51 protein-coding genes, 1 tRNA gene and 2 pseudogenes (2 of these 54 cut by a window edge) are annotated in these 56579 nt (G+C 67.9%); 33 read left to right on the top strand and 21 right to left on the bottom strand.

Features of this window, described 5'->3' with window-relative positions; translation table 11 throughout:
* Positions 1-247, bottom strand: partial view of a lipase family protein gene (locus tag EPN51_RS15915; protein WP_293044265.1) — the 5' end (the start) only. 1094 nt of this gene lie to the left of the window's left edge; the window shows 247 of its 1341 coding nt (coding positions 1-247); it begins with the start codon at positions 245-247; the stop codon falls past the left edge of the window.
* A gap of 161 nt (positions 248-408) precedes the next feature.
* Entirely contained in the window at positions 409-1134 is a 726-nt protein-coding gene (locus tag EPN51_RS15910) for an NUDIX domain-containing protein (RefSeq protein ID WP_293044263.1), read from the bottom strand.
* A gap of 46 nt (positions 1135-1180) precedes the next feature.
* On the opposite strand from EPN51_RS15910, the gene nadA reads away from it, so the two are divergent.
* The 3 genes from nadA to nadC are packed head-to-tail and all read left to right on the top strand — an operon-like array spanning position 1181 to position 4667.
* Positions 1181-2233 carry a quinolinate synthase NadA gene (nadA, locus tag EPN51_RS15905; protein ID WP_293044262.1) on the top strand — a complete coding sequence of 351 codons (1053 nt, stop codon included), beginning with the start codon at positions 1181-1183 and terminating at the stop codon, positions 2231-2233.
* Positions 2230-3810 (top strand): L-aspartate oxidase, encoded by a 1581-nt coding sequence (locus EPN51_RS15900; protein WP_293044260.1) that lies wholly within the window; start codon positions 2230-2232, stop codon positions 3808-3810. Before nadA ends, EPN51_RS15900 begins: the two co-directional genes overlap by 4 nt.
* Positions 3811-3812: 2 nt before the next feature.
* Positions 3813-4667: a carboxylating nicotinate-nucleotide diphosphorylase gene (nadC, locus tag EPN51_RS15895; RefSeq protein WP_293044258.1), complete on the top strand. Its 855-nt coding sequence runs from the start codon at positions 3813-3815 to the stop codon at positions 4665-4667.
* A gap of 41 nt (positions 4668-4708) precedes the next feature.
* On the opposite strand, the gene EPN51_RS15890 is transcribed toward nadC, so the two are convergent.
* Positions 4709-5122, bottom strand: coding sequence for a nitroreductase family deazaflavin-dependent oxidoreductase (locus tag EPN51_RS15890; RefSeq protein ID WP_293044256.1), 414 nt, complete (start codon positions 5120-5122; stop codon positions 4709-4711).
* 95 nt (positions 5123-5217) lie between these two features.
* On the opposite strand from EPN51_RS15890, the gene hisD reads away from it, so the two are divergent.
* The 9 genes from hisD (at position 5218) to EPN51_RS15845 (ending at position 12905) form a co-directional block, all read left to right on the top strand.
* A complete protein-coding gene (gene hisD / locus EPN51_RS15885; RefSeq protein ID WP_293044254.1) occupies positions 5218-6564 on the top strand; it encodes a histidinol dehydrogenase in 1347 nt (448 codons plus the stop codon).
* A complete protein-coding gene (locus EPN51_RS15880) occupies positions 6561-7709 on the top strand; it encodes a histidinol-phosphate transaminase (protein WP_293044252.1) in 1149 nt (382 codons plus the stop codon). The genes hisD and EPN51_RS15880 overlap by 4 nt, the downstream gene beginning before the upstream one ends.
* Complete coding sequence (gene hisB, locus EPN51_RS15875; RefSeq protein ID WP_293044250.1) at positions 7706-8338, top strand: imidazoleglycerol-phosphate dehydratase HisB; 633 nt, start codon at positions 7706-7708, stop codon at positions 8336-8338. The genes EPN51_RS15880 and hisB overlap by 4 nt, the downstream gene beginning before the upstream one ends.
* Positions 8335-8955: an imidazole glycerol phosphate synthase subunit HisH gene (gene hisH, locus EPN51_RS15870; RefSeq protein ID WP_293044248.1), complete on the top strand. Its 621-nt coding sequence runs from the start codon at positions 8335-8337 to the stop codon at positions 8953-8955. Before hisB ends, hisH begins: the two co-directional genes overlap by 4 nt.
* A gap of 82 nt (positions 8956-9037) precedes the next feature.
* Complete coding sequence (priA, locus tag EPN51_RS15865) at positions 9038-9781, top strand: bifunctional 1-(5-phosphoribosyl)-5-((5-phosphoribosylamino)methylideneamino)imidazole-4-carboxamide isomerase/phosphoribosylanthranilate isomerase PriA (protein WP_293044246.1); 744 nt, start codon at positions 9038-9040, stop codon at positions 9779-9781.
* A gap of 7 nt (positions 9782-9788) precedes the next feature.
* A complete protein-coding gene (locus tag EPN51_RS15860; RefSeq protein WP_293044244.1) occupies positions 9789-10589 on the top strand; it encodes an inositol monophosphatase in 801 nt (266 codons plus the stop codon).
* Between the two features lies 1 nt (position 10590).
* Complete coding sequence (gene hisF / locus EPN51_RS15855) at positions 10591-11379, top strand: imidazole glycerol phosphate synthase subunit HisF (RefSeq protein WP_293044242.1); 789 nt, start codon at positions 10591-10593, stop codon at positions 11377-11379.
* A complete protein-coding gene (gene hisI / locus EPN51_RS15850; protein ID WP_293044240.1) occupies positions 11376-11723 on the top strand; it encodes a phosphoribosyl-AMP cyclohydrolase in 348 nt (115 codons plus the stop codon). Before hisF ends, hisI begins: the two co-directional genes overlap by 4 nt.
* Positions 11724-11795: 72 nt before the next feature.
* Entirely contained in the window at positions 11796-12905 is a 1110-nt protein-coding gene (locus tag EPN51_RS15845; protein WP_293044238.1) for a calcium:proton antiporter, read from the top strand.
* A 15-nt stretch (positions 12906-12920) separates the two neighbouring features.
* Here EPN51_RS15845 and EPN51_RS15840 read toward each other — a convergent pair whose 3' ends face one another.
* Positions 12921-13379 carry a peroxiredoxin gene (locus EPN51_RS15840; RefSeq protein WP_293044236.1) on the bottom strand — a complete coding sequence of 153 codons (459 nt, stop codon included), beginning with the start codon at positions 13377-13379 and terminating at the stop codon, positions 12921-12923.
* Between the two features lie 132 nt (positions 13380-13511).
* On the opposite strand from EPN51_RS15840, the gene EPN51_RS15835 reads away from it, so the two are divergent.
* The 10 genes from EPN51_RS15835 (at position 13512) to EPN51_RS15790 (ending at position 24613) form a co-directional block, all read left to right on the top strand.
* Positions 13512-15050: an anthranilate synthase component I gene (locus tag EPN51_RS15835; RefSeq protein WP_293044234.1), complete on the top strand. Its 1539-nt coding sequence runs from the start codon at positions 13512-13514 to the stop codon at positions 15048-15050.
* Positions 15043-15723, top strand: a complete 681-nt coding sequence (locus tag EPN51_RS15830) for a TIGR02234 family membrane protein (RefSeq protein ID WP_293044232.1) — start codon at positions 15043-15045, stop codon at positions 15721-15723. Before EPN51_RS15835 ends, EPN51_RS15830 begins: the two co-directional genes overlap by 8 nt.
* A gap of 113 nt (positions 15724-15836) precedes the next feature.
* Positions 15837-16655 carry an indole-3-glycerol phosphate synthase TrpC gene (gene trpC, locus EPN51_RS15825; protein ID WP_293044231.1) on the top strand — a complete coding sequence of 273 codons (819 nt, stop codon included), beginning with the start codon at positions 15837-15839 and terminating at the stop codon, positions 16653-16655.
* A gap of 70 nt (positions 16656-16725) precedes the next feature.
* The gene (gene trpB, locus EPN51_RS15820) at positions 16726-17988 is read left to right on the top strand and encodes a tryptophan synthase subunit beta (protein ID WP_293044229.1); all 1263 of its coding nucleotides are present in this window, start codon (positions 16726-16728) and stop codon (positions 17986-17988) included.
* Entirely contained in the window at positions 17985-18800 is an 816-nt protein-coding gene (gene trpA, locus EPN51_RS15815; RefSeq protein ID WP_293044227.1) for a tryptophan synthase subunit alpha, read from the top strand. The genes trpB and trpA overlap by 4 nt, the downstream gene beginning before the upstream one ends.
* Positions 18797-20098: a prolipoprotein diacylglyceryl transferase gene (locus tag EPN51_RS15810; protein ID WP_293044225.1), complete on the top strand. Its 1302-nt coding sequence runs from the start codon at positions 18797-18799 to the stop codon at positions 20096-20098. Before trpA ends, EPN51_RS15810 begins: the two co-directional genes overlap by 4 nt.
* 89 nt (positions 20099-20187) lie before the next feature.
* Entirely contained in the window at positions 20188-20619 is a 432-nt protein-coding gene (locus tag EPN51_RS15805) for a DUF2752 domain-containing protein (RefSeq protein WP_293044345.1), read from the top strand.
* A gap of 65 nt (positions 20620-20684) precedes the next feature.
* Positions 20685-22103: a pyruvate kinase gene (gene pyk, locus EPN51_RS15800; RefSeq protein ID WP_293044223.1), complete on the top strand. Its 1419-nt coding sequence runs from the start codon at positions 20685-20687 to the stop codon at positions 22101-22103.
* Between the two features lie 76 nt (positions 22104-22179).
* A complete protein-coding gene (locus tag EPN51_RS15795; protein WP_293044221.1) occupies positions 22180-23073 on the top strand; it encodes an acyl-CoA thioesterase II in 894 nt (297 codons plus the stop codon).
* 142 nt (positions 23074-23215) lie between these two features.
* On the top strand, positions 23216-24613 hold the full coding sequence (locus EPN51_RS15790) for a phosphatidylglycerol lysyltransferase domain-containing protein (RefSeq protein ID WP_293044219.1): 1398 nt from the start codon (positions 23216-23218) through the stop codon (positions 24611-24613).
* Here EPN51_RS15790 and cydC read toward each other — a convergent pair.
* From cydC to EPN51_RS15760, 6 genes and pseudogenes are all read right to left on the bottom strand, one after another.
* Positions 24526-26342: pseudogene (gene cydC / locus EPN51_RS15785) on the bottom strand (thiol reductant ABC exporter subunit CydC). The gene EPN51_RS15790 and the pseudogene cydC overlap by 88 nt on opposite strands.
* Complete coding sequence (gene cydD, locus EPN51_RS15780) at positions 26329-27942, bottom strand: thiol reductant ABC exporter subunit CydD (protein ID WP_293044344.1); 1614 nt, start codon at positions 27940-27942, stop codon at positions 26329-26331. The pseudogene cydC and the gene cydD overlap by 14 nt, the downstream one beginning before the upstream one ends.
* Positions 27943-28004: 62 nt before the next feature.
* Positions 28005-29045, bottom strand: a complete 1041-nt coding sequence (gene cydB / locus EPN51_RS15775) for a cytochrome d ubiquinol oxidase subunit II (protein ID WP_293044217.1) — start codon at positions 29043-29045, stop codon at positions 28005-28007.
* Positions 29046-29086: 41 nt separating this feature from the next.
* Positions 29087-30559 carry a cytochrome ubiquinol oxidase subunit I gene (locus EPN51_RS15770; protein ID WP_293044215.1) on the bottom strand — a complete coding sequence of 491 codons (1473 nt, stop codon included), beginning with the start codon at positions 30557-30559 and terminating at the stop codon, positions 29087-29089.
* A 79-nt stretch (positions 30560-30638) separates the two neighbouring features.
* Positions 30639-31226: an HdeD family acid-resistance protein gene (locus tag EPN51_RS15765; RefSeq protein WP_293044213.1), complete on the bottom strand. Its 588-nt coding sequence runs from the start codon at positions 31224-31226 to the stop codon at positions 30639-30641.
* A 45-nt stretch (positions 31227-31271) separates the two neighbouring features.
* Positions 31272-32603: an adenylate/guanylate cyclase domain-containing protein gene (locus EPN51_RS15760; RefSeq protein ID WP_293044211.1), complete on the bottom strand. Its 1332-nt coding sequence runs from the start codon at positions 32601-32603 to the stop codon at positions 31272-31274.
* A 199-nt stretch (positions 32604-32802) separates the two neighbouring features.
* Between EPN51_RS15760 and EPN51_RS15755 the strand changes: the two genes are divergently transcribed.
* Positions 32803-32997, top strand: coding sequence for a hypothetical protein (locus EPN51_RS15755; protein WP_293044209.1), 195 nt, complete (start codon positions 32803-32805; stop codon positions 32995-32997).
* A 199-nt stretch (positions 32998-33196) separates the two neighbouring features.
* Here EPN51_RS15755 and EPN51_RS15750 read toward each other — a convergent pair whose 3' ends face one another.
* Entirely contained in the window at positions 33197-35170 is a 1974-nt protein-coding gene (locus tag EPN51_RS15750) for a heavy metal translocating P-type ATPase (RefSeq protein ID WP_293044207.1), read from the bottom strand.
* Between the two features lie 95 nt (positions 35171-35265).
* On the opposite strand from EPN51_RS15750, the gene EPN51_RS15745 reads away from it, so the two are divergent.
* Positions 35266-35628 carry a metalloregulator ArsR/SmtB family transcription factor gene (locus EPN51_RS15745; RefSeq protein WP_293044205.1) on the top strand — a complete coding sequence of 121 codons (363 nt, stop codon included), beginning with the start codon at positions 35266-35268 and terminating at the stop codon, positions 35626-35628.
* A gap of 242 nt (positions 35629-35870) precedes the next feature.
* On the opposite strand, the gene EPN51_RS15740 is transcribed toward EPN51_RS15745, so the two are convergent.
* Positions 35871-35947, bottom strand: a tRNA-Leu gene (locus EPN51_RS15740).
* A 112-nt stretch (positions 35948-36059) separates the two neighbouring features.
* On the opposite strand from EPN51_RS15740, the gene EPN51_RS15735 reads away from it, so the two are divergent.
* A complete protein-coding gene (locus tag EPN51_RS15735) occupies positions 36060-36674 on the top strand; it encodes an ANTAR domain-containing response regulator (RefSeq protein ID WP_293044203.1) in 615 nt (204 codons plus the stop codon).
* Between the two features lie 75 nt (positions 36675-36749).
* Here EPN51_RS15735 and EPN51_RS15730 read toward each other — a convergent pair whose 3' ends face one another.
* Entirely contained in the window at positions 36750-37958 is a 1209-nt protein-coding gene (locus EPN51_RS15730) for a lipid-transfer protein (protein WP_293044202.1), read from the bottom strand.
* Positions 37955-38467 carry an OB-fold domain-containing protein gene (locus EPN51_RS15725; RefSeq protein WP_293044200.1) on the bottom strand — a complete coding sequence of 171 codons (513 nt, stop codon included), beginning with the start codon at positions 38465-38467 and terminating at the stop codon, positions 37955-37957. The genes EPN51_RS15730 and EPN51_RS15725 overlap by 4 nt, the downstream gene beginning before the upstream one ends.
* Positions 38468-38631: 164 nt before the next feature.
* Here EPN51_RS15725 and polA point away from each other — a divergent pair, with 164 nt between their 5' ends.
* The 3 genes from polA to coaE all read left to right on the top strand — a co-directional run bounded on the left by polA (position 38632) and on the right by coaE (position 44236).
* Positions 38632-41292, top strand: a complete 2661-nt coding sequence (polA, locus tag EPN51_RS15720) for a DNA polymerase I (protein WP_293044342.1) — start codon at positions 38632-38634, stop codon at positions 41290-41292.
* Between the two features lie 268 nt (positions 41293-41560).
* Positions 41561-43003 (top strand): 30S ribosomal protein S1, encoded by a 1443-nt coding sequence (gene rpsA, locus EPN51_RS15715; RefSeq protein ID WP_293044198.1) that lies wholly within the window; start codon positions 41561-41563, stop codon positions 43001-43003.
* 18 nt (positions 43004-43021) lie between these two features.
* Positions 43022-44236 (top strand): dephospho-CoA kinase, encoded by a 1215-nt coding sequence (coaE, locus tag EPN51_RS15710; protein ID WP_293044196.1) that lies wholly within the window; start codon positions 43022-43024, stop codon positions 44234-44236.
* 149 nt (positions 44237-44385) lie between these two features.
* On the opposite strand, the gene EPN51_RS15705 is transcribed toward coaE, so the two are convergent.
* From EPN51_RS15705 to EPN51_RS15685, 5 genes and pseudogenes are all read right to left on the bottom strand, one after another.
* Entirely contained in the window at positions 44386-44799 is a 414-nt protein-coding gene (locus tag EPN51_RS15705) for a hypothetical protein (protein ID WP_293044194.1), read from the bottom strand.
* Between the two features lie 141 nt (positions 44800-44940).
* Positions 44941-45188: pseudogene (locus EPN51_RS29035) on the bottom strand (ATP-dependent DNA ligase); the annotation flags it as partial.
* A gap of 51 nt (positions 45189-45239) precedes the next feature.
* Positions 45240-45824, bottom strand: a complete 585-nt coding sequence (locus EPN51_RS15695) for a fasciclin domain-containing protein (protein WP_293044190.1) — start codon at positions 45822-45824, stop codon at positions 45240-45242.
* A gap of 101 nt (positions 45825-45925) precedes the next feature.
* Positions 45926-47641, bottom strand: a complete 1716-nt coding sequence (locus EPN51_RS15690) for a cytochrome c biogenesis protein DipZ (RefSeq protein WP_293044188.1) — start codon at positions 47639-47641, stop codon at positions 45926-45928.
* 124 nt (positions 47642-47765) lie between these two features.
* Positions 47766-48302 (bottom strand): fasciclin domain-containing protein, encoded by a 537-nt coding sequence (locus EPN51_RS15685; protein WP_293044340.1) that lies wholly within the window; start codon positions 48300-48302, stop codon positions 47766-47768.
* Between EPN51_RS15685 and EPN51_RS15680 the strand changes: the two genes are divergently transcribed.
* The 3 genes from EPN51_RS15680 (at position 48274) to EPN51_RS15670 (ending at position 49939) form a co-directional block, all read left to right on the top strand.
* The gene (locus EPN51_RS15680) at positions 48274-48525 is read left to right on the top strand and encodes a hypothetical protein (protein ID WP_293044351.1); all 252 of its coding nucleotides are present in this window, start codon (positions 48274-48276) and stop codon (positions 48523-48525) included. The genes EPN51_RS15685 and EPN51_RS15680 overlap by 29 nt on opposite strands.
* A gap of 155 nt (positions 48526-48680) precedes the next feature.
* Entirely contained in the window at positions 48681-49244 is a 564-nt protein-coding gene (sigK, locus tag EPN51_RS15675) for an ECF RNA polymerase sigma factor SigK (protein ID WP_293044186.1), read from the top strand.
* Positions 49241-49939: an anti-sigma factor gene (locus EPN51_RS15670; RefSeq protein ID WP_293044184.1), complete on the top strand. Its 699-nt coding sequence runs from the start codon at positions 49241-49243 to the stop codon at positions 49937-49939. The genes sigK and EPN51_RS15670 overlap by 4 nt, the downstream gene beginning before the upstream one ends.
* On the opposite strand, the gene EPN51_RS15665 is transcribed toward EPN51_RS15670, so the two are convergent.
* Entirely contained in the window at positions 49920-50369 is a 450-nt protein-coding gene (locus tag EPN51_RS15665) for a DUF402 domain-containing protein (RefSeq protein ID WP_293044182.1), read from the bottom strand. The two genes, EPN51_RS15670 and EPN51_RS15665, sit on opposite strands and share 20 nt — an antisense overlap.
* Before the next feature lie 96 nt (positions 50370-50465).
* Positions 50466-53099, bottom strand: a complete 2634-nt coding sequence (locus EPN51_RS15660) for an ATP-binding cassette domain-containing protein (RefSeq protein WP_293044180.1) — start codon at positions 53097-53099, stop codon at positions 50466-50468.
* Between the two features lie 153 nt (positions 53100-53252).
* Between EPN51_RS15660 and EPN51_RS15655 the strand changes: the two genes are divergently transcribed.
* Complete coding sequence (locus tag EPN51_RS15655; protein ID WP_293044178.1) at positions 53253-55316, top strand: serine/threonine-protein kinase; 2064 nt, start codon at positions 53253-53255, stop codon at positions 55314-55316.
* 202 nt (positions 55317-55518) lie between these two features.
* Positions 55519-56579, top strand: partial view of an excinuclease ABC subunit UvrB gene (gene uvrB, locus EPN51_RS15650; RefSeq protein WP_293044176.1) — the beginning only. Its footprint extends 1111 nt past the window's final position; the window shows 1061 of its 2172 coding nt (coding positions 1-1061); its start codon is at positions 55519-55521; its stop codon lies off the right edge, out of view.

Here is a 56579-nt window from a genome sequence, read left to right as displayed (position 1 = left end):
TGTCCATGGTCCGGTAGAGCAGCTGGACGGCGTTGATGGACTGCGGGATCAGCCCGAGGAACGCCAGCTCGACGTCGCGCGAGCGCAGCACCGTCCCGGGCTCGGCGTGCTGGAAGCCCAGCGGCGGCTGGTAAAACGGGTCGTCCGAGGGCAGCAGCGGGCGCACTTTGCGCTGCAGTTCCTCGTGGGGCGGCCGGGCGATCCATTCCGCACCGTGCGTGCCTGCCAGGTTGCCGAGCTCAGCCATTGAGGCTCCCTTCGTGGCCACCCCGCATTCTCGCGCACGAACGGCAGGTAACCAAAGCGTAATCGCCGCGCTGTGAGCGACTTCTCGTCATTGCAGGTGGGTCGGGTGCGCCACTGAAATCGATTTACCCCCGCGTCACCCGGGGACTCATTTCCGCCAGCCTAACCGGGGAGCCCGGGCGGCCTGAGCGCGGCGAATTCATCGGTGACCCGCAGCGCCGCGTCGGTGAACCGGTACAGCGCGGCAGGTCGTCCGCCGCTGCGGCCGGATTGCGCGATGGTGCCGGTCGCGGTGATGACCCCGCGCCGCACCAGCACTCGCTGCAGGTTCGTGGCATCGACCTGATAGCCCAACGCGGCGCCGTAGATGTCGCGCAGCGTGGAGAGCGCGAATTCCCTTGGCGCCAAGGCGAAGCCGATGTTCGTGTAGGACAGCTTGGCGATCAGCCGGGTGCGGGCGTTGTCCACCATCGGGGCGTGGTCGAAGGCCATCGGCGGCAGGCGGTTCACCGGATGCCAGCGGGTGTCCGGGGGTAGCTCGGGGCTGGCGGGGGAGGGCACCAGGCCCAGGAAGGTGGACGCGATCATCCGGGCGCCCGGCACCCGGTGCGGGTCGGAGAACACCGCGAGCTGTTCCAGATGTGCCAGCTCTTTGAGGTCGACCTTCTCGGCGAGTTGGCGGCGGACCGAGGTGATCATGTCCTCGTCGTTGCCCACCTGTCCGCCCGGCAGCGACCACGCGCCCCGTTGCGGGTCCTTGGCACGCTGCCATAACAGCACGTTAAGCTGCGGTTTCGCTGTCTGGCGCCCCTTCGCAACCTGCTCGGTTGCGTTACGAACCTGGAACACGACCGCGAGCACTTCGTGGGCGGTGCTACGATGGGCCATGTTTTCGATTATAAGTCGAAAACCTCCTGGCCTGAAAGGAGCCCCCATGACGGTGACCAATCGCATGGACACGCTCGCCAAAGACATGGTTGCCGACATCACGGATTCACCCACCGGATACTCCGGTGTGGTCGCTGATGCGCGGTGGGCCGCGGAGATTCGCCGGCTGGCGAAGTTACGCGGCGCCACCGTGCTCGCCCACAACTACCAGCTGCCCGAGATCCAGGACGTCGCCGACCACGTGGGCGACTCGCTGGCGCTGGCGCGGGTGGCCGCACAGGCACCCGAGGACACCATCGTGTTCTGCGGCGTGCACTTCATGGCCGAGACCGCCAAGATCCTCAGCCCGGACAAAACCGTGCTCATCCCGGACCAGCGCGCCGGCTGCTCGCTGGCCGAGTCGATCACCGCAGACGACTTGCGCGCCTGGAAGGACGAGCACCCCAACGCTGTCGTCGTCTCCTACGTCAACACCACCGCCGCCGTCAAAGCGCTCACCGACTTCTGCTGCACCTCGTCCAACGCCGTCGACGTCGTCGAGTCGATCGATCCCGATCGCGAGGTGCTGTTCTGCCCGGACCAGTTCCTCGGGGCGCATGTCCGCCGCATCACCGGCCGGCAGAACATGCACGTGTGGGCCGGCGAATGCCACGTGCACGCGGGGATCAACGGCGAGGAACTCACCGAGCAGGCCCACACCCACCCCGATGCCGAACTGTTCGTGCACCCCGAGTGCGGTTGCGCCACCTCCGCGCTCTATCTCGCCGGGGAGGGCGCCTTCCCGGAGGACCGCGTGCAGATCCTGTCCACCGGCGGCATGCTGGACGCCGCCCGTGCCACCAACGCCAGGCAGGTGCTGGTCGCCACCGAGGTGGGCATGTTGTATCAGCTTCGCAAGGCGGCCCCCGACGTCGACTTCCGCGCGGTCAACGAGAAGGCGGCGTGCAAGTACATGAAAATGATCACGCCCGCAGCCCTGCTGCGCTGCCTCGTCGAGGGCGCCGACGAAGTTGACGTCGACCCCGACATCGCCGCCGCCGCCCGGCGCAGTGTGCAGCGAATGATCGAGATCGGGCAGCCGGGCGGTGGCGGCGAATGACCGTCCGCCCCTGGTGGACTCACCGCGCCGACGTCGTCGTGATCGGCACCGGCGTCGCGGGATTGGCCGCCGCGCTGGCCGCCCATCGCGCTGGCCGCAGCGTCGTCGTGCTGAGCAAGGCCGATCAGGCGCGCGGGGCGACCGCGACCCACTACGCGCAGGGCGGCATCGCGGTCGTCCTGCCCGACAATGACGACTCGATCGAGGCGCATGTCGCCGACACCGTGGTCGCCGGCGCGGGCCTGTGCGATCCCCAGGCGGTCTACTCGATCGTCGCCGACGGGTACGCGGCGGTCGCGGAATTGGTCGGTGCCGGAGCACGATTCGACGAAGCCGCCCCCGGCCAGTGGGCGCTGACGCGCGAAGGCGGGCACTCACGGCGGCGCATCGTCCATGCCGGCGGCGACGCCACCGGCGCCGAGGTGCAGCGCGCGCTCGACCACGCCGCGCGGGCGCTGGACATCCGCACCGGGCACGTGGCCCTGCGAGTGCTGCACGACGGAGCGGCCGTCACCGGCGTCCTGGCGGGCAACCCGCAGGGATACGGAATCATCAGCGCGCCATCGGTGATCCTGGCCTGCGGAGGCCTCGGGCATCTGTACGGCGCGACCACCAATCCCGAAGGATCCACCGGCGACGGAATCGCCCTGGGCCTGTGGGCCGGCGTCGCGGTCAGCGATCTCGAGTTCATCCAGTTCCACCCCACGATGCTCTTCGCCCCCGGCGCCGCCGGCGGGCGCCGGCCGCTGGTCACCGAGGCCATCCGCGGTGAGGGTGCGAGACTGATTGACCGGCAAGGAGATTCCGTCACGGCCGGTGTTCATCCGATGGGTGACCTGGCGCCCCGCGATGTCGTCGCCGGGGCCATCGACGCTCGGCTGAAGGCCACCGGCGACTCGTGCGTGTTCCTCGATGCGCGCCACATCGGGGACTTCGCAAACCGGTTCCCCACCGTGACGGCCGCCTGCCGGGCCGCCGGAATCGACCCCGTCCGCCAACCCATTCCGGTTGTCCCCGGGGCGCACTACAGCTGCGGGGGCGTCGTCACCGACGTGTGCGGCCAAACCGAGCTGACCGGACTGTTCGCCGCGGGTGAGGTGGCCCGCACCGGATTGCACGGCGCCAACCGGTTGGCGTCCAACAGCCTCTTGGAAGGTTTGGTGGTGGGCGGTCGGGCCGGCAAGGCGGCGGCCGCGCATGCGGCGGCGGTCGGGCCCGTCCTTGCGGTCGCCCCCGAGCCCGTCGTGCACACCGCGCCCGAGCGCGGCGAACTGCAACGCGCGATGGGCCGGTACGCATCGGTGGTGCGCGACGCCGCCGGGATGACCCGGCTGTCCACCATGCTGTCGCAGGCTGAGGTCCGCGCCGTCGCGGGCCGACGCGATTTCGAAGACGTCGCGTTGGCCGTCGCCGCCCGCGCGGTCACCGCCGCGGCCCTGGCCCGAACCGAAAGCCGGGGCTGCCACCACCGCGAGGAACACCCGCAGACCGCAGCCGAGCAGGCGCGCAGCAATGTGCTGCGACTGTCCGACGACCGGACCTCGGTGCTGGTGGCGGCGCTGGCGGCGGTGGTGTGACCATGATGTCCGACTGTGAACTCACCGCCGCGCGGGAAACCATCCGGCAGGGTCTGGTCGAGGACATGCGCTACGGGCCCGACGTCACCACGCTGGCGACGGTGCCCGCCGAGGCGGTGGCCACCGCGTCCATGGTGCCCCGGCAACCCGGCGTGATCGCCGGCATCGACATCGCATCGCTGGTGCTCGACGAGGTGCTCGGCCCGCGCGGCTACCAGGTCCTCGACCGCGTCGAGGACGGCGCCCACGTGCAACCGGGCCAGCCCGTGCTGACCGTGCGGGCAGAAACCCGCGGGCTGCTCACCGCTGAGCGGACCATGCTGAACCTGATCTGCCACCTGTCGGGGATCGCCACCGCGACCGCGCACTGGGTGGCCGCCGTGCACGGCACCAAGGCCAAGGTGCGCGATACCCGCAAAACCTTGCCCGGGCTGCGTGTGTTGCAGAAATACGCGGTCCGCGTCGGCGGGGGCGTCAACCACCGCCTCGGACTCGGTGATGCCGCGCTGATCAAGGACAACCACGTGGTGGCCGCGGGATCGGTGGTCGAGGCGCTGCGCGCGGTGCGCGACGCGGCGCCGGAGCTGCCGTGCGAGGTGGAAGTCGATTCACTCGAGCAGCTGGACGAGGTGCTGCCCGAAAAGCCCGAGCTGATCCTGCTGGACAACTTCCCGGTATGGCAGACGCAGATGGCCGTGCAGCGCAGGGATGCGCGCGCGCCCGCCGTCCTGCTCGAGTCTTCCGGCGGCCTCAGCCTTCAGAACGCCGCCGCCTACGCCGCGACCGGGGTGGACTATCTGGCCGTCGGTGCGCTCACGCATTCGGTGGGTGTGCTCGACATCGGCCTGGACATGTAGTGCGGCCGCTTCGCACACTCAACGCGCGAAGCGGCCGGATTTCAGGCGATGTCGGCGACGAAAACCCCGATCCGGCGCAGCTGCGCGCGCGCCATTGCCGGCAAGCCGTCCCCGTCGGAGCCGGCGGGCAGGATCCGGGGGTTGACGATGTGCACCGCCCGGTTGCGGCTGAGCTGCACGTCCGCCTCCCCGGCGGCCAGCACATTTTTCACCCAGTCGGTCTTGCCGTGGCCCAGCGCGATCGCCAGGGTGTTGCCCTTGCGGTAGGTGGTCACGATGGTCTCGTAGGGCTTGCCGGAGGTGCGGCCACGATGCTTGATCGTCGCGGTTCCGGGCAGGTAACGCACGATCGGCTTGACGGCAGGGTTGAAGTACTTGATCTGAAAGCGCTCGAACCAGGGCGGGAAGACCATCGGGACGCCCGGGGCGTTGTTGGGGTGATCCTTGGCGGACATGGCGGCTCCCTGGGTTGGCTCTTGTTTCAGCGCGGGGTATGGCCTATTTACCGGCACACTACCGGTCGGATATTGATTTGAGTTCCTCTGGGACAATGGACACCGTGAGCACCGCCCGACCGTCACCGATGGCCCGTATCGACCTGCGGGGCGCGGAATTGACGGCTGCCCGATTGCGGGCGTCGCTGCCGCGCGGCGGCGCCGATGTGGAGACGGTGCTGCCCCAGGTGCGGCCGATTGTGGAGGCCGTCGCCCAGCGCGGCGCCGAAGCCGCGCTGGAGTTCGGGGCCTCCTTCGACGGGGTCCGGCCCCCGGTCGTCCGGGTGCCCGAGGAGGCACTCGAGAAGGCCCTCGCGGAACTGGACGCGGCGGTCGCCGAAGCCCTGCGCGTGATGATCGAACGCACCCGCGCGGTGCACGCCGACCAGCGTCGCACCGATGTCACGACGACCCTGGGCCCGGGCGCGACGGTCACCGAGCGGTGGGTACCGGTCGAGCGGGTGGGCCTCTACGTGCCCGGCGGCAACGCGGTTTACCCGTCCAGCGTGGTGATGAATGTCGTGCCGGCGCAGGCCGCCGGTGTCGCCTCGCTGGTGGTGGCCAGCCCGCCGCAGGCCCGGTTTGACGGCCTGCCGCACCCGACCATCCTGGCCGCGGCCCGGCTGCTGGGGGTCGGCGAGGTGTGGGCCGTGGGCGGTGCGCAGGCGGTGGCACTGCTGGCCTACGGCGGCACCGACCTCGACGGTGCGGAGCTGGCGCCGGTCGATTTGATCACCGGGCCCGGCAACATCTACGTCACCGCCGCCAAGCGGCTGTGCCGTTCGCGGGTCGGGATCGACGCCGAGGCCGGGCCGACGGAGATCGCGATCCTGGCCGACCACACCGCCGACCCCGCGCACGTGGCCGCCGACATGATCAGCCAGGCCGAACACGACGAAATGGCCGGCGCCGTGTTGGTGACCCCCAGCGAGGACTTGGCCGCCGCCACCGACAAGGAACTGGCCGCCCAGTTGCAGACGACCGTGCACCGTGAGCGGGTGGCGGCCGCATTGGGTGGGCGCCAATCGGCGATCATCCTGGTCGACGACCTGGAGGCCGGCGTCAAGGTCGTCAACGCCTACGCCGCGGAACACCTGGAGATCCAGACCGTGGACGCGGCGAGTGTCGCCGGGCGGATACGCGCGGCGGGGGCTATTTTCCTCGGCCCGTATTCGCCGGTGAGCCTCGGCGACTATTGCGCCGGTTCCAATCACGTCCTGCCCACCGCGGGTTGCGCGCGGCATTCCAGCGGCCTGTCCGTGCAGACCTTCCTGCGCGGCATCCACGTCGTCGACTACACCGAGGCGGCGCTCAAAGACGTGTCCGGGCATGTGATCACGCTGGCCGAGGCCGAAGACCTGCCGGCGCACGGCGAGGCGGTACGGCGGAGGTTCGAGCGATGACCGGATCCGCCGAACCACCGAAAACCGAGCCCACTCTCGACGATCTGCCCCTGCGCGACGACCTGCGCGGCAAATCTCCTTATGGCGCACCCCAATTGGCGGTCCCGGTGCGGCTGAACACCAACGAGAACCCGCATCCGCCCAGCACGGCGCTGGTGGACGACGTGGTGCGCTCGGTGGCGCAGGCCGCCGCCGACCTGCACCGCTATCCCGACCGCGACGCGATCGCCCTGCGGACCGACCTGGCCGGCTACCTGAGCGTCCAGACCGGTGTCCGGCTCGGGGTCGAGAACCTCTGGGCGGCAAACGGTTCCAATGAGATTCTGCAGCAGCTGCTGCAGGCGTTCGGCGGGCCGGGGCGCACGGCGATCGGCTTCGTCCCGTCCTACTCGATGCACCCGATCATCGCCGACGGCACCCGCACCGAATGGCTGCAGGCCGCCCGGGCCGACGACTTCGGCCTGGACGTCGACGCCGCGGTGGCCGCCATTGCCGACCGCCGTCCCGATGTGGTGTTCGTCGCCAGCCCGAACAACCCGTCCGGGCAGAGCGTTTCGCTGCCGGATCTGCGGCGGCTGCTCGACGTGGTGGCCGGCATCCTGATCGTCGACGAGGCCTACGGCGAGTTCTCGTCGCAGCCCAGCGCGGTCGAGCTGGTGGGGGAGTATCCGACCAAGCTCATCGTCTCGCGCACCATGAGCAAGGCGTTCGCCTTCGCCGGCGGGCGGCTCGGCTATCTGATCGCCACGCCGGCGGTGATCGACGCGATGCTGCTGGTGCGGTTGCCGTACCACCTGTCGTCGATCACTCAAGCCGCGGCGCGGGCCGCGCTGCGGCACGCCGACGACACGTTGGGCAGTGTCGCGACGCTGATCGACGAACGCGAGCGCGTCTCAAAAGAGTTGACCCACTTGGGTTTTCGGGTGATTCCCAGCGACGCCAACTTCGTCCTGTTCGGGGAATTCGCCGACGCACCCGCAACCTGGCAGCGGTATCTGGATGCCGGCGTGCTGATCCGCGACGTCGGAATCCCCGGCTACCTGCGCGTCACCACCGGCCTGGCGGGGGAGAACGACGCCTTCCTGCGGGCCAGCGCCGGGCTCGCCGCCACCGAACTGGCCCCCGTCAACGTAGGAGCGCCATGACCACCGCCCAAACCGGAAAAGCCGCCCGCCGTGCGCGTATCGAGCGTCGCACGAAGGAATCCGACATCGTCATCGAACTCGACCTCGACGGCACCGGCCAGGTCGACGTCGACACCGGTGTGCCGTTCTACGACCACATGCTGACGGCGCTGGGCAGCCATGCCAGCTTCGACCTGACCGTACGCACCAAGGGCGACGTCGAGATCGAGGGCCATCACACCATCGAGGACACCGCCATCGCCCTGGGGCAGGCGCTCGGGCAGGCCCTGGGCGACAAGAGGGGCATCCGCCGGTTCGGGGACGCCTTCATCCCGATGGACGAGACGCTGGCACACGCCGCGGTCGACGTGTCCGGCCGGCCCTACTGTGTGCACACCGGAGAGCCGGATCACCTGCGGCACACCACCATCGCCGGCAACTCGGTGCCCTACCACACCGTCATCAACCGGCACGTGTTCGAATCGCTGGCCGCCAACGCCCGCATCGCGCTGCACGTCCGGGTCCTCTATGGGCGCGACCCGCACCACATCACCGAAGCGGAGTACAAGGCGGTCGCCCGCGCGTTGCGTCAGGCGGTCGAGCCCGATCCTCGGGTGTCGGGTGTGCCGTCCACCAAAGGCGTTCTGTGACAAAGAAATCGGTTGTTGTCCTCGATTACGGCTCGGGCAACCTGCGGTCGGCTCAACGCGCGCTCGAGCGGGTCGGTGCGGCGGTCGAGGTAACCGCCGACGCCGATGCCGCGGCGGCCGCCGACGGATTGGTGGTGCCCGGGGTCGGTGCGTACGAGGCCTGCATGACGGGACTGCGCGCGATCGCCGGGGACCGCATCATCGCCGATCGGGTCGCCGCGCGGCGACCGGTGCTGGGTGTGTGCGTCGGGATGCAGATCCTGTTCACTCGCGGCGTCGAATTCAGCGTGGAAACCGATGGATGCGGGCAGTGGCCGGGTTACGTGACGCGGCTGCAGGCGCCGGTGGTCCCGCACATGGGCTGGAACGTCGTGGATTCCGGGCCCGGCAGCGTCCTGTTCAAGGGGCTCGACGCGGACACCCGGTTCTACTTCGTGCATTCCTACGCCGCGCAGCAGTGGGAGGGTTCGCCGGAGGCGGTGCTGACCTGGGCGACCCACGAGGGGCCGTTTTTGGCCGCGGTCGAGGACGGGCCGCTGTCGGCCACCCAGTTTCACCCGGAGAAAAGCGGTGATGCCGGCGCGGCCGTGTTGAGCAATTGGGTCCAGGGATTGTGACGGGCCTCGCGAAAGCGATTGCTGTCATGCAACAGCCGAGGGTGCGCGTAACCCGTTGCGGTCTCGGCACACAGGAGGGAATGTGTTGATCTTGTTGCCCGCGGTCGACGTGGTCGACGGCCGTGCCGTGCGTCTGGTGCAAGGTAAGGCGGGCAGTGAAACCGAATACGGCTCGGCGCTGGACGCCGCGCTGGGCTGGCAACGCGACGGCGCCGAATGGATCCATCTGGTTGACCTGGACGCGGCGTTCGGGCGCGGCTCCAACCGCGAACTGCTCGCCGAGGTGGTCGGCAAGCTCGACGTTCAGGTGGAGCTGTCCGGCGGGATCCGCGACGACGATTCGCTGGCCGCGGCCCTGGCCACCGGCTGCGCGCGGGTGAACCTGGGAACGGCGGCCCTGGAGAACCCGCAGTGGTGCGCCCGGGCGATCAGCGAGCACGGCGACAAGGTCGCCGTGGGGTTGGACGTCCAGATCGACAAAACCAATCCGGCCGGTGCGCACCGGCTGCGGGGGCGCGGCTGGGAAACCGACGGCGGCGACCTGTGGGAGGTGCTGGAACGCCTTGATGGCGAAGGGTGTTCGCGGTTTGTCGTCACCGATGTCAGCAAGGACGGCACGCTGGGCGGCCCCAACCTGGAGCTGCTGGCCTGCGTCGCCGATCGCACCGGCGTCCCGGTGATCGCGTCGGGCGGTGTATCCAGCCTGGACGACCTGCGCGCGATCGCGACCCTCACCGGCCGCGGGGTCGAGGGCGCCATCGTCGGAAAGGCCCTCTACGCCGGTCGATTCACGCTGCCGCAGGCGCTGGCCGCGGTCGGAGAGTAAAAGCCACATGGACTTGGACGCGTTGGTGGAGAAGGCGTCGGCGATCCTCGACGACGCCACGGAACCGTTCCTTGCCGGTCACCGCGCCGATTCCGCGGTCCGCAAGAAGGGCAACGACTTTGCCACCGACGTGGACCTCGCGATCGAGCGGCAGGTCGTCGCCGCGCTGGTCGAGGCCACCGGAATCGGCGTCCACGGCGAGGAGTTCGGCGGCTCGGCCCTCGACTCGCCCTGGGTGTGGGTGCTGGATCCCATCGACGGCACCTTCAACTACGCGGCCGGATCACCGATGGCCGGGATCCTGCTGGGCCTGCTGCGCCACGGCGACCCGGTGGCCGGACTGACCTGGTTGCCGTTCATGGGCCAGCGCTACACCGCGGTGACCCGCGGCCCGTTGCGCAAAAACGGGGTCCCCCAGCCGCCACTGACGTCGATCGACCTGGCCGACGCCCTGGTCGGCGCGGGATCTTTCAGCGCGGACGGGCGGGGCCGGTTCCCGGGGCGCTACCGGGTCGCGGTGCTGGAGAATCTCAGCCGGGTCTCGTCGCGGTTGCGGATACATGGGTCCACCGGCCTCGACCTCGCCTACGTCGCCGACGGGATACTCGGTGCGGCAATCAGTTTCGGTGGCCACGTGTGGGATCACGCGGCCGGGGTCGCGTTGGTGCGAGCCGCCGGCGGTGTCGTTACCGACTTGGCCGGCGAGCCGTGGAGTCCCGCATCGGATTCCGTGCTGGCGGCGGGTCCCGCGGCGCACGCCGAGATTCTCGACCTTTTGCGCAGCACCGGCCGACCGGAGGACTACTGAGATGCACGCGACCCCCAGCGGCCTTGCGGTGCGGGTGATCCCGTGCCTGGACGTCGATGGCGGGCGGGTGGTCAAGGGGGTCAACTTCGAAAACCTCCGGGACGCGGGCGATCCCGTGGAACTCGCGGCTGCCTATGACGCCGAAGGCGCCGATGAGCTCACCTTTCTCGACGTGACCGCGTCGTCATCGGGAAGGGCCACGATGCTCGATGTGGTGCGCCGGACGGCCGAGCAGGTCTTCATCCCGCTGACCGTCGGCGGCGGCGTGCGTACCGTGGCCGACGTCGACGTGTTGTTGCGGGCGGGCGCCGACAAGGTCTCGATCAACACCGCCGCGATCGCCCGGCCCGAGCTGTTGGCCGAGATGGCACGGCAGTTCGGCTCCCAATGCATCGTGCTGTCCGTCGATGCCCGCACCGTCCCCCCCGGCTCGGTGCCCACTCCGTCGGGCTGGGAGGTCACCACCCATGGAGGGCGCCGCGGCACGGGGCTCGATGCCGTCGAATGGGCTTCTCGCGGAGCCGATTTGGGGGTGGGGGAGATCCTGCTGAACTCGATGGACGCCGACGGCACCAAGGCGGGGTTCGACCTGGAGATGCTACGGGCGGTGCGCTCGGCGGTCACCGTGCCGGTCATCGCCAGCGGCGGCGCCGGGGCGGCCGAACACTTCGCGCCCGCGATCGCGGCCGGAGCCGATGCGGTGTTGGCGGCCAGCGTTTTCCACTTCCGGGAGTTGACCATCGGGCAGGTGAAGGCCGCCATGGCCGCCGAAGGGATCACCGTGCGATGACGCTCGACCCGCAGATCGCCGCGCGCCTCAAGCGCAACGCCGACGGCCTGATCGCCGCCGTCGTGCAGGAGCGCGGCAGCGGCGACGTGCTGATGGTCGCCTGGATGGATGACGCGGCCCTGGCCCGCACCCTGGAAACCCGTGAGGCGACGTACTATTCGCGGTCGCGTCGTGAACAGTGGGTGAAGGGCGCGACATCCGGTCACACCCAATACGTGCACTCGGTGCGGTTGGACTGCGACGGGGACACCGTGCTGTTGACGGTCGACCAGGTCGGCGGCGCCTGCCACACCGGCGATCACAGCTGCTTCGACGCCGACGCGCTCCTGCAACCGGAGCGCTAGCCGGCGAACCGGGCGTGTCCGGGGTCACTTTCCGCGGGCACGGGCGCATGACCTAGACAAGAATGGCGGGCAATGTCGAAATGGTTGTCCCGGGACCTCTTGTCCTGGAACGTGCTCGTGCCGGTGTTTGCCGTCGTCGTGCTGGCATTGATCTGGGGCGAGAAGCTCAGCCCGGTGCTGGTCGGGGTGGCTGCGCTGTTTCTCGTCGGCGCCGTGATCGCCGCGGTGCATCACGCGGAGGTGGTCGCCCACCGGGTCGGCGAGCCGTTCGGGTCGCTGCTGCTCGCGTCCGCGGTCACCATCATCGAGGTCGCCCTCATCGTCACCCTGATGATCTCCGGCGGCAACGAGGCCGCGACCCTGGCCAGGGACACCGCGTTCGCCGCGCTGATGATCACCACCAACGGGATCGCCGGTGTGTCCCTGCTGCTCGGCTCGCGGCGCTACGGCGTGACGCTGTTCAACGCCGAAGGCGCCGGAGCCGCCCTGGCCACGGTCACCACGGTGGCCACGCTGAGCCTGGTATTGCCCGCTTTCACCACCGGGCACCCGGGCAGGGAGTTCACCCCCAGCCAGCTCGCCTTCGCCGCGGTCGCCACGCTCTTGGTGTATCTGCTGTTCGTGTTCACCCAGACCGTGCGGCACCGCGACTTCTTTCTGCCGATCGCGCAGAAAGGCCAAAAGAGCCTGTTTGACGAGGATGAAAGCCACGCCGAGCCGCCCAGCACCCGACAGGCGCTGACCAGCCTGGCGTTGCTGCTCTGCGCGCTGGTGGGGGTGGTGGGGCTGGCCAAGGAGGAATCGCCGGCCGTCGAGCGCGCGGTAATGGCTGTGGGCTTCCCGCAGTCGTTCGTGGGTGTGATCATCGCGGCGCTGGTGCTGCTGCCGGAGACGCTCGCGGCGGCGCGGGCGGCGCGCAGCGGCCGCATCCAGACCAGCCTGAACCTGGCTTACGGTTCGGCGATGGCCAGCATCGGACTCACCATCCCGGTGATCGCGCTCGCGTCGGTGTGGCTGAAAGGGCCGCTGGTGCTCGGCCTCGGCCCCATCCAGCTGGTGTTGCTCGCGCTGACCGTGGTGGTCAGCGTGCTGACCGTCGTGCCCGGGCGGGCCACCCGGCTGCAGGGCGAGCTGCATCTGGTGCTGCTGGCCGCCTACATCTTCCTGGCGATCAGCCCCTGACGGCCCCTGGCCGCGCTAGGACCGGGCGCGCAGTGTCGCCAGCGCCTTGTCCGCGTGGGTGTCCATGTTGAATTCGCTGGAGATGACCTCGAGCACCGTGCGGTCGGTGTCGATGACGAACGTGGTGCGCTTGACCGGCAGCAGCCTGCCCAGCAGGCCGCGCTTGACACCGAACTGCGCGGCGACGCTGCCGTCGGTGTCCGACAGCAGCGGATAGTCGAACTTCTGCAGGTCGGCGAACTTGGCCTGCTTTTGCACCGGATCGGCGCTGATCCCCACCCGGTTGGCCCCGACTGCGGCGAATTCGGAGGCCAGGTCGCGGAAGTGGCACGCTTCCTTGGTGCAGCCGGGCGTCATCGCCGCCGGGTAGAAGAACAGGACGACGGGTCCGCCGGACAGCAGTTCGCTGAGCTTGCGCGGCGCTCCTGTCTGATCGGGCAGTTCGAAGTCGGCGATGGTCTCACCAGGTTTCATGGCGGACACGCTACGCCCGATGCGGGGCCCGCCGCCCGCCCGCGGACGTAACGGCGCTGCGAATCTGCGCGCGGAAAAGCGCAGCCACGTTACGCTCGCGGGCCACCCACCCGCGTCTGGGAGGATGGGTCGGTGCACGCCCACCTCGCCGCGACGACCTCACGAGAGGATTTCCGTCAGCTGGCAGCCGAACACCGTGTGGTCCCGGTGACCCGCAAGGTGTTGGCCGACAGTGAGACGCCGCTGTCGGCGTATCGCAAACTCGCCGCCAATCGGCCGGGCACTTTTCTGCTCGAGTCGGCCGAGCACGGGCGTTCCTGGTCGCGGTGGTCGTTCATCGGCGCGGGAGCCCCCTCGGCGCTGACCGTGCGCGACGGTGAAGCCGTCTGGCTGGGCGTGGTGCCGCGGGACGCGCCGACCGGAGGCGACCCGCTGCAGGCCCTGCGGGCCACCCTGGAACTGCTGGCCACCGGCCCGCTCACGGGGCTGCCGCCGCTGTCGGGCGGCATGGTCGGTTTTTTCGCCTACGACCTGGTGCGGCGCCTGGAACGGCTGCCCGAACTGGCCGTCGACGACCTGGGCCTGCCGGACATGTTGTTGCTGCTGGCCACCGATGTGGCGGCGGTGGACCACCACGAGGGCACCATCACGCTGATCGCCAACGCCGTGAACTGGAACGGGACCGATGAGCGGGTCGACGAGGCCTACGACGACGCGGTCGCCCGGCTGGACGTGATGACCGCGGCCCTGGGCCAGCCGCTGTCGTCGACCGTCGCCACGTTCGACCGGCCGGAGCCGCGCTACCGCGCGCAGCGCAGCGTCGAGGAGTACGGGAAGATCGTCGACTATCTCGTCGACCAGATCGCCGCCGGTGAAGCGTTTCAGGTGGTGCCCTCGCAGCGGTTCGAAATGGACACCGACGTCGATCCGATCGATGTGTACCGGATGCTGCGGGTAACCAACCCGAGCCCCTACATGTATCTGCTGCGCGTGCCGAATAGCACTGGGGGAGCTGACTTTTCGATCGTCGGATCCAGTCCGGAGGCGCTGGTCACCGTCGCCGACGGCGTCGCGACCACCCATCCGATCGCCGGAACCCGCTGGCGTGGAGAGACCGACGAAGAAGACCAGCTGCTGGAGAAGGAGCTGTTGGCCGACGAGAAGGAACGCGCCGAGCACCTGATGCTGGTCGATCTGGGCCGCAACGACCTCGGCCGGGTCTGCGCGCCGGGCACCGTCCGCGTCGAGGACTACAGCCACATCGAACGCTATAGCCATGTGATGCACCTGGTGTCGACGGTGACCGGCCTGCTCGCGGAGGGCCGGACGGCCTTGGATGCGGTGACGGCCTGCTTCCCGGCCGGCACGTTGTCGGGGGCGCCGAAGGTGCGGGCCATGGAGCTGATCGAAGAGGTGGAGAAGACGCGCCGCGGCCTGTACGGCGGCGTGGTCGGCTACCTGGACTTCGCCGGCAACGCCGACTTCGCGATCGCCATCCGCACCGCCCTGATGCGCGCCGGCACCGCCTATGTGCAATCCGGCGGCGGGGTGGTGGCGGACTCCAACGGCCCCTACGAATACACCGAGGCGACCAACAAGGCACGCGCAGTGCTCGGCGCGATCGCCGCCGCCGAGACCCTGACCGAACCGGACGCGGGTCGCGATGACTGAGGCCGGATCGCGGCGGCTGGACAGCCGATGGTTGATCCGGATCGCCCAGGTGACACTGGTGGTCGCCGCGGGGGCGCTGTGGGTGGCCTCGCGCCTGCCCTGGGTCGTGATCCGGTCGTTCGACGGGCTGGGGCCGCCTAAGGAGGTGACCTTGTCCGGCGGGACGTGGTCGACGGCGCTGCTGCCGTTGGCGATGCTGCTGCTGGCCGCGGCCGTCGCCGCAATCGCCGTGCGGGGCTGGCTGCTGCGCGCGCTGGCGGGGCTGCTGGCGGTGACCAGCCTGGCGGTCGGCTACCTGGGAATCAGTCTCTGGGCGCTGCCCGACGTGGCGGTCCGCGGTGCCGAGCTGGCGCACATCTCGATGATGTCGCTGGTCGGAAGCGAGCGGCGGTATTGGGGTGCCGGGGTCACGGTGGCCGCCGCGGCGTGCGCGCTGATCGCCGTCGTCCTGCTGATGCGATCCGCGTCGGATTCGGGGTCGGCGCGCTCGAGCGCGATGAAGTACACGACACCGGCGACGCGCCGCTCGATTGCGCGGCGTAAAGACGCCGACGGGGCGATGCGGGAGACGCGGGAGACGCCGGAAGTGTCGGAGCGGATGATCTGGGACGCGCTTGACGAGGGGCGCGACCCAACCGATCGGCCGAGCGAGTCTGACACCGAGGGTCGGTGACGGGCCACGAGCCGCGGGCCGCTACCCTTCATTGACGTCGTCGCAATCGGCTGGGGACAACCAAGTGGCCGTCCGATGACGGCGGGGCGACAGGGCGAAGGGAAACGACAGGCATGAGTCCGGCAACCGTGCTTGACTCCATCCTCGAAGGAGTCCGGGCCGACGTCGCTGCGCGCGAATCCCTGATCAGCCTGTCCGAGATCAAAGCCGCCGCGGCGGCCGCGCCGGTGCCACGCGACGTGATGGCCGCCTTGCGTGAGCCCGGAATCGGCGTCATCGCCGAAGTCAAGCGCGCCAGCCCGTCGGCGGGTTCCCTGGCGACCATTGCCGATCCGGCCAAACTGGCCAGGGCCTACGAAGACGGTGGCGCGCGCATCATCAGCGTCTTGACCGAGGAGCGCCGCTTTCACGGTTCGCTCGACGATCTCGACGCGGTCCGGGCGGCGGTCTCGATACCGATTTTGCGCAAAGACTTTGTCGTGCAGCCCTATCAAATCCACGAAGCGCGTGCGCACGGTGCCGACATGTTGCTGCTCATCGTCGCCGCGCTGGAGCAGTCGGCATTGGTGTCGATGCTGGACCGCACCGAATCGCTGGGCATGACGGCACTCGTCGAGGTGCACACCGAAGAGGAAGCCGACCGGGCGCTCAAGGCCGGGGCCAACGTAATCGGCGTCAACGCCCGCGATCTGGCCACGCTGGCGGTGGACCGGGATTGCTTCGCGCGCATCGCTCCCGGGCTGCCCAGCAACGTGATCAGGATCGCCGAATCCGGTGTCCGCGGCACCGGAGACCTGCTGGCGTATGCCGGTGCGGGTGCCGACGCCGTGTTGGTCGGCGAAGGTCTGGTCAAAAGCGGTGACCCGCGCGCCGCGGTGGCCGACCTGGTCACCGCGGGCACCCATCCGTCCTGTCCGAAACCGGCTCGCTAGTCGCTACGTCACTGAAGAGCCCCTGCGCTGATACGTTGAACCCCATGAGCCATCCCCGCGTAGAGCCTTGGTGATGGTGGACCTGTCCCGCCCGGACCTTCCGCTTCCGAGCGCAGCCATCGCCGAACCCACCCGTCACGAACCCGATGCGGGCGGGCATTTCGGCGTGTACGGCGGCCGCTACGTTGCCGAAGCCTTGATGGCGGTGATCGAAGAGGTCACCGCCGCCTACGAGAAGGAACGCGTCAACCAGGACTTCCTGGACACCCTGGATCATCTGCAGGCGCATTACGCCGGGCGGCCGTCGCCACTGTATGAGGCGCCACGGCTCTCCGAGCAGGCCGGCGCCCGCCTCTTCCTCAAGCGAGAAGACCTGAACCACACCGGTTCTCACAAGATCAACAACGTGCTCGGTCAGGCGTTGCTGGCCCAGCGCATGGGCAAGAAGCGGGTGATCGCCGAGACCGGGGCCGGTCAGCACGGCGTGGCGACCGCCACCGCGTGCGCCTTGCTCGGCCTGGACTGCGTGATCTACATGGGCGCCGTGGACACCGAGCGTCAGGCGCTCAACGTGGCACGGATGCGGTTGCTGGGAGCCACAGTCGTCTCCGTCCAGAGCGGTTCGAAGACGCTCAAGGATGCCATCAACGAAGCGTTCCGGGATTGGGTTACCAATGCCGACAACACCTTCTACTGCTTCGGCACCGCGGCCGGGCCGCATCCGTTTCCCGCCATGGTGCGCGATTTTCAGCGCATCATCGGCCTCGAAGCGCGCGCCCAGATCCAGTCCCAGGCGGGCCGGCTGCCCGACGCGGTGGTGGCCTGCATCGGTGGCGGATCCAACGCGATCGGAATCTTCCACCCGTTCCTCGACGATCCCGGCGTGCGGCTGATCGGATTCGAGGCGGCCGGCGACGGCGTCGAAACCGGAAGGCACGCCGCGACCTTCAGCGGCGGTTCGCCCGGGGCATTTCAGGGATCGTTCTCCTACCTGCTGCAGGACGAGGACGGTCAGACCATCGAATCCCATTCCATCTCAGCGGGTCTCGATTATCCGGGGGTGGGCCCAGAACATGCGTGGCTGCGCGAGACCGGACGCGCCGAGTACCACCCCATCACCGACTCCGAGGCGATGGATGCGTTCGGCATCCTGTGCCGCACCGAAGGAATCATCCCGGCCATCGAATCCGCACACGCGGTGGCCGGGGCGCTGAAGTTGGGTCCCGAGTTGGGCCAGGGCGCGATCATCGTGGTGAACCTGTCCGGGCGCGGGGACAAGGACGTCGAGACGGCCGCGAAGTGGTTCGGGCTGTTGGGATCCAGCGACCGATGACCGTCAAGCAGAGCGAAACGAGCAGGCTCGAGCCGATCTTCGACGTGTGCCGCAAGGACAGTCGTGCGGCGCTGATCGGTTATCTGCCTACCGGCTACCCGGATGTGCCGACGTCCGTGGACGGGATGATCGCCTTGGTCGAATCGGGTTGCGACATCGTCGAAGTCGGGGTGCCGTATTCGGATCCCGGCATGGACGGCCCGACCATCGCCAAGGCCACCGAGGCCGCGCTGCACGCCGGCGTGCGCATCCGCGACACCCTGGCCGCGGTCGAGGCGATCAGTGCGGCCGGCGGGCATGCCGTGGTGATGACCTACTGGAACCCCGTGTTGCGCTATGGAATTGACGCTTTCGCCCGCGACCTGGCATCGGCCGGCGGATACGGCCTGATCACTCCCGATCTCATCCCCGACGAAGCCGGGCGGTGGCTGGAGGTGTCCGAGGAGCATCGGTTGGACCGGATTTTTCTGGTGGCGCCGTCATCGACGCCGCAGCGCTTGGCGATGACGGTCGAGGCGTCGCGCGGATTCGTCTACGCGGCGTCGACGATGGGTGTGACGGGAGCGCGTGACGCGGTGTCGCATGCCGCACCCGAGTTGGTGGGCAGGGTCAAGGAGATATCGGACATCCCCGTCGGTGTCGGGCTGGGAGTGCGCTCGCGAGAGCAAGCCGCTGAGATCGGCGGCTACGCCGACGGTGTCATTGTCGGTTCCGCGCTGGTGTCGGCGCTGGGAGACGGGGGTTTGACGGCATTGCGTGCACTGACTGAGGAACTCGCCGCCGGTGTCCGTCAAAGGGCGGCCGCGTCGTGACCACGTTGCTCGCCTATTTTCCGAGCCCGCCGCAGGGTGTCTGGCACCTGGGGCCGCTGCCCATCCGGGCGTACGCGCTGTTCATCATCGCCGGCATTGTCGCCGCCCTGCTGATCGGCGACCGGCGCTGGGAGGCGCGCGGCGGTGAGCGCGGCGTGATCTACGACATCGCGCTGTGGACCGTGCCGTTCGGGTTGATTGGTGGTCGGCTCTATCACCTGGCCACTGACTGGCGAACCTATTGGGGTCCGGGAGGCGCCGGACTCGGGGCGGCCATACGGATCTGGGACGGCGGCCTGGGCATCTGGGGCGCGGTGGCGCTCGGCGCCGTCGGCGCATGGATCGGGTGCCGCCGGCACGGCATTCCGCTGCCGGCCTTCGCTGATGCGCTCGCCCCGGGAGTCATTTTGGCGCAGGCCATCGGTCGGCTCGGCAACTACTTCAACCAGGAACTCTACGGCCGCGAAACCACACTGCCGTGGGGTCTGGAGATCTTCTACCGCCGAGACCGTTCGGGATATCTCGACCCGCATTTGCTGGACGGCGTCTCCACGGGCCAGGTGGCACTCGTCGTGCAGCCGACGTTCCTGTACGAATTGATCTGGAACGTCCTGATTTTCGTCGCTTTGATCTATGCGGACCGGCGACTCACGCTGGGGCACGGCCGGCTGTTCGCGCTCTATGTGGCCGGCTACTGCGTCGGGCGCTTCTGTGTGGAGTTGCTGCGCGACGACACCGCCACCCATATCGCGGGCATCCGGATCAACTCGTTCACATCGACTTTCGTGTTCATCGGAGCCGTGGTGTACCTCATGGCGGCGCCCAGGGGCCGCGAAGATCCCGAGAGCCTGTGCGGAAACCACTACGCTGACGAGGAATACGCGGAACCTGAGCCCGCCGATGAGCCCGCGACCGTTGCGGCGGCGACGGCCGCTGCGGGTGCGGCGGGCGCGGCGGCCGGCGCTGCTGATGCGCCGACCGAATCGGCTTCGGCGGGAACCGCCGAAGCCGCCGACACGGCAGCCGAAGAATCGGAATCCGAAGAGCCGGAAACGGTCCGGGCGGAGGCACTCGCCGAGGACGAGGCCGAGGCCGAGGCCAAAGAGTCCAGGGACGCGGCGGTAGCCGACGAGGCAAAGGCCGAGGAATCCGAGGCCGGCGAGCTCGAAGTCGGGGAGCCGCAAGCCGAAGGCGAACAACCCGAAACTGACGAGCCCGCCGCCGAAAAGACCTCGGATCAACCAGGCACCCGGCGGCGATGGGGCTCGCGGCTGCGGAACCGACTGTCGGGCCGCTAGCCGCGACTGTGCCGGGATTTCACGCGGCGGGGCGCGATGCGTCTGGCATGCTGGGAGACTGTGACCAACGCAAGGTCAGCCGTTCGGTGATGCAACCTCATCCGCTCGCGCAGGCCGGCCCGCACGGCCTGCGTCGTCGTCTCGGCTACCTCGGCGCCGGGACGGGCCTCGCGGTGGGCGGCGCGCTCGGCTATGTCGGACTGGCCGACCCGCACAACCCCGCTTCCATCTATCCGCCGTGTCCATTCAAGTGGCTCACCGGCTGGAATTGCCCGTTCTGCGGCGGGCTGCGGATGACGCATGACGTGGTGCACGGTGACCTGGCGGCCGCCCTCCACGACAACGTCTTTGTGCTGGTCGGGATCCCGCTGCTGGCCGCGTGGCTGCTGGTTCGCCGCGCCCGCGGCAAATCATCCTTCTCGCGCCCGGCGTTGCTGACGGTCGTGGTCGCGACGATCGGATGGACGATTCTGCGTAACCTGCCCGCCTTTCCGTTGATTCCAACCGTTCTTGGTGGCTAAGAGCACACTGCCCGGCGGCGTTATGTGCGGGCCGTGGGGGTTGCACGCGACTATGCTGGGTCGGCGTGAGTAGACGCGGAAAGATCGTCTGCACCCTTGGGCCTGCGACCAATTCGGACGAGTTGATTCTGGCGCTGGTTGAGGCCGGTATGGACGTCGCCCGGTTGAACTTCAGCCACGGTGATTACGCCGATCACAAAGCCGCCTACGAACGGGTTCGGGTCGCCTCCGACGCCACCGGGCGCGCCGTCGGTGTGCTCGCCGATTTGCAGGGCCCCAAGATCAGGCTGGGGCGCTTCGCCACCGGTCCCACTTACTGGGCCGACGGTGAAACGGTCCGGATCACCGTCGCCGACTGCGAAGGCAGCCACGACCGGGTGTCGACCACCTACAAAAAACTGACCGAGGACGCCGAGGTCGGTGACCGGGTGCTGGTCGACGACGGCAAGGTCTGCCTGGTGGTCGACGCCATCGATGGCGACGACGTCGTCTGCACGGTCGTCGAGGGTGGCCCGGTGAGCAACAACAAGGGCATCTCGCTGCCCGGGATGAACGTCTCCGCACCGGCCTTGTCGGAGAAGGACATCGAGGACCTCGCCTTCGCGCTGGACCTCGGTGTCGACCTGGTGGCTCTCTCGTTCGTGCGTTCGCCGGCCGACGTCGAGTTGGTGCACGAGGTGATGGACCGGGTCGGCCGCCGGGTGCCGGTGATCGCCAAGCTGGAAAAGCCGGAAGCCGTCGACAATCTGGAAGCCATCGTGCTGGCCTTCGACGCGATCATGGTGGCGCGCGGCGACCTCGGTGTCGAGCTGCCCCTGGAAGAGGTTCCGTTGGTGCAGAAGCGGGCCATCCAGATGGCCCGGGAGAACGCGAAACCGGTCATCGTGGCCACCCAGATGCTCGATTCGATGATCGAGAACTCACGGCCGACCCGCGCGGAGGCCTCCGACGTCGCCAACGCCGTCCTCGACGGCACCGACGCGGTGATGCTGTCCGGGGAGACCTCGGTGGGTAAGTATCCGCTGGCGGCCGTGCGGACCATGTCACGCATCATCTGCGCGGTCGAGGACAATTCCACGGCGGCCCCGCCGCTGACGCACGTGCCACGCACCAAACGCGGGGTGATCTCGTATGCGGCCCGCGATATCGGCGAGCGCCTCGACGCCAAGGCGCTGGTCGCCTTCACCCAGTCCGGGGACACGGTCAAGCGACTCGCCCGCCTGCACACCCCGCTGCCGTTGCTGGCCTTCACCGCGTGGCCGGAGGTGCGCAGCCAGCTGGCCATGACCTGGGGCACCGAGACGTTCATCGTCGCGATGATGACCTCCACCGACGGCATGATCCGCCAGGTCGACAAGTCGCTGCTGGAACTCGGTCGCTACAAGCGTGGTGACCTGGTGGTCATCGTCGCCGGGGCGCCACCTGGCACAGTAGGGTCAACCAACCTGATCCACGTCCACCGGATCGGGGAGGACGACGTCTGACGAGCCGTCCGGCGACGACGCAGGCCGCGTGGCGGCGTGGGGAGGAGACGGGCACATTCAGTCCACAGGAGAGCCCGTGCCGGCCGGCAGTGAGCCGAACACCACGTCCGACTTCGCGGAACTGCTGGCGACACTCGACCTTCACCGTCTCTCCGATGACCTGTTCATCGGCTCGCATCCCAGCAAGAACCCGATGCGAACGTTCGGTGGTCAGCTCATGTCGCAGTCATTCGTCGCGAGCAGCCGGAGCCTGGTCCGCGACGACCTGCCGCCGAGCGCGCTGTCGATGCATTTCATCAACGGCGGCGACACCGACAAGGACATCGAATACCGCGTGACGCGGCTGCGTGACGAGCGGCGGTTCGCCAACCGGCGCGTCGACGCGATGCAAGACGGTACGTTGCTGTGCTCGGCGATGATCTCCTACATGGCCGGAGGCCGCGGCCTCGAGCACGGTATCGATCCGCCTCAGGTGGCCGAACCGCACACGCAGCCTTCGATCAGCGAACTGTTGCGCGGCTACGAAGAGACCGTCCCGCACTTCGTGAACGCCCTGCAGCCCATCGAATGGCGCTACACCAACGACCCGTCGTGGGTGATGCGGACGAAAGGGGATCGGCTGCCGCACAACCGGGTCTGGGTCAAGGCTCTGGGAGAGGTTCCCGACGACCCGGTATTGCACACCGCAACAATGGTGTACTCCTCGGACACCACGGTGTTGGACTCCGTCATCACCACGCACGGTCTTTCCTGGGGATTCGACCGCATTTTCGCTGCGTCCGCCAACCATTCCATGTGGTTTCACCGGCAGGTCAACTTCAACGACTGGGTCTTGTACTCGACGTCGTCGCCGGTGGCGGCGGATTCGCGCGGGCTGGGCGCCGGACACTTCTTCGATCAGTCCGGGCAACCGCTTGCCACCGTGGTGCAAGAGGGCGTGCTGAAGTACTTCCCGCCGTCGCGCCGGTAAGCCGTTACGCAATAGCCGCAGGATATCCGCCCGAATCTCTCCGATATCGCCCTGATCGGGCGTAACTTTGACGTAGCCGGGTAGTCGGTGCAGAGGCGGCGGACACGCCGCCCAGCTGTTATCAGCGCATCGGGAGGTGAGTGTGAACGGGCCGGTGGTGGACGTCACAGCGAGACCTCGCGCGCGCGAACGTGTTGTCGTTTCGGCCGATTCGCTGGCGGTCCGCTTGATCGGTGCCCTGGCGCTGCTCTGCGCGACGTCCTGGTTCATCGAGATACTCGCTCGTCACCACAGCAATCCGAACGGGCATTTCGCCGATCGGCTGGCCTGGTCGCTGACGGTTCTTGCCGCGGTGGCGTGGATCGCGCGCGGCATCTTCCTGGGCCGCCCGGTGACGACGATGCATGCCTTTGCGGCCGCGTCTTTCGTGTTGGCGGGGTTGGGCCTGCATGTGTTGTCCTTCGATCTGCTCGGTGACGTCGTGATCGCCAGCTCGGGCATGGTGTTGATGTGGCCGATGCCCTCGCACCCGCGGCCCGCCGACCTGCCGCGTATCTGGAAACTGATCAACGTGACCAGCGATGACGCATTGGCGCCGTTCACCATGCAGACCGGCAAGAGTTACCACTTCACCGCCGACGGCACCGCGGCGCTGGCTTACCGGACACGGATGGGAATCGCCGTGGTCAGCGGTGACCCCATCGGTGCCGAGGAACACTTCGGCGAACTGGTCGCCGATTTCGCCGCCACGTGTCATGCCCACGGATGGCGCATCGCGGTGGTGGGGTGCGGCGAGCGCCGCCTCAACCTGTGGAGCGACACGGCGGTATTGGGACAATCGCTGCGAGCCATACCCATTGGGCGCGATGTGGTCGTCGACGTGTCGGGCTTCGACATGGTGGGCCGCAAGTTCCGCAACCTGCGCCAGGCGGTGCAGCGCACCCATAACTGCGGCGTCACAACGGAAATCGTGGCCGAGCAGGGACTGGACGAACGGCTGCTGGGCGAGCTGACCGAGGTGGTGCGGGAATCGTCGAAAGGGGCGCGGGCCGACCGCGGATTCCACATGAACCTCGATGGCGTGCTGGAGGGCCGCTTTCCCGGAATTCAGCTGATCATCGCCAGGGACGCCGCGGGAACGGTGCAGGCGTTTCACCGGTACGCCACGGCCGGCGGCGGCAGCGACATTACCCTCGACGTCCCGTGGCGCCGCCGTGGGGCCCCCAACGGACTCGACGAGCGGCTCAGCGTCGACATGATCATGGCCGGTAAAGACAGTGGGGCACAGCGGGTATCGCTCGCGTTCGCCGCATTTCCCGAGATCTTCGACGACAAGAACCGCGGCTGGACCCAGCGCGTCTTCTACCGGCTGATCCACGTCCTCGACCCGCTGATCGCGCTGGAGTCGTTGTACCGGTATGTGCGCAAGTGGCATGCCCTCGACGCGCGGCGCTACGCGCTGATCTCCATGACGCAGATCGTCCCGCTGTTGTTCGTGCTGCTGTCGCTGGAGTTCATGCCGCGCCGACGACATCTCTGAACACCAGCACCGTGATCGGACCGCTTCCGTGCTACGAGCCCTGATCGACGCGTAGTTCGTCGCAGCCGATTCCCTTGCCCAGGTGGTGAGTAGCCACCACCACCGTGCGTTCGGGGGACAGCAGCCGGGAATCCGGCGCCAACAGGTCGCGGAGGATCTGCTCGGCGTCGGTGACATCGAGATGTTCGGTGGGTTCATCGAGCAGCACGATCCGCGCGGGTGAGATCACCACCCTGGCCAGCAGTAGGCGCCTGCGCTGCCCCGCCGAAAGGGCTTGCGCGCCACCGGTAAGCACCGTGGCCAAGCCCTCGGGCAAACCGGCGAGCCACGAGCCGAGCCCGACCGTGTCCAGGGCCGCGGTGAGTTCGTCGTCTCGGCAGTCGCCGCGGGCGACCAGCAGGTTGTCTCGGATGGTGGTGGCGAATACGTGCGCGTCCTCCGCGAAAAACCCGATGGCGCGGCGCAAATCGACTTCGTCGAACTGAGTCAAGGCGGTGCCGTCGAGCAGTACCTGCCCGCGCAGTGGCGGCAGCAAGCCGGCGAGCGTCATCAGCAGGGTCGTCTTCCCGGAACCGCTGGCGCCGGTGACGGCCAGCCGCGTGCCCGCCGGCAGGTCCAGCGCGATGCGGGTCGAGCCCGCGCCGCCGTGGTGACCGGAGCGAACGTCGGCGGATAACCGGCCGGTGCCGAGCGGCCTCGGCGCTGTCTGCGCCGTGTGCCCGGACTCACGCGGGGTTTCGGCCGCGGCCAGCTCGAGCAACCGGCGCGCGGCGATCCGCGACCGCGTCAACTGCACGGCCGCGGCCGGTAGCGGCGTCATCGCCTCGAAGGCGGACAACGGCAGCAACATCAGCACGGCCAGTGTGGTGGGCGCGACCGCGTGCGCCAACCCGATCCCGGCCACCACCGCGCCCAGCACGCTGGCCCCGATGGCCGCGGTGGGCATCGCCTCGGCGATGGCGGCCGGTTTGGCCGCGGCGTCCAGGGCATCACCCCAAGCGCGTTGGCGACGTTGCGATTCGGCGATGACATCGGGAAGCAGGCCGGCGACACGAAGCTCGGGCGCATGTTCGAGAGCGATCATTGCCGAGGTGTCGCGCTCGGAATGGTGTTGCCGCGCAATGTCTTCCTGGGTCGCGGCGGCCCGGCCGGCCAGGCGGGGCGCGACGAAACCGGCGATCAGCAGGCAGATCGCCAGTACGGCGGCCGCCGCCGGTGAGATGGCGGCGACCACCGCGGTGGCCGCCAGCGCCAGCACCGCCGCGACGCCGATCGGCACCAGGGCGCGCACCAAGACGTTGGCCAGTTCGTCGACGTCGGCGCCCACCCGGGCCACCAGTTCACCGCTGTGCAGCCGGACGGCGGCCGCCGCGGGCCCGCGCGCCAGCCGTTGGTAGACCTGCACCCGGGCGGTGCCGGCCGCGCGTAAGGCCGTGTCGTGGGTGACCAGGCGCTCGCAATAGTGCAGCACGGCCCGCGAGATCGCGAACATACGCACCGCGACCGCCGCGATCGACAGGTCCAGCACGGGCGGCATCTGCCACGCGCGGGTGATCAGCCACGCCGCAACACCGGTCAGCGCCAGCGCGCTGCCCAGCGACAGCACCCCGAGCGCGATCGCCGCCAGTACGCGGGGCAGCCGGGGACGCAGCAGGGCGGCGGCGGCGAGTAGGGGTTCGTGGCGGCGGCCCGCCGTGGTCGACGGAGACGTCGGATCAGACCGGGGCATAACGCACTCCACGGTCGGCGACCACGTCGACGACCTGGTCGCCGATGGCCAGCACCGGCTCGCGATGCCCGACCACGATCACGGTCGCACCGGCGCGGGCCCGCTCCACGATCGCCCGCAGGACACGTTCCTCGGTGTGGGCGTCCAGGTGCGCGGTCGGCTCGTCGAGCAACAGCACGGCGGCCGCCGATCCGAGCGCCCGCGCGAGGCCCAGCCGTTGCCGCTGCCCCAGGGACAGCCCGACCCCGCCGCGCCCGAGCAGGGTGCGCCCGCCCTCGGGAAGCTCCGCCAACACGGTGTCGAACCCGGAGACGGCACAAGCCTTTTCGATGTCCTCGAGCTCTCCGAGGAGCACCAGGTTGTCGTCGACGGTGCCCGGCACGAGCACCGGGCGCTGGGGCAGCCAGGACAGCTGCCCCCACCACCGGCTCGGCTCCAGGTCGGCGATGTCGACTCCGTCGACGGTGGCCCGGCCCGACGAGGGTGCGGTGATCCCGGCGATCGCTTGCAACGTGGTGCTTTTGCCGGCGCCGTTTCGCCCGGTCAGCACGGTCACCGCGCCGGGTTCGATCACCGCGTTCAGATCGCGTGGCGCCTGTCCGTCGCGGCCGGCGACGGTGAGATGTTCGAGGCGGATCCGTGCACCGCGCGCGGTGACGGTCTGGGTCCTGGGCTTGGACGGGGTCGGCTCGCCGATGAGGGCGAAGGCCTCGCCGGCGGCGGCCGTACCGTCTTGAGCGGCATGGAATTCCACGCCGATGCGGCGTAGTGGCCAGTACACGTCGGGCGCCAGCAACAACACCGTCAAACCCGCGGTCAGGGTCATCTCACCGAAAACCAGACGAAGGCCTATTCCGACGGCGATCAGCGCCACGCCCAGGGTGGCCAACAATTCGAGCACGAGAGCCGACAGGAAGGCGATCCGCAGCGTCGCCATAGCCGAGCGGCGGTGCGCGGCAGCGAGTTCGGCGATACGCTGTTCGGGGCCCGCGCTGCGTCCCAACGCCCGCAGGGTGGGGATGCCGGCGATCAGGTCCAGCAACCGGGCCTGCAGGGTGGTCATGGCGGCCAGCGCGGCCGCCGACCGGTCCCGGGTTGCCAGCCCGATCAGCACCATGAAGATCGGTATCAGCGGCAGCGTGATCGCCACGATCGCCGTCGATTTCAGGTCGTAGGCCGCGATCACCGCGACGGTGGCCGGCGTCAGGATCGCGGCGAGCAGCAACGTCGGCAGGTATCCGGTGAGGTAGGGACGCAGACCGTCCAGGCCGCGGGTGACCACCACCGCGGCGGTGTCGCGTTGCGCCGCGAGTTCACCCGGCTGCCTGGCGGTCACCGCGCGAAGTACCTGGCCGGACAGGTCGGCGATGACGGCGCTCGCTCCCCGCTGGCCCAGCCGGGCTTGAAACCAATGCGTCAGCGCGCGAACAACCCACAGTGCCAACAGGATTGACAGCGGCCCCAACCAGGCGCGCAGGCCGCCTGCGGAGGGGTCGCCGACGACTCGTGCGACGATGCTCCCCAACACGATCGCCGAGCCGATCGCGCAGGCGGAGATCAGTACCCCGCAGCCCACCGCGGCGACCAGATAGCGGCGCAGCGCCGTCGATGCCCGCCACAGTCTCGGGTCAAGTGGCGCTCGGCTCGCGCCGTCCTTACCGCTCAGGACGGGCGCCTAGCCAGACCGATGGGCGCCGGTATCCGGTCGGCCGAGATCCGTTGCCGGAAAATCCAGTACGACCACGCCTGATACACCACCGTCAGCGGGGCCATGAACGCCGTCACCCACGTCATGACCTTGAGCGTGTAGTGGGTCGAGGAGGCGTTGTAGATGGTCACACTCCACTGCTTGTTCAGCGTCGAGGGCACCAGGTTCGGATACAGCGAGCCGAAGAGCAGGATCACCACGGCCGCGACCACGAGCGCGATGCAGGTGAACGCCCAGCCGTCGGATGCGCGCCGCCACACCAGCAGTACCGCCGTCAGTTGCGCGACCACGGCCACGGCCAGCACCAGCCAGGTCCAGTCTTTGCCGTAAGCCAGTTGCGTCCAAAGCCCGAAGCCCGCAACGAGTCCGGTGACCGGAAGCGACAGCCACACGCCGAATCGGTATGCGTCGTCGCGGAGGGCGCCGGACGTCTTCAACGCGACGAACACCGCCCCGTACAGCAAGAACAGACCGGCGGTGGCCAGGCCGCCCAACACCGTGTAGGCGTTCAGCACATCGGTGATCGCGAGATGAATGTGGCCGTCGGCGTCCACCGGGAGTCCACGGACCAGGGCGGCAAACGCGACACCCCACAGGACGGCCGGCAGCCACGACCCGGCGGCGATGCCGAAATCGGCCCAGCCGCGCCATTTTGTGTCGTCGATCTTGCCGCGCCACTCGATCGCCACGGCCCGCACGATCATGCCGAACAGGATGGCCAACAGCGGCAGGTACAGCGTGGAGAACACGGTGGCGTACCAGCCGGGAAAGGCGGCGAACATGGCCGCGCCGCCGACGATCAGCCAAACCTCGTTGCCATCCCACACCGGCCCGATGGTGTTGAGGGCCGTGCGGCGCAACGGTTCGGCTTCACCGATGCCGACGCGCGCGAACGGCTCCATCAACATGCCCACGCCGAAGTCGAAGCCCTCGAGGACGAAGAAACCCAGGAACAGCACCCCGATGATGCCGAACCACACTTCCTGCAATCCCACTCCGATCAGCTCCTTTCGGCCTCGGTAAGCCCCGTCACGCCTCAGTAGGCGAAGGACAGCGGCGCCACCTCGTCGTCGCCGGGCGCGTGCGGGGGAGCGGGTTCCGCGTCGTGCTCCAGTGGACCTTCGACGGTGTAGCGCTTGAGCAGAAAGAACCAGAGGACCGCCAGCACCGCGTAGACGAGGGTGAAGGTCACCAGCGACGTGATGACCATGCCGGGCACGTGGTTCGAAACGCCTTCGCGGACGGTCATCCGGATCAACTGGTCGCCGGCCGGGTTCGGGGCCACCACCCATGGCTGGCGGCCCATCTCGGTGAACACCCATCCCGAGATGTTGGCCAGGAACGGCGTGGGAATGGTGAGTAGCGCGAACCCGGAAACCCAGCGGTTCTTGGGGGTTCGCCCGGCGCGGGTCAGCCACAGCACGGTCAGGGCGAACACCACGGGGATCACCAGGAATCCGATCATCAATCGGAAGGACCAGTAGGTGACGAACAGATTCGGCCGGTAGTCGTCGGGCCCGAAGCGGTACTGGTACTGCTGCTGCAGTTCGTTGACCCCTTGCAGCGTCACGCCGCTGAGCTTGCCTTCGGCCAGGAACGGCAGCACGTAAGGCACCTTGATCACTTCGGTGACGCTGCTGCAATTGTTGTGTGTGCCGATGGTCAGCACCGAGAAGTCTGGGTCGGTTGCGGTGCGGCACAACGCCTCCGCCGACGCCATCTTCATCGGCTGCTGGACGAACATCAGCTTGCCCTGGCGATCACCGGTGAAGAACAAACCCACAGCGGCGAGCAGCACCACCCCACATCCCAGGATCGCCGCGGGACGAAACATGGTGCGGGCCTCGGTTTCCGCGACGGGGGTGGTGGATCCGGGCGTGTGTGAGCGCACCATCCACCATGCGCTGACGGCGGCGACGAAAGCACCGGCGGTCAGCAGTGCTCCCGCCACCGTGTGTTGAAATGCCGCTTGGGCAGTGTTGTTGGACAGCAGCGCGAAAATGCTGTCCAGTTCCGCGCGCCGCGTCACCGGGTTGTAGTGCGCGCCGACCGGGTGCTGCATGAACGAGTTCGCCGCGATGATGAAGAACGCCGAGACGTTGACGCTGATCGCGACGATCCAGATGCAGGCCAGGTGTAACAGCTTCGGGAGCCGGCTCCAGCCGAAGATCCACAGGCCGATGAACGTCGATTCGAAGAAGAAGGCGAACAGCCCCTCCATCGCCAAAGGCGCGCCGAAGATGTCGCCGACGAACCGCGAGTACTCGCTCCAGTTCATGCCGAACTGAAACTCCTGGACGATGCCGGTCGCCACGCCGATGGCGAAGTTGATCAGGAACAGCTTGCCGAAGAATTTGGTCAGTCGATACCACGCGGTGTTGCCGGTAGCCACCCACGCCGTTTGCATGATGGCGATCAGCGGGGCCAAACCGATTGTGAGCGGCACGAAGATGAAGTGGTAGACGGTAGTTATACCGAACTGCCACCGCGAAATATCGACGACATTCATCTGTCATCTCCCGACTGCGGAGGCCCGATCAACGACTACGACAAAGTGTAGTAGATGTGCTGGCGCCTCCGCTACCGCCTCAGCTGTCGAGGGTGTTGGACGCCTTGCGGATGCCGAACGCCGAAATGATCTCGAAGACGCCGATCACCACGAACCACGCGCCCACCACGATCGCCAGGGTGACGATCGATTCGAACGGTGACGCCAGGACCACGATGCCGGCGAGCAGGCTCAGCAAGCCGAGGAAGATGCTCCAGCCCCGGCCCGGCAGGTGCGGATCGCTGACGGCCGAAATCGTCGTGGCGACACCGCGGAAGATGAACCCGATACCAATCCATATGGCCAGCAGCAGAATTGCGTATCCCTGACCGAAGTGGCGGAACGCCAGTAGCGCCAGGATCAGCGACGCGGCCCCGCTGATGAACAGCAGGACCCTGCTCCCCGCCGAGACATGCAGTGAGAACGCGAAGACGACTTGCGCGAGACCGGTGATGAGCAGATAAACACCGAAGGTGACGGCGGCGACCAGGATGGAAATTCCCGGCCACGCCAGCACCAGGACACCGAGGACGATCGACAGAATTCCCGACAGCAGAGCGGATTTCCACAAATGCGGCAGCAAGCTTGGAACGGGGTGGGTTCCAGGAGAGCCAGGGGAGATGGTCATGGCCGCAGTCTGACACAAACGCCGGCCTTGGTACAGGAAATTTGATCAGACGTGGGCGGTGCGTGGTCGCTCGGCGAGTAGGTCGGTGGGCTGTTCGCCCGCCTTGCGGCCGATGAGATACCAGGTGCGCATAGCGCCCTTGCCCTTGACCTCGATGAGGCCACGCTCCTGCAGGACGAAGTCGTTTTTGAGTCGCTCGTACATCGCCTCGGGCACCTGGATGCGGCCGACCGAATCGGTGGATTCCATCCGCGAGGCCAGATTGACCGCGTCTCCCCACACGTCGTAGAAGAAGCGGCGCGAACCGACGACACCGGCGACCACTGGTCCGCAGGCCATGCCCATCCGCAGCGGGACCGGGTCACCATGCGGATCCTTCAGTGCGGCCGCAACATTGGCCATGTCGAGTGCGAAATCGGCGAGGGCGGAGGCGTGATCCGGTCGCGCCCGCGGGACCCCGCTGACCACCATGTAGGAGTCGCCACTGACTTTGATCTTCTCCAGGCCGTGTTTGTCCACCAGCTCGTCGAACGCGCCGTAGAGCCGGTCCAAAAACCGGACCAGGTCGGCCGGGGTGGTGCTGCTGGCGCGTTCGGTGAACCCGACGATGTCGGCGAACAGCACGGAGGCCTCGTCGTATTTGTCGGCGATGACGTTGCGGGAAGAGCTTTTTAGCCGCTCGGCGATGCTGCCCGGCAACATGTTGGCCAGCAGCGCCTCCGACCGCTCGTACTCGGATTCCATCACCGCCTCGGCCCGCGCCGTGTCGCGCAGGGCGAACCACACCGCCACGAACACCATCACGAAGGCGGAGACGATGGTGACGACAAACATCATGGACTGAGCCCAGGCCGGTTCCAGACCGGTATTCCGGGGGACCAGGAACTCCAGTGCGATCACCAGGCCGGCCCCAATCGCCGCCAGGATCGCCGCCAACACGATGTGGTCGATGCCGAGCACCAGCACCACCAGGCTGGCCGCCACCAGGAAGAAAAACTGCGAGCCCGACGCCGTGCCCGCGTCCCAACCGCTGGAGAACAGTGAGACGTACGCCGCGCCGATGAAGGTCAGCGGCGCAACCAGCTCACCGAAGCGATGTAGCCACGGCACGGCGGCGAAAATCATCGCGGCGGCAGCGTTGACCGAGACGATCTGCCAGCGCCACGCTCCCGCAACCACTTGCAGGAGCACAAACGTTGCGCTGACGAGCACCGCCAGCCATGCGCTGACGTTCAGCACCCGGAATTGGCGCGCGGCACTGTCCGCGTAGTGCTGGTTGCGGGCGCGCGACTGGACCCGCACCGCGGCTACACAATCCGGGCGCTTTGACGAGCCATCTGGCCATCGCGGTGGGCCACCACAATTCTTGGCCGCCACGCCGCAAGCCTAACCGCCGAGCAGACAATTTGTCGGCAGTCGTGTCAATATTGCCGTTTTCGCCTCCGTAAGTTTCCCGAGTCTGATACGACATTTGTTATCGGGTAGTTATCGGGTTGACGAGCATTTCGGGTTCGGTTATTTAGCGCGTGGTCGACGCTGTGCGTGACACGTGTTCGCCTCGACTAAGGGGTGCCTGATGGCGGGTCTCAGAAGAGTCGCCCTTGCGTTGATGATTGCCCTGACCGCCGTGCTCGTGGACAGCTGTAGTGCCGCCTGTAGTGAGCCGAGCTGGCTGCTACGGGTGGCCGGCGATTCCATCGGCAACTACACCCCGGGCTCGGAGGTATCGGCCTCGGGCCAGGTATGCATCACCCGGTCATTCGGCGACTGAGGCGCCAGACTTGTGGATCGGTGCCCACGGTGGATTTGAGCTCACACCGGATGGGTTTTGAATCCGTCCCTCTCGATGTTTGGGCCCTCGTGCTGGAGCACGTGAGTGCGACCCTGGCAAGCGCGCGGCCATGATCGAGCTGCGCCGTACAGAGGTCGGCCGGTGCTTCCCACAGCATCCTCATCAGTTTTTCGCGCCGTTATCTGCTCTGGGCGGCGCGCCGCCAGGCGGCTTGGCGCAGCAGTCGTAATCCGTTGAGTCCGACAATGATCGTGGACCCTTCGTGCCCGGCAACCCCGAGCGGCAGCGGCAGGGTGCCGACGAGGTCCCAGAGCACCAGCGCCCCGATGAATGTGGTGGCGATGATCAGGTTGGCGACGACCACCTTGCGGGCGCGCCGTGACAACGCGATGACGGTGGGGATGGTGGTGAGGTCGTCGCGCACGATGACCGCGTCGGCGGTCTGCAAGGTGAGATCCGATCCCGCGCCGCCCATGGCGATCCCCGTGTGCGCGGCCGCTAGAGCGGGGGCGTCGTTGATGCCGTCGCCGATCACCGTGACTTTTTGTCCACCGGCCTGCAGCTGCCGCACCGCGCTGACTTTGTCGTCCGGCAGCAGCCCGGCACGGACATCGGTGATACCGAGCTGTGCGGCGACCTGGTCGGCGGTCGCCTGGTTGTCGCCGGTCAATAACACTGGTGCTGCGCGGGTCAGCCGCCGCGCCGCGATCACGGCGGCCGGCGCCTCGGGGCGCAGCTGGTCGGTGATGGCCAGGACGCCGACCGGCCGGCGTTCGCGGGTCACGACGACGGCGGTGTAGCCGCGGTCCTGCATCGCGTTGACCACCGCGGTCGCAGCCGGAGTTTCGGCGGTGTCGGGATCGGCCAGCAGGGTGTGCGGGGAGCCGACACTGACGGCTTGGCCGTCGATGCGGGCGGTGACACCGCGGCCGGGGTGCGCGGTGAACTCCTCGACGTCGGGTAGCTTCAATCCTCGGGTGCGGGCCGCGCCGACGACCGCTGCCGCCAGGGGGTGTTCGCTGGGGTGTTCGGCGGCCGCGGCGAGGGTCAGCAGCTCGTCATCACTCAAACTCGGGTCGAGACTGCGGATTTCGGCGATGCGGGGGGTGCCGCGGGTCAGCGTACCGGTCTTGTCGAAGGCGATTTGGGTGGTGGCGCCGAGTCGTTCCATCACGATGGCGGACTTGGCCAGCACGCCGTGGCGCCCGGCGTTGGCGATCGCAGCCAACAGTGGCGGCATGGTAGCCAGCACCACTGCGCACGGTGAGGCCACGATCATGAATGTCATCGCCCGCAGCAGCGCCCGCCGCAGCGGCTCGCCGGCCAGCAGCGGCACCACGAACACCGCGATCGTGGCGGCGACCATGCCGATCGAGTAGCGCTGTTCGACCTTTTCGACGAACAGTTGGGTGCGGGCCTTGGTGCGGCTGGCCTGCTCCACGAGGGTGGCGATACGGGCCACCACGGAATCTTCGGCGCGCCGGTCAACCCGGATCCGCAGCGCCCCGGTGCCGTTGAGGGTTCCCGCGAACACCTCGTCGCCGACGCTCTTGTCCACCGGCAGCGGCTCGCCGGTAATGGTGGCCTGATCGACCTCGCTGGCGCCGGCGACCACGGTGGCGTCGGCGCCGATGCGCTCGCCGGGCCGGACCACCAGCACATCACCCACAGCCAGGTCGGCAGCATTGACCGTTTCCTCGCCGCCGTCGTCGCTGGACCGGGTCACGGTCTCGGGCGCCAGATCGAGCAGCCCGCGCACCGAGTCCTCGGTGCGCGCGGTCGCAAGTGCTTCCAGCGCACCGGAGGTGGCGAAGATGACGATCAGCAGAGCGCCGTCGGTGATCTGCCCGATCGCTGCGGCCCCGATCGCGGCCGCCACCATCAGCAGGTCGACATCCAGGGTCTTGTCCCGCAGCGCCTGCAATCCCGCCAGGCCCGGCTCCCAGCCCCCGGCGGCGTAGCAGCCCAGGTACAGCACCCACCACACCCAGTGCGGCCCACCGGCCAACTGCACCAACAAGCCCGCCAGGAACAACCCCAACGCCGTTGCCGCCCAGCGCATTTCGGGAATCTTGAACAGCCGGGTCCGGCGCACGGGCAGCACCGCGGGGGTGGGCCGCGGGCGGGCCGGTGCGGGAGTGGGCGCGACCATCACTTACCTCCGAGACGACAACCAAAGGATGCCCACGATACCAGAAGGCATGAACACGTCTTCATGTATCCTAGGCTGGGATAGACTGTCGCGCTATGGGACACGGAGTCGAGGGCCGCGACCGGCCGACGGCTCGGCTGGATGCCAACGCCGCGACCCACGTCGCCACCACGTTGCAGGCATTGGCTACCCCGAGCCGGCTGCTGATCCTGACCGAATTGCGGCAGGGGCCGCTGGCGGTGACCGAGCTGGCCGCCGCGATCGGCATGGAGCAGTCGGCGGTGTCACACCAGCTGCGGTTGTTGCGCAACCTGGGCTTGGTCACCGGAACCCGATCGGGCCGCAGCATCGTTTACAGCCTTTATGACAACCACGTCGCCCAGCTGCTCGACGAGGCTATCTACCACAGTGAGCACTTGCGTCTGGGCCTATCGGATCTGGCCGAACCCGCGGGATAGCGGCGCCAAGTCCGCAACGACCGACCGCGCGCCCGCGCACGAGGTGGCCTGCCCGACACGTTGAGCGACCGGTTCGTTGAGCGGTCGCGAACCGAGTTCCTCAGTGCCCGTCCAGGTTTGGCCGCCGCGCGCGCTGCCGGCACTGCGAACGGATGCGTCCTGCGAGGCTGGGCCGAGGCGGCGGCCGTGCGGGCACGTGGTTCCGGACGATATGAACAAGATCGCGGACGCGGGGGGTTTCCTGGTGCCCTCGGTGAGATTCGAACTCACACTGGACGGGTTTTGAATCCGTTTCCTCTGCCAGTTGGGATACGAGGGCTTGCGGCCTCTTACCTTAGAGGCAGCCTCCCACCATAGAGGATTTGGTGTCCTCACCCGTCACACCGCCCCCGCGCTCGCTGGTCTGAGGCGTTCGCGACACAATGTCCGTCATGACAGGCCCCACGACCGACACCGACGCCGCTGTGCCGCGCCGGGTCCTGATCGCTGAAGACGAAGCGCTCATTCGACTGGATCTCGCCGAGATGCTCAGGGAGGAGGGCTACGACATCGTCGGTGAGGCAGGTGACGGACAGGAAGCCGTCGAGTTGGCCGAGCGCCATCAGCCGGACCTGGTGATCATGGATGTGAAAATGCCGCGCCGCGACGGCATCGACGCGGCCTCGGAGATAGCCGCCAAGCGCATCGCCCCGATCGTCATTTTGACCGCGTTCAGTCAGCGCGACCTGGTTGAGCGCGCCCGAGATGCCGGGGCGATGGCCTACCTGGTGAAGCCGTTCACCATCAGCGACCTGATCCCGGCCATTGAATTGGCCGTCAGCCGCTTCGGCGAGATCGCCCAGCTGGAACGCGAAGTGGCGACGCTGTCCGAGCGGTTGGAGACCCGCAAGCTCGTGGAACGCGCCAAGGGGCTGCTGCAGACCGAACAGGACATGACCGAGCCCGAGGCGTTCAAGTGGATTCAGCGGGCCGCCATGGACCGGCGGACCACGATGAAGCGAGTGGCCGAAGTCGTCCTGGAGACCCTCGGCCCCACTGACGAGTAGCTCTCGAGTGTGCGTGTTCGCACGACGACACGCCGTGAAAGCCGTACAACCGAACGCCCGCGGCGCTCGAAAACCCTAGCGGGCGACGATCACCGACGAGCCGTGCCCGAACAGGCCCTGGTTGGCCGTGATGCCGACCGTGGCGTTTTCCACCTGCCGGCCGGTGGCCTGACCGCGCAGTTGCCACGTCAGCTCGCAGACCTGAGCGATCGCCTGCGCGGGGATGGCCTCGCCGAAGCACGCCAGCCCGCCGGACGCGTTGACGGGAACCCTGCCGCCGATGGTGGTGGCACCGCTGCGCAGCAGCGCCTCGGCTTCACCCTTGGGGCACAGGCCCAGGTGCTCGTACCAGTCGAGTTCCAGCGCGGTGGACAGGTCGTAGACCTCGGCCAGGCTCACGTCCTCGGGCCCGATGCCCGCCTCGGCGTAGGCCGCGTCGAGGATGTGGTCTTTGAACGCCCGATCGGGTGCGGGCACCGCGGCGGTGGAATCCGTTGCGATATCGGGTAATTCGGGCAGGTGCTGCGGATAGTTCGGGGTGACCGTGCTGACCGCCCGCACCGACGGCACGCCGGCCAGCGAGCCGAGGTGTTCACGGGCGAACTTCGCACTGGCCACGATCAGGGCCGCCGCGCCGTCGGAGGTGGCGCAGATGTCCAGCAGGCGCAAGGGGTCGGCCACCACCGCGCTGGCCAGCACGTCCTCGACCGACACCTCCTTGCGGTACCGCGCATTCGGGTTCTGCAGGCCGTGTCGCGAGTTCTTGACCTTGACCTGGGCGAAATCCTGCAGCGTGGCACCGTAGAGGTCCATCCGCCGCCGCGCCAGCAGCGCGAAATACACGGGATTGGTGGCGCCGATCAGGTGGAAGCGCTGCCAGTCGGGATCGTTTTTGCGCTCACCGCCGACCGGGGCGAAAAAGCCCTTCGGCGTGGTGTCCGCGCCGATGACCAGGGCCACGTCGCAAAAGCCGGCCAGGATCTGGGCCCGGGCGCTCTGCAGCGCCTGCGAACCGCTGGCGCATGCGGCATAGCTCGAGCTGACCGGCACGCCATTCCACCCGAGTTTCTGGGCGAACGTCGCACCGGCGACGAATCCCGGGTAGCCGTTGCGGATGGTGTCCGCACCGGCCACCAACTGGACCTGGCGCCAGTCCAGGCCCGCTTCGTTCAGCGCGACCCGGGCGGCGGCCACCCCGTATTCGGTGAAGTCGTTGCCCCATTTGCCCCAGGGGTGCATCCCGGCGCCCAGGATGTACAGCGGTTCAGGCGCGCTCGTCGTCATTTGCGCCGCTCCTTCTCACCTTTGCCGATCGCATTGCCCTGTTCACCGTCGCCGGCGGAGGCGATCCTCCACGCGTGCACGATGCGCTGCACGCCGTCGTCGTCGGTGTAGAGCGGCATGGTGGTCAGTTCCATCTCCATGCCGACCTTCAAGTCGGCGGCCAGCGTGCCCTCGACCACCTTCCCCAGCACGATCAGGCCCTCGGCCGCCAGCTCCACGGCGGCGACGGCGAAGGGCTCAAAGGGATCCGGAGACGGGTAGGGCGGCGGTGGCGCATAACGGTTCTCGGTGTAGCTCCACAGCATTCCCCGCGTCGACAGGGCGACCGAATCCAGCGAGTCGCTGGCACAACCCGGGTTGGGGCAGTTGTTCTCGCGGGGCGGGAAGACGTAGGTACCGCACTGCGGGCATTTACCGCCGATCAGATGCGGAACACCGGCGTCTTCACTAGTGGAGTCGGTGGCGAACCATCCATCGACCGCCGGTTCTTGTCGGATGACTTCTGGCACCCGGCCAGCGTACCCAGCTCACGCATAAAACTGAAACGTGTTGCAGTTCTGCGGGCGGCGCGGTCGGGGCGCATGGCCCGTCACACCGGGTGCCTAAAGTGAGACCCGTGCCCGCCACGAAAACCGCTACCAAGCCCAGCGAGGAACAAACCAGGCCGACGCTCATGCTGCTGGACGGCAATTCCCTGGCGTTTCGGGCGTTCTATGCGCTGCCCGTCGAAAACTTCAAAACCCGCGGCGGGCTGACCACCAACGCGGTCTACGGCTTCACCGCGATGTTGATCAACCTGTTGCGTGACGAAGCCCCGACCCATATTGCCGCCGCCTTCGACGTGTCACGGCAGACCTTCCGCTCCGAGCGTTACCCGGAGTACAAGGCCAATCGGTCGGCGACGCCCGACGAGTTCCACGGCCAGATCGACATCACCAAGGAAGTCCTGGCGGCGCTCGGCATCACGGTGCTCGCCGAGGCGGGGTTCGAGGCCGACGACCTGATCGCCACCCTGGCCACCCAGGCCGAAAACGAGGGCTACCGCGTGCTGGTGGTCACCGGCGACCGCGATTCCCTGCAGTTGGTCAGCGACAACGTGACGGTGCTCTATCCCCGCAAGGGGGTCAGCGAATTGACCCGTTTCACACCCGATGCCGTCGTCGAAAAGTACGGGCTGACGCCCACGCAATACCCCGACTTCGCCGCCCTGCGCGGCGACCCCAGCGACAACCTGCCCGGCATCCCGGGTGTGGGGGAGAAGACCGCGTCCAAATGGATCGGCGAATACGGGTCGCTGCAGGCGCTGGTCGACAACGTCGACTCGGTGCGCGGCAAGGTGGGTGACGCGCTGCGCGAACATCTGGCCAGCGTGATCCGCAACCGCGAGCTGACCGATCTGGTCAAGGACGTGCCGCTGGCCCAGACTCCCGACACGCTGCGGCTGCAGCCGTGGGACCGCGACCAGATCCACCGGCTCTTCGACGACCTGGAGTTCCGGGTGCTGCGGGACCGGTTGTTCGAAACCCTGGCCGCCGTGGAACCCGAGGTCGACGAGGGTTTCGACGTGCGCGGCGGCACGCTCGAAGCCGGCGAGCTGGCGGTGTGGTTAGCCGAGCACAGCTCCGGGAAGCGCTTCGGGCTGGCCGTCGTGGGCACCCACCTGGCCTACGACGCCGACGCCACCGCGCTGGCCATCGTCTCCGCCGACGGGGAGGGCCGCTACATCGACACCGCGACGTTGGATCCCGAAGACGAAGCGGCGCTGGCTTCCTGGCTGGCCGATCCCGGCCCGCCCAAGGCGTTGCACGAAGCCAAGCTGGCGATGCACGACCTCGTCGGACGGGGATGGTCCCTGGCCGGTGTCACCTCCGATACCGCATTGGCGGCCTACCTGGTGCGCCCCGGACAGCGCAGCTTCTCCCTCGACGACCTGTCGCTGCGCTACCTGCGCCGGGAGTTACGGGCCGAAAACCCTGAACAACAACAGCTTTCACTACTCGACGATACTGACGGCACCGACGACCAGGCGGTGCAGACGCTGCTCCTGCGGGCCGTGGCGGTGCTCGATCTCGCCGATGCGCTCGATGAGGAGTTGGCCCGCATCAACTCCACTTCGTTGCTCAGCGGCATGGAGCTGCCGGTGCAGCGAGTGCTGGCGAGGATGGAAAATGCCGGTATCGCAGTCGATTTGGCGTTACTGAGCGAGCTGCAAAGCGATTTCGCCAACCTGATCCGCGATGCGGCCGAAGCGGCCTACGCGGTGATCGGCAAGCAGATCAACCTGGGCTCGCCAAAACAGTTGCAGGCGGTGCTCTTCGACGAGCTGGAGATGCCGAAGACCAAGCGCACCAAGACCGGTTACACCACCGACGCCGATGCCGTGGCGTCGCTGTTCGACAAGACCGGCCACCCGTTCCTGCAGCATCTGCTGGCCCACCGCGACGCCACGAGGCTCAAAGTCACCGTTGACGGGCTGCTGAATTCGGTGGCCTCCGATGGGCGCATCCACACCACGTTCAACCAGACCATCGCGGCGACGGGCAGGTTGTCATCGACCGAGCCGAACCTGCAGAACATTCCGATCCGCACCGAGGCGGGCCGGCGGATCCGCGACGCGTTCGTGGTCGGCGACGGCTACAGCGAGCTGATGACCGCGGACTACAGCCAGATCGAGATGCGGATCATGGCCCACCTGTCGCGCGACGACGGGCTGATCGAAGCGTTCAACACCGGGGAGGACCTGCACTCGTTCGTCGCCTCACGCGCCTTCGGCGTGCCGATCGAGGAGGTCACCGGCGAGCTGCGCCGCCGGGTCAAGGCCATGTCCTACGGCCTGGCCTACGGGTTGAGCGCCTACGGGTTGGCCGCTCAGCTCAAGATTTCCACCGAGGAGGCCAAAGTCCAGATGGAGCAATACTTCGCCCGGTTCGGCGGGGTGCGCGACTACCTGATGGACGTCGTGGAACAGGCCCGCAAGGACGGCTACACGTCGACGGTACTGGGCCGCCGCCGGTATCTGCCCGAACTCGACAGCAGCAACCGCCAGGTGCGGGAGGCCGCCGAGCGGGCGGCGCTCAACGCACCCATCCAGGGCAGCGCGGCCGACATCATCAAGGTGGCGATGATCGAAGTCGACAAGGCGATCAAAGACGCCGGGCTTTCCTCGCGGATCCTGCTACAGGTGCACGACGAGCTGCTGTTCGAGGTCGCGGCGGGGGAGCGAGAACAGCTGGAGGCCCTGGTGCGCGACAAGATGGGCGGCGCCTACCCGCTCGACGTCCCGCTGGAGGTTTCAGTCGGCTACGGCCGCTCGTGGGACTCCGCCGCGCACTAGCGCGGCAATTGGGGCGTCGCGGCGCACTGCAGGCGATTGAGGGGCGAATTTGCTGCTCAGCCAGCCGCCGAGCTGGGTGCCGCCCGCCTGCGGGCGTAACGTCACGGCGAAGGATTGCCGGAAAATTCGCCGTGGCGTTACATTCGGGGCGACCGTTCGACCGGAGTCAACCGCGCTGGGTTTGGCCAGCGTGTGCACAGTCGAGTAGCCTCGATGGGTAAATCCCAATTGTCCCTACGACCAAACCTGTCCGGAGCAACCCAACAATATGCCGAGTCCCGCCGTCACCTCGCCCCAAGTAGCCGTCAACGACATTGGCTCCAGCGAGGACTTTCTCGCCGCAATAGACAAAACGATCAAGTACTTCAACGATGGCGACATCGTCGAAGGCACAATCGTCAAAGTGGACCGGGACGAGGTGCTCCTCGACATCGGCTACAAGACCGAGGGCGTCATCCCCGCCCGCGAGCTCTCCATCAAGCACGATGTCGACCCCAGCGAGGTCGTTTCCGTCGGTGATGAGGTCGAGGCTCTCGTTCTCACCAAGGAGGACAAAGAGGGCCGCCTGATCCTGTCCAAGAAGCGCGCGCAGTACGAGCGCGCCTGGGGCACCATCGAGGCGCTCAAGGAGAAGGACGAGGCCGTCAAGGGCACCGTCATCGAGGTGGTCAAGGGTGGCCTGATCCTCGACATCGGCTTGCGTGGCTTCCTGCCCGCGTCGCTGGTCGAGATGCGTCGGGTCCGCGATCTGCAGCCGTACATCGGCAAGGAGATCGAGGCCAAGATCATCGAGCTGGACAAGAACCGCAACAACGTGGTGCTGTCGCGCCGGGCGTGGCTGGAGCAGACCCAGTCCGAGGTGCGCAGCGAGTTCCTCAACCAGCTGCAGAAGGGCGCCATCCGCAAGGGTGTCGTCTCCTCCATCGTCAACTTCGGCGCGTTCGTCGATCTGGGCGGTGTGGACGGTCTGGTGCACGTCTCCGAGCTGTCCTGGAAGCACATCGACCACCCGTCCGAGGTGGTCCAGGTCGGTGACGAGGTCACCGTCGAGGTGCTCGACGTCGACATGGACCGCGAGCGGGTTTCGTTGTCGCTGAAGGCGACTCAGGAAGACCCGTGGCGGCACTTCGCCCGCACGCACGCCATCGGCCAGATCGTTCCCGGCAAGGTCACCAAGCTGGTGCCGTTCGGTGCGTTCGTCCGCGTCGAGGAGGGCATCGAGGGTCTGGTGCACATCTCGGAGCTGGCCGAGCGCCATGTCGAGGTGCCCGACCAGGTGGTTGCGGTCGGCGACGACGCGATGGTCAAGGTCATCGACATCGACCTGGAGCGCCGCCGGATCTCGTTGTCGCTCAAGCAGGCCAACGAGGACTACACCGACGAGTTCGACCCGGCGAAGTACGGCATGGCCGACAGCTACGACGAGCAGGGCAACTACATCTTCCCCGAGGGCTTCGACTCCGAAACCAATGAATGGCTCGAGGGATTCGACAAGCAGCGCACCGAGTGGGAGGCCCGCTACGCCGAGGCCGAGCGCCGGCACAAGATGCATACCGCGCAGATGGAGAAGTTCGCCGCGGCCGAGGCGGCCGGGCACGCCGCGGGCGAGCAGTCGCCGGGCAACGGTGCGCCTCCGGAGAAGGCGGGCGGATCGCTGGCCAGCGATGCCCAATTGGCCGCGCTGCGGGAGAAACTCGCCGGCAACGCGTGATCCCTTCCTGACCACGCCATGCTGCGTATCGGGTTGACCGGTGGCATCGGCGCCGGCAAGTCGGCGCTGTCCTCCACGTTCGCGCAACACGGCGCCGTCATCGTCGACGGGGACGTCATCGCGCGTGAGGTGGTCCAACCGGGCACCGAAGGGCTGGCGGCGCTCGTCGCGGCGTTCGGTGACGACATCCTGCTGCCGGACGGATCGCTGGATCGCCCGGCCTTGGCCGCCAAGGCCTTTCGCGACGACGATGCGCGCCAAACGCTCAACGGGATCGTTCATCCGCTGGTGGGCAAGCGCCGCTCGGAGATCATCGCGTCTGTGTCCGCGGATTCGGTGGTGGTCGAGGACATTCCGCTGCTGGTGGAGTCCGGGATGGCGCCGCTGTTCCCGCTCGTGGTCATCGTGTACGCCGACGTCGAGGTGCGGCTGCGACGGCTGGTCGACCAGCGCGGCATGGCCGAAGACGATGCCCGCGCCAGGATCGCCGCGCAGGCGAGCGACGACCAGCGCCGTGCGGTCGCCGACATCTGGCTGGACAACTCGGGCAGCCCGGCGGAATTGGTGCAACGGGCCCAGGACGTGTGGGACAACCGGATCGTGCCTTTCGCCCACAACCTGAGCACACGTCAGACCGCCCGGGCGCCCGCCCGGTTGGTGCCGCCCGACCCGAGCTGGCCGGACCAGGCGCAGCGAATCCTGAACCGCCTGAAGACAACCTGCGGGCACAGGGCGCTGCGGGTCGACCACGTCGGTTCGACCGCCGTGCCGGACTTTGCCGCCAAGGATGTCATCGACGTTCAGATCACCGTCGAATCCCTTGCCGTCGCCGACGAACTCGCCGAGGCGTTGTTGTCCGCCGGTTACCCGCGCATCGAGCACGTCACCGAGGACGTCGCCATGCGGGATGCCCGCAGCACCGTCGACCGCTACGACCGCGATGACGATCCGGCGCTATGGTCCAAGCGAATTCACGCCTCGGCGGATCCCGGCCGGCCCACCAACGTGCATATCCGGGTGGACGGCTGGCCCAATCAGCAATTCGCCCTGCTGTTCGTCGACTGGCTGACGGCCGACTCCGATGCGCGCGCCGAGTACCTGAACGTCAAGCGCGCAGCCGAAAAGGAGGGCGGCGGGGACACGGCGGCCTATGTCGCCGTCAAAGAGCCGTGGTTCCGCGACGCCTACCGTCGGGCCTGGAAGTGGGCCGACGCGACGGGCTGGAAGCCCTAGCACGATGGTGGCGACCCGCTGCGCGCGGCTTCGCCGCGCTGGCGATCGCCACGGGCACGATGGTGGCGACCCGCTGCGCGCGGCTTCGCCGCGCTGGCGATCGCCACGGGCACGATGGTGGCGACCCGCTGCGCCCGGCTTCGCCGCGCTTAAGGCAAGGCCGCCCCGCACTGCAGCGCGCCGTTGTTGGGATCGGCGTTCCCGGCGACCGGCCTGACCATTTGGTCAGCCTGGACGAAAACGTTGTCGTCCACGTCGATCTCGCAGTGCACGTTAGCCGAGTACGGGAAGTGCAGCACGATGCGCATGCCGGCCTGCTGCGGATCGGGCAACACCGTGTCGGCTTCGAATGCATTGCCGGGCATCGAGCTCAGTCCGGCCGTGTTCGTCTGGCCGCCGTTGATCACGAACGTGGCCTGACTGCCCGTCGTGACGCCGTCGATCCTGGCCCGATAGACGATGTTGTGCAGATCCGCCCCCGCCGTCGCCGGATTCAACTGGGCGCCGGCCGCGATCACCGTCACCGCGGCGATGGGCAGGAGCGTGCGACCTTTGCAGCTCATAGCCGGTGACATTACAGCCAGCGCCATGTGCGAACCAGATGGTTTGCGCTACGGCCGGCAGCGCGGACACCGGCGCATTTCACTCGCCCACCGACCGCCGCTAGCGCAGGCGGTGCAGCGTGGCAGAACGCACGCACCGGCGACGCCCAGCCGTGCCGGCAGCCGGGCAAAGCTGGCGCGGCGCCCTCGAAGGCCACCACCTCGCCGTCCAGGGCGAAGCGGGCGACGGGCTGGGCGGCAAGCACATCCACCGGTTCTGGATAGGTTCGGTTGAGCGCCTGACGATTTCGCGACAGTAGCCGTACCCGATCGCCGCCGCGGAACGCCGGGCAGCGCCTGCCGGCGAACGTGCGCCCGAAGATCCCGTGCGGATTTGAGAACCGGTACTCGGGCCGCCCCAGGGCTTGTGGCCAGACACTGCCGGGACGGAGGACGAGCCGTTACGCCGGTGGCATCAAGACGGTGTCGATCATGTAGACCGTCGCGTTGGCGGTCGTCACCCCGCCGCAGACCACGCCGGCGTTGTTGACGGTCAGGTTGTTTCCCTGACCGTTGACGGTCAGATCGCCGCCCTGCAGAGTGCGGTGATTCCCGATCACCTTCGCCGGGCTGAGCTGGCCTTGCACGACGTGGTAGGTCAAGATCGTGTTCAGCATCGCGGAGTCGGTTTTCAGCTGGTCGATCGTCGACGGCGGCAGCTTGTTGAATGCCTCGTCGGTTGGCGCGAACACCGTGTACTGACCGTTGTTGAGGGTGTCCACGAGATTCACCTGCGGGTTGAGTTGGCCGGAAACCGCAGAGGTCAGCGTCGTGAGGATCGGGTTGTTGGAGGCCGCCACCGCCACGGGCACCTGCGACATTCCCTGCACCGAGGCGGGGCCGTTGGGGTGTGCGCTCGCATAGGCGGCGCATCCCGGTCCCACCAGGTCAGCGGCCGCGGCCACCGGGGATGTGGTGATTGCGAAACCCATCATGGTCACCGCGGCAAGCCCCGTTGCCGCCATTGCATTTTTGTCCAGTTTCATCGCCTTGCTCCTCCGGTTCGTCGGCGCCCATCGTCGGCCGCCGTACGGGGGATTCGGAGCCGTGGCGGCGCTGGATTGCCCTCTGCCGCGACTGGTGGTGATCAGCCGTAGGTGAACGAATACACCCGCAGCCCTTTGCCGGGGTGTACCTCGAGGGTGGCGGTTTCGGGATGGTCGTCGCCGACGATCTGGTGTGACGTCGGCGGCCCGCTGATCGGCAGCGCGGTGGAACGACCGTCGCGCATCACCGTGACGGTCCCGGTGCCGCCGGCGACGATATAGACGTTTCTGGCGTGGTAGTTGAGTTTGATGCTGGACTGGTCGCCGTCGGCGGTCGCACCCTGGTAGTCGAGCGTCCACGGCCCGCGCAGCGCGAAGCTGTCGGCGGCGAGGGCCCGGGGATAGTCGAATGTTGCTGAGCCCTCGTCGTATTGGCCGTTGCCGCCGTAATTGACGACCTTGCCGACCGCCAGGTACGTCTCGGGTGTGGTCCGGCCTGCCGGCGGGAGCTCGGCGGTGTCCACCGGCGGGGGCAGCGAAGCCCCGGGGTCGGCACGGGAGATCAACTGCCGGATCAACCCCTCGGTGACGCTGTAGTCGCCCTCGCCGAACTTGATGTGGCGCACCGTTCCGTTCGCGTCGATCAGGTACTCCGCAGGCCAATACCGATTGCGGTAGTTGGTCCAGGTCGAATAACCGTTGTCGAGCGCGATCGGATATTTGACGCCGAGTTCGGCGGCGCCCTGGGCGACGTTGCCCGGCACTTTTTCGAACGCGTACTCGGGGGTGTGCACGCCGATGACTTCGAAGTTGTCGTCGTGGTAGGCGTTGTGCCAGCCGACGACGTGGGGGATCGCGCGCTGACAGTTGATGCATGAGTACGCCCAGAAGTCGATCAACACGACCTTGCCGCGCAGCGATTTCAGGTCGATCGGTATATCGCCGGGGGTGTTCAGCCAGCCGGCGATGCCCTTGAGATCGGGTGCCGGGCCGCAGTTTTCGAGTTCCGGGCCGCCGTTGCTGCAGTTGGACAGCTGCGCGTTCTGATCGTTGACGATGCCGCCCAGGTTGAGCTTTTCCCGGACCCGACGATCGCCGGCGAGTTTGTCCTGCAGCCCGGTGGTGTAATCGGGAATGGTCTGCTGCACCAAAGCGGGCACATTGAACACGAGCGCCACCGCGAGCACGATCGTGACTATCCCTGCGGTGATGCGGATCTGGCGCTGCCGGCGCCGGAAGGCGGTCACCCGTTGCGCCACCTGCCGACCCGCCAGGGCGAAGAACAGCAGCGGCAGCGCGGCGCCGATCGCGAAGGCGCATGTCAGCACGACCGTGCCCGGCCCGATCGAGGCGGTGGCCCCGGCCACCACGATGGCGGCCAGTACGGGTCCGGCGCAGGGAACGTAGAGCACTCCCAGCGCCAGGCCGACACCGAAACCGTTGCCGCGATGGCCGAAACGCTTCTGCGGGATGCGCGCGAACGGGCGCTCCAGGAGGTGCCCGACCTTGGGGAAGATCAGGCCCAACCCGATTGCGACCAGGGCCGCCAGCGCTACCCAGCGGATGGCGTCCTGCGGCAGGCCCAGCAGCGACAGCAGTGACGATCCGATCAGGGTGACCAGGCTGAAGCTGAGCACGAGACCGCAGATCACCCGATAGGGCCGTAACTGTTGTGACAGCGCACGTTTGGCTGCCGCCGCGTCACCGCCGGCGCCCTGGGCGCCGGAGAAAAAGATCACCGGCAGCACCGGCAGAATGCACGGCGACACGCCGGTGATCAAACCTCCGACAAAGCCGATCAGCGCGAGAGTCAACATGAGTGTTATTCGCAGCCGTTCCGGTCATGGATCGTATCGATCCTGATGGGCCCGCGCGGCGGGCACACGCAAAGACAGCCGGGCCGGTCTGGCCCGACTGCCTTTGGCCGATGCGCCGCAGGACCTACTGGGCCGGCGGCATCAGCACGGTGTCGATCATGTACACCGTCGCGTTGGCGGTGTGCACCCCTCCGCACACCAGACCAGCGTCGTTGACCTTGAGGGCATTGCCCTGGCCGGTCACGTGCACACCGGCGCCCTGCAGGGTCGCATGGCTGCCATCGATCTTGTTCGGACTCGTCTGTCCCTGCACGACGTGATAGGTCAAGATGCTCTTGAGCATCGGCGCGTCGGTCTTCAGCTTGTCCAGGGTCGCCGCGGGAAGTTTGTCGAATGCGGCGTTCGTCGGCGCGAACACTGTGTACTGGCCGTTGTTGAGCGTGTCGACGAGGTTCACGTCCGGGTTGAGCTTGCCCGACAGGGCCGACGTCAACGTGGTGAGCATCGGGTTGTTCGACGCCGCGGTGGCGACCGGGTCCTGCGCCATCCCTGCCACCGAGCCCGGGCCGGTGGGGTTCCGCGTCGCGTAGTCCCCACAACCCGGGCCGACCAGGTCAGCGGCAGGGTCGGCGGTGCCCGATGTCGTGGCGGGCGCGGCCATGCTGCCGGCCGGGGTGCCGGTCGTCGGCCCAGACGCCGAGTTGTTGCTGGAACATCCTGACAAGCCGACTAACAGTGCGGTCGCCGCCAGCCCCGTGGCCGCTACCGTCCTTGATCGAGCGTTCGTCATTGCGTTCGACTCCTTCGTCGTGGGCGGCCTTGCGCCGCCGGATTTCGGCCGGACAGCAGTCATTCGGAGACGGGTGGGCCTTGGACGGAAATGAATTGACGTGCGCTGACGGACCGCACGTGCCCTCGAATCGGTTTCTCACGACGTCCGCAACTGGGTCGGCCCCGAATACCTGTAATGCAGGTCGTCGCAGCCGGAGGGTCGGCGCGCGTGCGGGCGGGGCGGCGCGACTCGTTACGCTATCGCGCCATGGGTAGTTCGGCGCGCATCGGCGGCGAGCTCGATACGTTGCTGCGCCGGGTCGCGGAACAGGACGTCGACGCGTTCGCGCAGCTCTATGACCAGACCCGCGCCCGGGTGTTCGGCTTGGTGTTCCGGGTCCTGCGCGATCCCGGATACAGCGAGGAGACAACCCAGGAAATCTATCTGCAGTTGTGGCGCAACGCCCGAGCCTATGATCCCGCAGCGGGAAGTGCGGTGGCCTGGATCCTGTCGCTGGCGCACCGCCGGGCCGTCGATCGGGTCCGGGCCGAACAGGCGGCGACGGACCGCGAATCACGCTACGGCGCCGGCGATGTCGAGCGCGACCGCGACGTCGTCGCCGACGCCGCCATGGCCCGCGACGAGCGCGATCGGGTCGTCGAATGCCTACAGGGGTTGACCGACGCCCAGCGTCAATGCATCGAATTGGCCTACTACCAGGGCCTGACCTATGCTCAGGTCGCCGAGCGGCTCGCGCAGAACCCGTCGACGATCAAATCACGGATCCGGGATGCGTTGCGCAAACTCCGTCGTTGTTTGGATGTGCCATGACCGACCCATCCGATTTCACCCTGCTCGAGCTGGTCGCCGCCTACGCGCTGGATGCCGTCTCCGACGGCGAACGCGCAGATATCGAACAGCGGGTGGCCGCTGCGCCACCGTCGGTCGCCGAGGCTTTTCATGCCGAAGTGCGGGCGGTCCGCGAGACCATGGCTGTCGTGTCGGCGCACACCGAGCTGGAGCCGCACCCGAGACTGCGCACCAACGTGTTGGCGGCCGTCGAATCCGATCGCTCCCGCCGGACCCGTTGGCGCACAGCGCTATTGGCGGCTGCCGCCGCCGTGGTTGCTGCCGTGATCGCTACCGGTGTCACCGTGGCGCTGCGCCCGAGCCCGACGACGTCGACGGCGGAAGCCGTCTTTGCCGCGGCAGACGTTCACACCGCGACCGCGGAGCTTCCAGCCGGCGGCATTGCGACCGTCGTGTTCTCGCGGCAACGGAACGCGGCGGTGGTCGTGCTGAACAACGTCGCCCCGCCTCTCCCCGACACCGTCTACGAGATGTGGCTGATCGACCAGAACGGGCCACGACCGGCGGGCACCATGGGTGCCGACACCGTCAAGCCGTCCACCACCGCCATACTGCCCAACCTCGGGCACAGCACCGCGCTGGCGATCACGGCCGAACCCGGGCAAGGCTCCGCCCAGCCCACGACCACACCGTTTCTCAAACTTCCGTTGAGCTGAGCCAGGTGAGCTCCATGCCGCCGCCGGCAAGCCACCGCGACAGGTCATAACCGTTGCGGGCCAACCCATCCACGGCGGCCACGGCGCGCCGCACCGCAAGTTCCGCGACGTCGGGAGTCAGCAGGCCGTGCCGGACGGCGTCGAGCAACTCGTCGATATCGGCCAGTTCCGCTCGGGCGCCGGTGCGGACCTCGATGTCCAGGTAATGATCCTCGGACCGCCAGACTTCGGGACCGGGGGTGTATTCGCCCACATCCAGGTAGAAGTCATGGTCGCGTTCGTGCCCCGGGTTGAAGTGAAAGACCGTGGCGCGCAGGCCCAACGAGGGCAGCAGCCACGACTCGAGGTAGTGGAACTGGGCGCGGCCGGGAGTCGGACGGGCGACGTAGAGACCCCAGGGATGCACGGCATACTGGTCCACGGACCGCACGATGCCCTTGGGATCGGTGTTGGTGCGGCCCGGCAGGTCGAACGTCTCGTGCTTCGGTGGATGGATCTCGCTTTTCCTCCCGGATGAGATGCCACTCTACCGGCGCAACCGGATCTTCCACCGCACAAACCCGGCGTAGAACAGCGACAAGGCCGCCAGCATGCCCATGTCGAGCAGCCAGATCCTCGCCGTATGCTGCCAGAACCGGTCCTGGGACAGCAGCGAATCGGGCACCAGGTGCCGCAGGTCCACCGTCGACGCCGCGGCGGCGTAGCCCCAGCGCGCCGGCATCGCCCACGACAGCTGGTTCAGGCCGAGCCGGCCGGTCACCGGCACCATGCCACCGCACAGCACCAGCTGCGCCATCACCGTCACCACGAACAGCGGCATGATCTGCTCGCTGGACCGCACCAGCGACGAGATGGCCAGGCCCAGTATGGCCGAGGCGACACACGTCGCCGCGACGGTGGCGCACAGTTCGAAGGTGGCCCCGGCGGTCGAGTGGCCCAGCAGAATCGCGCCGCGCGTCGGCGCGCCCTTGCCGCCCACCACGATTGCGGTGACGATCGCGGACTGCAGGATGGCGAACCCGCAGAACACCGCGCCCTTGGCGAGCAGGTAGGCGGTGGTCGACAGGCCCACCGCTTGCTCACGCTGGAAGATGACGCGTTCGCCGACCAGGTCGCGAATTGTCAACGCGGTGCCCATGAATGCCGCGGCCGGCATGAGCAGGGCGAGTATCTGTGCGGCTTCGTCGGGTGTCCCCGCATTCGGGCCGGGCACATGAAATCCGTTGCTGCCCGGGACGGTCAGGGACAGCGAACCCAAAATGAACGGCAGCAGCGCCAGGAAGATGAAATAGGCGCGGTCAGCGATGACGAGGCGAAACTGCCGCCGGGCGATCGTCGAAATCTGGCGCCGCACGCTGGTGTGTACCGGGTCACCGAGCCCGCTCGGCTTGTCGGTCTTGTCCGGCATGAGCTTGCGGGCCGCGCTCCGTTCCCGAAAGCGGCGGTTGGCTTCTTCGGGGTCGGCGCCGACCTGGGTGAAGATCTTGGCCCAGTTGGTGGTTCCCATCGCGTCGCCGATCTGCTCGGGCGAGCCACAGTAGGCCGTCTTGCCGCCGGGGGCCATCAGCAGCACCTGGTCGCAGACGTCCAGATAGGACAGCGAGTGCGTCACCACCAGGACGACACGGCCGGCGTCGGCGAGCTGGCGCAGCATCGTCATGACCTGCAGGTCCAGCGCGGGGTCCAGGCCCGAGGTGGGCTCATCGAGGATCAGCAGCGACGGCCCGGTCAACAGTTCGAGTGCCACCGAGGCGCGTTTGCGCTGCCCGCCGGACAGCTTGTCGACGCGGGTGTCGGCGTGCTTGGTCAGGTCGAGTTCCTCGAGCACCTGGGTGACGACCGTGGCGCGGTCCACCTTGCCGGTGTCGGGCGGCAGCCGCAGCTCGGCGGCGTAGCCCAGTGCCTGGTTGACGGTCAGCTGCCGATGCACCACGTCGTCTTGCGGCACCATGCCGATCCTGCTGCGCAGTGACGCGTACTCGGCGTGAATGTTGTGTCCCTCGAACGTAACTGAACCCGAGCTGGGTGTGGTGTAGCCGGCGATGAGCCTGGCCAAAGTGGTCTTTCCGGCGCCCGACCCGCCGATCACGGCGGTCAGCGTCCCAGGCCGTGCGATCAGCGAGATGTCGTCGAGCAACTGCTTGCCGTTGTCGACGACGTATTCGATGTTGCGCACCTCGAGGCCGCCGGTGCGCGGCGCGGCCTCGCTGCGCTGGGTGAGCATGCGGTCACGGAACACCAGGTCGACGTTCCCGATAGTGACGACGTCGTCCTCGGACAGGATGGCCGAACCGACCCGGGTGCCGTTGACGAACGTTCCGTTGACGCTGTTGTCCCGGATCTCGCTGCCCAGCGGCGTGGGCACCAAGGTCGCATGCTGACGCGACGCCAACACGTCGGGGACGACGATGTCGTTTTCGGCGGCGCGCCCGATCGTCATGGCGCCGGCCGTGCCCGCGGCCGACGACGCGCGCGGCGAGAGCAATCGCACAAAGCGCGTCGCCAGGTTCGACACGTCGGCCGTCTTGGCATCGATCACCGTGAATTCCGTTGCCGGCGTGGGGGAGGGCTGGGGCTGCGCCACGTGTGCGGCGGGCGTTACGACCTGCAGCCGGGCCGACGAGCCGGGGTCGATGACGGTTAGCTCCTCCGGCGGTGCGCCGCGCATTCGCGACGGTGCTACGCGCGGTGGCGGTGCCGGGCGAGGCCGCGCGCCGTGTGGACGCCGCCGGGCGGGTGGGGGTCGACGCGTCGGGTTCGTTTGCTCGCCGAGCGCGTTCCACGTCAGGGTCGGCGGTCCGGAATCGTGGCTCGGCCGGGTCCGGGCCGGGTGGCCCGCGTGGCCCTGCTGGGGCCCGATCGCGAAAGTCAGATGCGGGCCTCGCGGGTTTCCGACGTGGATGCTCTGGCCGTCGTGGATATCGATGACCGGCATCCGGTAGCCGTTGAGATACGTCCCGTTCAGCGAGCCGTTGTCGATTGCCAGCCATCGACCTTGATCGAAACGCAGTATCAGATGCGCGCGCGAGATTCGCAGATCGGCAATCCGCACATCGGCCTGCACGTCGCGTCCGACGACCACTTCGCATCCGGCCGCGAATGATCGTTGGGACCCGTCGTGCCGAATTGTCAGGAGAGGCGGGGCGGGTCGAGTCACCACTCAAGTATCGGCCCGTGCCGGCGGTGGCTCTATGGGATCCGGCTGTGACTTCCCTTTGTTTTCGGCTTGGCTATTCATAGCGCTTTCATAGCCGCCTGAGGCGAATCGCCCACTGGCGTGGGGCATTATTCGAGCGAGGGGGCCAAAGCATTGATGGATGAGCACAAGCGAACGACCCGGCGCATCAGCGCCGGGCGCGGACTGCTGAGCAACCCGCGCCAGGCCCGTGACGCCTTGCGCGCGGGCTTTCATTCGCTGCCCGCCATGCCCATCGGACAGCTGTTTCGCCGGATACCACCGGTGGATTCCACACCGAACGCGGAACCTGAAGCGGCACAACGGGACAGCGGGTCCAGTGTGTTGCAGCTCGCGGTAGGGAATGGCGCATCATTCGCCGGGTACGCCATCTTGCGGCGGCTGGGGGCCGGCGGCATGGCCGAGGTCTACCTGGCTTTGCATCCCCGGCTGCCGCGGCGCGACGTGATAAAAGTCCTCGCCGAGGCGGTGACGGCCGATCCCGAGTTTCGCGAAAGGTTCAACCGTGAGGCCGATCTCGCGGCGACGCTGTGGCACCCGCACATCGTCGGTGTCCACGACCGCGGCGCGTTCAACGGGCACCTGTGGATTTCGATGGACTATGTCGAGGGCACCGATGCCTCGCGGCTGGTCAAGGAGGGCTACACCGAGGGCATGCCGATCCGCGAGGTGTGCGCCATCGTGCACGCGGTCGCGGGCGCGCTGGACTACGCGCATGACCGAGGCCTGCTGCACCGCGACGTCAAGCCCGCTAACATCCTGCTCACCCATCCTGAAGCCGGAGAGCGCCGAATCCTGTTGGCGGACTTCGGTGTCGCGCGTCACCTCGGTGACATCAGTGGGATCACCGAAACCAATGTCGCGGTGGGAACCGTGGCCTACGCCGCGCCCGAACAGCTGGCGGGTTCTCCCATTGACGGGCGGGCGGACCAATATGCTTTGGCGGCAACGGCTTTCCATCTGCTCACCGGTGCGCCGCCGTTCCGGCATTCCAACCCGATCGCCGTGATCAGTCAGCACCTGCACGAGGAACCGCCCCGGCTCAGCGATTTTCGGCCGGACCTGGCGGAGCTCGACGACGTGTTTTCAAAGGCACTCGCGAAACGGCCCGAGGACAGGTTCGGGCGGTGCCGTGCGTTCGCCACGGCCGTCAGCGAGCAGTTCTCCGACGCCGACGCCGGCGGCGGCGCCGGGTCCGGCACCGCCGGGTCGACGTCGCGCCGCCGGCGCGGACCCGGCGGCGCCCTTGCCGCCGTGAACCGGCGGTTTTCGTCGAAAACCCGATGGGCTACCGCGCTGGTGTGCGCGGTGCTCGTCGCCGTCGCGGCAACCTGGTCGATCCTGTACTCGTTCGAGCCCACCACGCCGCCGGCCAACCCCGCGCTCGCGTCCAAACCGTCCGTCCCCGCCCCAAGCGCCGCGCCCACCGCGGGCGGACCGGCGCTCAGTGGGACCTACCGGCTGGACTACGACCAAACGAAGCGGACAACCAACGGCATCGGCATCCGGCACGGCGGAGCCACCACCGGCTGGTGGGCGTTCCGGTCGGCCTGCACGACCAACGGGTGCGCGGCCACCGGGACCCAGCTGGACGATGCCACCCACCAACTGGCCGGCACGGGCCAGTCCGACACCCTGCGCTATGTGGGTGGCTACTGGCAGGGGGCACCCGAGCAGCTGCGAGTGGGCTGCACCCCGCCGAGCGGACAGATCCCGGCCACCCAGCAGGAAACCATCGCCCGGTCGCTGGCGCCGCAGGCCGACGGCACGCTGCGCGGTACGGAGACCGAGACCGTGCTGAGCAACGAGTGCGGCGCCCAGGGGGCGGTGGTGCGGGTGCCCGTGGTGGCCACCCGGGCCGGCGCCGCCCCGGCGGGGGTGGCGCTGGGGGATCCCGCCCAGGTCGTCAACACCTCGACCACCGCGTCCGCGCCGGCGCCGCCGGTGCTCGGCGGGCTGTGCGGCGATGTCGGCAAGGTCGCCTATGACCCGACCAACAACGAGCAGATCGTGTGCGAAGGCGGCAGCTGGGCCAAGGCCCCGATCACGATGGGCGTGCACGCCGCCGGTGGCTCGTGCGACCGGCCGGGCACCTCGGTGTTCGCCATGAGTACCTCCAGCGACGGCTACCTGCTGCAATGCGATCCGGTCACCCGGACGTGGACGCGTCCCGCGGGATAGCCGAGGACGGTCACTCGGGAGCCGGCCTCCGGGTACCGATAGGTGAGTTTCGGATCCGCTGGCGCATCCGCTAGCACGTTCGGGAAGCGCGTTGTCCTTTCAGGCCCGGTACTCCCGTGCCGGATGGGGCAAGGTCAGGCGACGACGACGAACGGAGACCAGCTCCGGGACGCTTGTCGGTGATCGGCTCTACCCTGGTGGTATGGCATTCGCCACGGAACATCCGGTAGTCGCCCATTCGGAATATCGCCCAGCCGAAGAGGCCGTGGAGGGGTTGGTGCGCGTCGGCGGCCGCTTCGAAGTGGTCAGCCCCCACGATCCCGCCGGGGACCAGCCGGCGGCCATCGAGGAGCTGGAGCGCCGGATCGGCGCGGGGGAGCGCGACGTGGTGCTGCTCGGTGCCACGGGCACCGGGAAGTCGGCCACCACCGCCTGGCTCATCGAGCGGCTGCAGCGGCCCACCCTGGTGATGGCGCCCAACAAGACGCTGGCCGCCCAGCTGGCCAATGAGCTTCGAGAGATGTTGCCGCACAACGCTGTTGAGTACTTCGTCTCGTACTACGACTACTACCAGCCCGAGGCGTACATCGCTCAGACCGACACCTACATCGAAAAGGACAGCTCGATCAACGACGACGTGGAGCGCCTGAGGCACTCCGCGACGTCGTCGCTGCTGTCACGCCGCGACGTGGTCGTGGTGGCGTCGGTGTCGTGCATCTACGGCCTGGGCACGCCGCAGTCGTACCTGGACCGCTCGGTGGAGCTGCGGGTCGGCACCGACGTGCCCCGCGACGGGCTGCTGCGGCTGCTGGTCGACGTCCAGTACTCCCGCAACGACCTGTCCTTCACCCGCGGCTCGTTCCGGGTGCGCGGTGACACGGTGGAGATCATCCCGTCCTACGAAGAGCTGGCGGTGCGCATCGAGTTCTTCGGCGACGAGATCGAGGCGCTCTATTACCTGCATCCGCTGACCGGCGACGTGATCCGGCAGGTGGACTCGCTGCGTATCTTCCCGGCCACCCACTACGTGGCGGGCCCCGAGCGGATGGCCCACGCCATCTCGACGATCGAGGAGGAACTGGCCGCCCGCCTGGCCGAGCTGGAGGGCCAGGGCAAGCTGCTCGAGGCGCAGCGGCTGCGGATGCGCACCAACTACGACATCGAGATGATGCGCCAGGTCGGGTTCTGCTCGGGGATCGAGAACTATTCGCGCCACATCGACGGCCGGGGGGCGGGCTCGCCGCCGGCGACCCTGCTCGACTA

This window comes from Mycobacterium sp. (genome assembly GCF_004298145.1).
Taxonomy (GTDB): Bacteria; Actinomycetota; Actinomycetes; order Mycobacteriales; family Mycobacteriaceae; genus Mycobacterium.
Note: the sequence above shows the minus strand (reverse complement) of the source record. Positions and strands in the feature narration are given on the sequence as shown.

What these genes read in the sequence shown, in the direction of transcription:
- EPN51_RS15910 (WP_293044263.1), bottom strand. Translation starts at nt 1,134, where the DNA reads ATGGCCCATCGTAGCACCGCCCACGAAGTGCTCGCGGTCGTGTTCCAG.
- nadA (WP_293044262.1), top strand. Translation starts at nt 1,181, where the DNA reads ATGACGGTGACCAATCGCATGGACACGCTCGCCAAAGACATGGTTGCC.
- EPN51_RS15900 (WP_293044260.1), top strand. Translation starts at nt 2,230, where the DNA reads ATGACCGTCCGCCCCTGGTGGACTCACCGCGCCGACGTCGTCGTGATC.
- nadC (WP_293044258.1), top strand. Translation starts at nt 3,813, where the DNA reads ATGATGTCCGACTGTGAACTCACCGCCGCGCGGGAAACCATCCGGCAG.
- EPN51_RS15890 (WP_293044256.1), bottom strand. Translation starts at nt 5,122, where the DNA reads ATGTCCGCCAAGGATCACCCCAACAACGCCCCGGGCGTCCCGATGGTC.
- hisD (WP_293044254.1), top strand. Translation starts at nt 5,218, where the DNA reads ATGGACACCGTGAGCACCGCCCGACCGTCACCGATGGCCCGTATCGAC.
- EPN51_RS15880 (WP_293044252.1), top strand. Translation starts at nt 6,561, where the DNA reads ATGACCGGATCCGCCGAACCACCGAAAACCGAGCCCACTCTCGACGAT.
- hisB (WP_293044250.1), top strand. Translation starts at nt 7,706, where the DNA reads ATGACCACCGCCCAAACCGGAAAAGCCGCCCGCCGTGCGCGTATCGAG.
- EPN51_RS15860 (WP_293044244.1), top strand. Translation starts at nt 9,789, where the DNA reads ATGGACTTGGACGCGTTGGTGGAGAAGGCGTCGGCGATCCTCGACGAC.
- hisF (WP_293044242.1), top strand. Translation starts at nt 10,591, where the DNA reads ATGCACGCGACCCCCAGCGGCCTTGCGGTGCGGGTGATCCCGTGCCTG.
- hisI (WP_293044240.1), top strand. Translation starts at nt 11,376, where the DNA reads ATGACGCTCGACCCGCAGATCGCCGCGCGCCTCAAGCGCAACGCCGAC.
- EPN51_RS15845 (WP_293044238.1), top strand. Translation starts at nt 11,796, where the DNA reads ATGTCGAAATGGTTGTCCCGGGACCTCTTGTCCTGGAACGTGCTCGTG.
- EPN51_RS15840 (WP_293044236.1), bottom strand. Translation starts at nt 13,379, where the DNA reads ATGAAACCTGGTGAGACCATCGCCGACTTCGAACTGCCCGATCAGACA.
- EPN51_RS15830 (WP_293044232.1), top strand. Translation starts at nt 15,043, where the DNA reads ATGACTGAGGCCGGATCGCGGCGGCTGGACAGCCGATGGTTGATCCGG.
- trpC (WP_293044231.1), top strand. Translation starts at nt 15,837, where the DNA reads ATGAGTCCGGCAACCGTGCTTGACTCCATCCTCGAAGGAGTCCGGGCC.
- trpA (WP_293044227.1), top strand. Translation starts at nt 17,985, where the DNA reads ATGACCGTCAAGCAGAGCGAAACGAGCAGGCTCGAGCCGATCTTCGAC.
- EPN51_RS15805 (WP_293044345.1), top strand. Translation starts at nt 20,188, where the DNA reads ATGCAACCTCATCCGCTCGCGCAGGCCGGCCCGCACGGCCTGCGTCGT.
- EPN51_RS15770 (WP_293044215.1), bottom strand. Translation starts at nt 30,559, where the DNA reads ATGAATGTCGTCGATATTTCGCGGTGGCAGTTCGGTATAACTACCGTC.
- EPN51_RS15765 (WP_293044213.1), bottom strand. Translation starts at nt 31,226, where the DNA reads ATGACCATCTCCCCTGGCTCTCCTGGAACCCACCCCGTTCCAAGCTTG.
- EPN51_RS15755 (WP_293044209.1), top strand. Translation starts at nt 32,803, where the DNA reads ATGGCGGGTCTCAGAAGAGTCGCCCTTGCGTTGATGATTGCCCTGACC.
- EPN51_RS15750 (WP_293044207.1), bottom strand. Translation starts at nt 35,170, where the DNA reads ATGGTCGCGCCCACTCCCGCACCGGCCCGCCCGCGGCCCACCCCCGCG.
- EPN51_RS15745 (WP_293044205.1), top strand. Translation starts at nt 35,266, where the DNA reads ATGGGACACGGAGTCGAGGGCCGCGACCGGCCGACGGCTCGGCTGGAT.
- EPN51_RS15735 (WP_293044203.1), top strand. Translation starts at nt 36,060, where the DNA reads ATGACAGGCCCCACGACCGACACCGACGCCGCTGTGCCGCGCCGGGTC.
- EPN51_RS15730 (WP_293044202.1), bottom strand. Translation starts at nt 37,958, where the DNA reads ATGACGACGAGCGCGCCTGAACCGCTGTACATCCTGGGCGCCGGGATG.
- polA (WP_293044342.1), top strand. Translation starts at nt 38,632, where the DNA reads ATGCTGCTGGACGGCAATTCCCTGGCGTTTCGGGCGTTCTATGCGCTG.
- rpsA (WP_293044198.1), top strand. Translation starts at nt 41,561, where the DNA reads ATGCCGAGTCCCGCCGTCACCTCGCCCCAAGTAGCCGTCAACGACATT.
- coaE (WP_293044196.1), top strand. Translation starts at nt 43,022, where the DNA reads ATGCTGCGTATCGGGTTGACCGGTGGCATCGGCGCCGGCAAGTCGGCG.
- EPN51_RS15705 (WP_293044194.1), bottom strand. Translation starts at nt 44,799, where the DNA reads ATGAGCTGCAAAGGTCGCACGCTCCTGCCCATCGCCGCGGTGACGGTG.
- EPN51_RS15695 (WP_293044190.1), bottom strand. Translation starts at nt 45,824, where the DNA reads ATGAAACTGGACAAAAATGCAATGGCGGCAACGGGGCTTGCCGCGGTG.
- EPN51_RS15690 (WP_293044188.1), bottom strand. Translation starts at nt 47,641, where the DNA reads ATGTTGACTCTCGCGCTGATCGGCTTTGTCGGAGGTTTGATCACCGGC.
- EPN51_RS15685 (WP_293044340.1), bottom strand. Translation starts at nt 48,302, where the DNA reads ATGGCCGCGCCCGCCACGACATCGGGCACCGCCGACCCTGCCGCTGAC.
- sigK (WP_293044186.1), top strand. Translation starts at nt 48,681, where the DNA reads ATGGGTAGTTCGGCGCGCATCGGCGGCGAGCTCGATACGTTGCTGCGC.
- EPN51_RS15670 (WP_293044184.1), top strand. Translation starts at nt 49,241, where the DNA reads ATGACCGACCCATCCGATTTCACCCTGCTCGAGCTGGTCGCCGCCTAC.
- EPN51_RS15655 (WP_293044178.1), top strand. Translation starts at nt 53,253, where the DNA reads ATGGATGAGCACAAGCGAACGACCCGGCGCATCAGCGCCGGGCGCGGA.